The sequence below is a fragment of the Paenibacillus sp. N119s genome (assembly GCF_059447605.1).
Genome location: NZ_JCAJRU010000002.1, coordinates 1 through 57,671, shown reverse-complemented (window position 1 = coordinate 57,671; position 57,671 = coordinate 1). Strand labels below are relative to the sequence as shown.

The 57,671-nt window shown below is 45.6% G+C and carries 57 protein-coding genes, 6 tRNA genes, 1 pseudogene and 2 riboswitches (1 of these 66 running past the window's edge); of the genes and pseudogenes, 17 read left to right on the top strand and 47 right to left on the bottom strand.

What is annotated here, in order from left to right; genetic code table 11:
• A protein-coding gene (locus AC5V8P_RS00840; RefSeq protein WP_064795380.1) for a TIGR01777 family oxidoreductase crosses the window boundary here: on the top strand, nt 1–142 show its 3' portion. It extends 773 nt beyond the left edge of the window; the window shows 142 of its 915 coding nt (coding positions 774–915); the start codon falls outside the window, past its left edge; its stop codon occupies nt 140–142.
• A 140-nt stretch (nt 143–282) separates the two neighbouring features.
• On the opposite strand, the gene AC5V8P_RS00835 is transcribed toward AC5V8P_RS00840, so the two are convergent.
• The 16 genes from AC5V8P_RS00835 to AC5V8P_RS00760 form a co-directional block, all read right to left on the bottom strand.
• Complete coding sequence (locus tag AC5V8P_RS00835; protein WP_064795381.1) at nt 283–2,061, bottom strand: DUF6382 domain-containing protein; 1,779 nt, start codon at nt 2,059–2,061, stop codon at nt 283–285.
• A gap of 62 nt (nt 2,062–2,123) precedes the next feature.
• A complete protein-coding gene (locus tag AC5V8P_RS00830; protein WP_064795382.1) occupies nt 2,124–2,636 on the bottom strand; it encodes an A24 family peptidase in 513 nt (170 codons plus the stop codon).
• A gap of 91 nt (nt 2,637–2,727) precedes the next feature.
• Complete coding sequence (locus AC5V8P_RS00825) at nt 2,728–3,720, bottom strand: pilus assembly protein (RefSeq protein WP_064795383.1); 993 nt, start codon at nt 3,718–3,720, stop codon at nt 2,728–2,730.
• Nucleotides 3,689–5,905 carry a DUF5702 domain-containing protein gene (locus AC5V8P_RS00820; protein ID WP_064795384.1) on the bottom strand — a complete coding sequence of 739 codons (2,217 nt, stop codon included), beginning with the start codon at nt 5,903–5,905 and terminating at the stop codon, nt 3,689–3,691. The genes AC5V8P_RS00825 and AC5V8P_RS00820 overlap by 32 nt, the downstream gene beginning before the upstream one ends.
• A gap of 40 nt (nt 5,906–5,945) precedes the next feature.
• Nucleotides 5,946–6,614, bottom strand: coding sequence for a TadE family protein (locus tag AC5V8P_RS00815; protein ID WP_064795385.1), 669 nt, complete (start codon nt 6,612–6,614; stop codon nt 5,946–5,948).
• On the bottom strand, nt 6,614–6,808 hold the full coding sequence (locus AC5V8P_RS00810; protein ID WP_064795386.1) for a Flp1 family type IVb pilin: 195 nt from the start codon (nt 6,806–6,808) through the stop codon (nt 6,614–6,616). The genes AC5V8P_RS00815 and AC5V8P_RS00810 overlap by 1 nt, the downstream gene beginning before the upstream one ends.
• A gap of 9 nt (nt 6,809–6,817) precedes the next feature.
• A complete protein-coding gene (locus AC5V8P_RS00805) occupies nt 6,818–7,702 on the bottom strand; it encodes a type II secretion system F family protein (protein WP_064795387.1) in 885 nt (294 codons plus the stop codon).
• A gap of 6 nt (nt 7,703–7,708) precedes the next feature.
• Entirely contained in the window at nt 7,709–8,500 is a 792-nt protein-coding gene (locus AC5V8P_RS00800; protein ID WP_064795388.1) for a type II secretion system F family protein, read from the bottom strand.
• Nucleotides 8,497–9,744 carry a TadA family conjugal transfer-associated ATPase gene (locus AC5V8P_RS00795; RefSeq protein WP_064795389.1) on the bottom strand — a complete coding sequence of 416 codons (1,248 nt, stop codon included), beginning with the start codon at nt 9,742–9,744 and terminating at the stop codon, nt 8,497–8,499. The genes AC5V8P_RS00800 and AC5V8P_RS00795 overlap by 4 nt, the downstream gene beginning before the upstream one ends.
• 13 nt (nt 9,745–9,757) lie before the next feature.
• On the bottom strand, nt 9,758–10,915 hold the full coding sequence (locus tag AC5V8P_RS00790) for an AAA family ATPase (protein WP_064795390.1): 1,158 nt from the start codon (nt 10,913–10,915) through the stop codon (nt 9,758–9,760).
• A 176-nt stretch (nt 10,916–11,091) separates the two neighbouring features.
• Nucleotides 11,092–11,247 (bottom strand): hypothetical protein, encoded by a 156-nt coding sequence (locus AC5V8P_RS00785; protein ID WP_196771799.1) that lies wholly within the window; start codon nt 11,245–11,247, stop codon nt 11,092–11,094.
• A gap of 203 nt (nt 11,248–11,450) precedes the next feature.
• Nucleotides 11,451–13,778, bottom strand: a complete 2,328-nt coding sequence (locus AC5V8P_RS00780; RefSeq protein WP_064795579.1) for a histidine kinase — start codon at nt 13,776–13,778, stop codon at nt 11,451–11,453.
• Nucleotides 13,779–14,041: 263 nt separating this feature from the next.
• Nucleotides 14,042–14,884: a metal ABC transporter permease gene (locus AC5V8P_RS00775; RefSeq protein WP_064795391.1), complete on the bottom strand. Its 843-nt coding sequence runs from the start codon at nt 14,882–14,884 to the stop codon at nt 14,042–14,044.
• A complete protein-coding gene (locus AC5V8P_RS00770; RefSeq protein WP_064795392.1) occupies nt 14,881–15,810 on the bottom strand; it encodes a metal ABC transporter permease in 930 nt (309 codons plus the stop codon). The genes AC5V8P_RS00775 and AC5V8P_RS00770 overlap by 4 nt, the downstream gene beginning before the upstream one ends.
• Nucleotides 15,811–15,815: 5 nt before the next feature.
• Entirely contained in the window at nt 15,816–16,580 is a 765-nt protein-coding gene (locus AC5V8P_RS00765) for a metal ABC transporter ATP-binding protein (protein ID WP_064795393.1), read from the bottom strand.
• Between the two features lie 14 nt (nt 16,581–16,594).
• Entirely contained in the window at nt 16,595–17,566 is a 972-nt protein-coding gene (locus AC5V8P_RS00760) for a metal ABC transporter solute-binding protein, Zn/Mn family (protein ID WP_064795394.1), read from the bottom strand.
• A gap of 239 nt (nt 17,567–17,805) precedes the next feature.
• On the opposite strand from AC5V8P_RS00760, the gene AC5V8P_RS00755 reads away from it, so the two are divergent.
• On the top strand, nt 17,806–18,594 hold the full coding sequence (locus tag AC5V8P_RS00755) for a DUF3153 domain-containing protein (RefSeq protein WP_064795395.1): 789 nt from the start codon (nt 17,806–17,808) through the stop codon (nt 18,592–18,594).
• Here AC5V8P_RS00755 and AC5V8P_RS00750 read toward each other — a convergent pair.
• From AC5V8P_RS00750 to AC5V8P_RS00740, 3 genes are all read right to left on the bottom strand, one after another.
• Entirely contained in the window at nt 18,591–19,016 is a 426-nt protein-coding gene (locus tag AC5V8P_RS00750) for a thiol-disulfide oxidoreductase DCC family protein (RefSeq protein ID WP_064795396.1), read from the bottom strand. The genes AC5V8P_RS00755 and AC5V8P_RS00750 overlap by 4 nt on opposite strands.
• Before the next feature lie 125 nt (nt 19,017–19,141).
• Nucleotides 19,142–19,468 (bottom strand): hypothetical protein, encoded by a 327-nt coding sequence (locus AC5V8P_RS00745; RefSeq protein WP_013369949.1) that lies wholly within the window; start codon nt 19,466–19,468, stop codon nt 19,142–19,144.
• A gap of 122 nt (nt 19,469–19,590) precedes the next feature.
• On the bottom strand, nt 19,591–20,010 hold the full coding sequence (locus AC5V8P_RS00740) for an organic hydroperoxide resistance protein (protein WP_064795397.1): 420 nt from the start codon (nt 20,008–20,010) through the stop codon (nt 19,591–19,593).
• A 315-nt stretch (nt 20,011–20,325) separates the two neighbouring features.
• Between AC5V8P_RS00740 and AC5V8P_RS00735 the strand changes: the two genes are divergently transcribed.
• Nucleotides 20,326–21,645, top strand: a complete 1,320-nt coding sequence (locus AC5V8P_RS00735) for an Nramp family divalent metal transporter (protein WP_064795398.1) — start codon at nt 20,326–20,328, stop codon at nt 21,643–21,645.
• 279 nt (nt 21,646–21,924) lie between these two features.
• Here AC5V8P_RS00735 and kdpC read toward each other — a convergent pair whose 3' ends face one another.
• From kdpC to AC5V8P_RS00710, 5 genes are all read right to left on the bottom strand, one after another.
• Nucleotides 21,925–22,653: a potassium-transporting ATPase subunit KdpC gene (gene kdpC / locus AC5V8P_RS00730; protein WP_064795399.1), complete on the bottom strand. Its 729-nt coding sequence runs from the start codon at nt 22,651–22,653 to the stop codon at nt 21,925–21,927.
• 19 nt (nt 22,654–22,672) lie between these two features.
• Nucleotides 22,673–24,703: a potassium-transporting ATPase subunit KdpB gene (kdpB, locus tag AC5V8P_RS00725; RefSeq protein ID WP_064795400.1), complete on the bottom strand. Its 2,031-nt coding sequence runs from the start codon at nt 24,701–24,703 to the stop codon at nt 22,673–22,675.
• A 40-nt stretch (nt 24,704–24,743) separates the two neighbouring features.
• Complete coding sequence (gene kdpA / locus AC5V8P_RS00720) at nt 24,744–26,420, bottom strand: potassium-transporting ATPase subunit KdpA (RefSeq protein WP_064795401.1); 1,677 nt, start codon at nt 26,418–26,420, stop codon at nt 24,744–24,746.
• Nucleotides 26,421–26,561: 141 nt separating this feature from the next.
• Nucleotides 26,562–26,639 (bottom strand): K(+)-transporting ATPase subunit F, encoded by a 78-nt coding sequence (gene kdpF / locus AC5V8P_RS00715; protein ID WP_080567893.1) that lies wholly within the window; start codon nt 26,637–26,639, stop codon nt 26,562–26,564.
• Nucleotides 26,640–26,822: 183 nt separating this feature from the next.
• Nucleotides 26,823–27,218 (bottom strand): hypothetical protein, encoded by a 396-nt coding sequence (locus AC5V8P_RS00710; RefSeq protein ID WP_063208011.1) that lies wholly within the window; start codon nt 27,216–27,218, stop codon nt 26,823–26,825.
• A gap of 113 nt (nt 27,219–27,331) precedes the next feature.
• Nucleotides 27,332–27,503: riboswitch (cyclic di-AMP (ydaO/yuaA leader) on the bottom strand.
• 464 nt (nt 27,504–27,967) lie between these two features.
• On the opposite strand from AC5V8P_RS00710, the gene AC5V8P_RS00705 reads away from it, so the two are divergent.
• Entirely contained in the window at nt 27,968–28,453 is a 486-nt protein-coding gene (locus AC5V8P_RS00705; protein ID WP_063208008.1) for a glutathione peroxidase, read from the top strand.
• Between the two features lie 142 nt (nt 28,454–28,595).
• Here the strand turns inward: AC5V8P_RS00705 and AC5V8P_RS00700 are convergent.
• Nucleotides 28,596–28,678 (bottom strand) — tRNA-Leu (locus tag AC5V8P_RS00700).
• Nucleotides 28,679–28,940: 262 nt separating this feature from the next.
• Between AC5V8P_RS00700 and AC5V8P_RS00695 the strand changes: the two genes are divergently transcribed.
• Nucleotides 28,941–29,678, top strand: a complete 738-nt coding sequence (locus AC5V8P_RS00695; RefSeq protein WP_064795402.1) for an urease accessory protein UreF — start codon at nt 28,941–28,943, stop codon at nt 29,676–29,678.
• 291 nt (nt 29,679–29,969) lie between these two features.
• Nucleotides 29,970–30,191 carry a Rha family transcriptional regulator gene (locus AC5V8P_RS00690; protein WP_013369935.1) on the top strand — a complete coding sequence of 74 codons (222 nt, stop codon included), beginning with the start codon at nt 29,970–29,972 and terminating at the stop codon, nt 30,189–30,191.
• 118 nt (nt 30,192–30,309) lie between these two features.
• Here AC5V8P_RS00690 and AC5V8P_RS00685 read toward each other — a convergent pair whose 3' ends face one another.
• The 6 genes from AC5V8P_RS00685 to AC5V8P_RS00660 form a co-directional block, all read right to left on the bottom strand.
• Complete coding sequence (locus tag AC5V8P_RS00685) at nt 30,310–30,693, bottom strand: helix-turn-helix domain-containing protein (RefSeq protein ID WP_063208002.1); 384 nt, start codon at nt 30,691–30,693, stop codon at nt 30,310–30,312.
• 89 nt (nt 30,694–30,782) lie between these two features.
• Complete coding sequence (locus AC5V8P_RS00680) at nt 30,783–31,157, bottom strand: helix-turn-helix domain-containing protein (RefSeq protein WP_063207999.1); 375 nt, start codon at nt 31,155–31,157, stop codon at nt 30,783–30,785.
• A gap of 185 nt (nt 31,158–31,342) precedes the next feature.
• The gene (locus AC5V8P_RS00675; RefSeq protein WP_063207997.1) at nt 31,343–31,798 is read right to left on the bottom strand and encodes a MarR family winged helix-turn-helix transcriptional regulator; all 456 of its coding nucleotides are present in this window, start codon (nt 31,796–31,798) and stop codon (nt 31,343–31,345) included.
• A gap of 165 nt (nt 31,799–31,963) precedes the next feature.
• Nucleotides 31,964–32,046, bottom strand: a tRNA-Leu gene (locus tag AC5V8P_RS00670).
• 15 nt (nt 32,047–32,061) lie between these two features.
• Nucleotides 32,062–32,137 (bottom strand) — tRNA-Lys (locus tag AC5V8P_RS00665).
• A gap of 86 nt (nt 32,138–32,223) precedes the next feature.
• A tRNA-Glu gene (locus AC5V8P_RS00660) sits at nt 32,224–32,295 on the bottom strand.
• A 247-nt stretch (nt 32,296–32,542) separates the two neighbouring features.
• Here AC5V8P_RS00660 and AC5V8P_RS00655 point away from each other — a divergent pair.
• Together AC5V8P_RS00655 and AC5V8P_RS00650 are read left to right on the top strand one after the other, a co-directional pair.
• On the top strand, nt 32,543–33,304 hold the full coding sequence (locus AC5V8P_RS00655) for a DeoR/GlpR family DNA-binding transcription regulator (protein ID WP_064795403.1): 762 nt from the start codon (nt 32,543–32,545) through the stop codon (nt 33,302–33,304).
• A gap of 72 nt (nt 33,305–33,376) precedes the next feature.
• Nucleotides 33,377–34,252 carry a Cof-type HAD-IIB family hydrolase gene (locus AC5V8P_RS00650; RefSeq protein ID WP_063207991.1) on the top strand — a complete coding sequence of 292 codons (876 nt, stop codon included), beginning with the start codon at nt 33,377–33,379 and terminating at the stop codon, nt 34,250–34,252.
• Between the two features lie 170 nt (nt 34,253–34,422).
• On the opposite strand, the gene AC5V8P_RS00645 is transcribed toward AC5V8P_RS00650, so the two are convergent.
• The 3 genes from AC5V8P_RS00645 to AC5V8P_RS00635 form a co-directional block, all read right to left on the bottom strand.
• A tRNA-Ser gene (locus AC5V8P_RS00645) sits at nt 34,423–34,511 on the bottom strand.
• 1 nt (nt 34,512) lies between these two features.
• Nucleotides 34,513–34,588, bottom strand: a tRNA-Asn gene (locus AC5V8P_RS00640).
• A 44-nt stretch (nt 34,589–34,632) separates the two neighbouring features.
• The gene (locus AC5V8P_RS00635) at nt 34,633–35,145 is read right to left on the bottom strand and encodes a SprT family protein (protein WP_063207988.1); all 513 of its coding nucleotides are present in this window, start codon (nt 35,143–35,145) and stop codon (nt 34,633–34,635) included.
• 142 nt (nt 35,146–35,287) lie between these two features.
• On the opposite strand from AC5V8P_RS00635, the gene cmpA reads away from it, so the two are divergent.
• Entirely contained in the window at nt 35,288–35,422 is a 135-nt protein-coding gene (gene cmpA, locus AC5V8P_RS00630) for a cortex morphogenetic protein CmpA (protein WP_016821163.1), read from the top strand.
• A gap of 106 nt (nt 35,423–35,528) precedes the next feature.
• Here the strand turns inward: cmpA and AC5V8P_RS00625 are convergent, their stop codons facing one another.
• From AC5V8P_RS00625 to AC5V8P_RS00600, 6 genes are all read right to left on the bottom strand, one after another.
• Nucleotides 35,529–37,751, bottom strand: coding sequence for a Tex family protein (locus AC5V8P_RS00625; RefSeq protein WP_196771800.1), 2,223 nt, complete (start codon nt 37,749–37,751; stop codon nt 35,529–35,531).
• A gap of 179 nt (nt 37,752–37,930) precedes the next feature.
• Nucleotides 37,931–38,281 carry a type II toxin-antitoxin system PemK/MazF family toxin gene (locus tag AC5V8P_RS00620; protein WP_007429335.1) on the bottom strand — a complete coding sequence of 117 codons (351 nt, stop codon included), beginning with the start codon at nt 38,279–38,281 and terminating at the stop codon, nt 37,931–37,933.
• Nucleotides 38,282–38,287: 6 nt separating this feature from the next.
• Nucleotides 38,288–38,569, bottom strand: a complete 282-nt coding sequence (locus tag AC5V8P_RS00615) for a CopG family ribbon-helix-helix protein (protein WP_063207982.1) — start codon at nt 38,567–38,569, stop codon at nt 38,288–38,290.
• A 293-nt stretch (nt 38,570–38,862) separates the two neighbouring features.
• Nucleotides 38,863–40,059 (bottom strand): alanine racemase, encoded by a 1,197-nt coding sequence (gene alr, locus AC5V8P_RS00610; RefSeq protein ID WP_063207979.1) that lies wholly within the window; start codon nt 40,057–40,059, stop codon nt 38,863–38,865.
• A gap of 266 nt (nt 40,060–40,325) precedes the next feature.
• On the bottom strand, nt 40,326–41,603 hold the full coding sequence (locus tag AC5V8P_RS00605; protein WP_063207977.1) for a hypothetical protein: 1,278 nt from the start codon (nt 41,601–41,603) through the stop codon (nt 40,326–40,328).
• 110 nt (nt 41,604–41,713) lie between these two features.
• On the bottom strand, nt 41,714–42,346 hold the full coding sequence (locus AC5V8P_RS00600) for a LysE family translocator (protein WP_063207975.1): 633 nt from the start codon (nt 42,344–42,346) through the stop codon (nt 41,714–41,716).
• A gap of 212 nt (nt 42,347–42,558) precedes the next feature.
• On the opposite strand from AC5V8P_RS00600, the pseudogene AC5V8P_RS00595 reads away from it, so the two are divergent.
• The 3 genes and pseudogenes from AC5V8P_RS00595 to AC5V8P_RS00585 form a co-directional block, all read left to right on the top strand.
• Nucleotides 42,559–43,205, top strand: a pseudogene (locus AC5V8P_RS00595) (ABC transporter substrate-binding protein); the annotation flags it as partial.
• 110 nt (nt 43,206–43,315) lie between these two features.
• The gene (locus AC5V8P_RS00590; protein WP_231116703.1) at nt 43,316–43,822 is read left to right on the top strand and encodes an AraC family ligand binding domain-containing protein; all 507 of its coding nucleotides are present in this window, start codon (nt 43,316–43,318) and stop codon (nt 43,820–43,822) included.
• A gap of 99 nt (nt 43,823–43,921) precedes the next feature.
• The gene (locus tag AC5V8P_RS00585; RefSeq protein WP_231116705.1) at nt 43,922–45,037 is read left to right on the top strand and encodes an ABC transporter substrate-binding protein; all 1,116 of its coding nucleotides are present in this window, start codon (nt 43,922–43,924) and stop codon (nt 45,035–45,037) included.
• Between the two features lie 31 nt (nt 45,038–45,068).
• Here AC5V8P_RS00585 and AC5V8P_RS00580 read toward each other — a convergent pair whose 3' ends face one another.
• The 7 genes from AC5V8P_RS00580 to arcA all read right to left on the bottom strand — a co-directional run bounded on the left by AC5V8P_RS00580 (nt 45,069) and on the right by arcA (nt 53,160).
• Entirely contained in the window at nt 45,069–46,700 is a 1,632-nt protein-coding gene (locus AC5V8P_RS00580; protein WP_064795404.1) for a formate--tetrahydrofolate ligase, read from the bottom strand.
• Between the two features lie 132 nt (nt 46,701–46,832).
• Entirely contained in the window at nt 46,833–47,336 is a 504-nt protein-coding gene (locus AC5V8P_RS00575) for a DUF6933 domain-containing protein (RefSeq protein ID WP_064795405.1), read from the bottom strand.
• Nucleotides 47,337–47,611: 275 nt separating this feature from the next.
• Nucleotides 47,612–48,301, bottom strand: a complete 690-nt coding sequence (locus AC5V8P_RS00570) for a Crp/Fnr family transcriptional regulator (RefSeq protein WP_063207965.1) — start codon at nt 48,299–48,301, stop codon at nt 47,612–47,614.
• 121 nt (nt 48,302–48,422) lie between these two features.
• Entirely contained in the window at nt 48,423–49,385 is a 963-nt protein-coding gene (gene arcC, locus AC5V8P_RS00565; RefSeq protein ID WP_064795406.1) for a carbamate kinase, read from the bottom strand.
• Nucleotides 49,386–49,420: 35 nt separating this feature from the next.
• Entirely contained in the window at nt 49,421–50,836 is a 1,416-nt protein-coding gene (gene arcD / locus AC5V8P_RS00560; protein WP_064795407.1) for an arginine-ornithine antiporter, read from the bottom strand.
• Nucleotides 50,837–50,904: 68 nt separating this feature from the next.
• A complete protein-coding gene (gene argF, locus AC5V8P_RS00555) occupies nt 50,905–51,903 on the bottom strand; it encodes an ornithine carbamoyltransferase (RefSeq protein ID WP_063207958.1) in 999 nt (332 codons plus the stop codon).
• A gap of 24 nt (nt 51,904–51,927) precedes the next feature.
• Nucleotides 51,928–53,160 (bottom strand): arginine deiminase, encoded by a 1,233-nt coding sequence (gene arcA / locus AC5V8P_RS00550; RefSeq protein ID WP_064795408.1) that lies wholly within the window; start codon nt 53,158–53,160, stop codon nt 51,928–51,930.
• A gap of 358 nt (nt 53,161–53,518) precedes the next feature.
• Here arcA and AC5V8P_RS00545 point away from each other — a divergent pair, with 358 nt between their 5' ends.
• From AC5V8P_RS00545 to AC5V8P_RS00525, 5 genes are all read left to right on the top strand, one after another.
• Nucleotides 53,519–54,226 (top strand): response regulator transcription factor, encoded by a 708-nt coding sequence (locus AC5V8P_RS00545; protein WP_064795409.1) that lies wholly within the window; start codon nt 53,519–53,521, stop codon nt 54,224–54,226.
• Nucleotide 54,227: 1 nt separating this feature from the next.
• A complete protein-coding gene (locus AC5V8P_RS00540; RefSeq protein WP_064795410.1) occupies nt 54,228–55,172 on the top strand; it encodes a sensor histidine kinase in 945 nt (314 codons plus the stop codon).
• A 102-nt stretch (nt 55,173–55,274) separates the two neighbouring features.
• A complete protein-coding gene (locus AC5V8P_RS00535; protein WP_064795411.1) occupies nt 55,275–56,198 on the top strand; it encodes an ABC transporter ATP-binding protein in 924 nt (307 codons plus the stop codon).
• Nucleotides 56,191–56,883 carry a hypothetical protein gene (locus tag AC5V8P_RS00530; protein ID WP_064795412.1) on the top strand — a complete coding sequence of 231 codons (693 nt, stop codon included), beginning with the start codon at nt 56,191–56,193 and terminating at the stop codon, nt 56,881–56,883. The genes AC5V8P_RS00535 and AC5V8P_RS00530 overlap by 8 nt, the downstream gene beginning before the upstream one ends.
• Nucleotides 56,884–56,960: 77 nt before the next feature.
• A riboswitch (FMN riboswitch) is annotated at nt 56,961–57,105 on the top strand.
• Between the two features lie 168 nt (nt 57,106–57,273).
• The coding region (locus AC5V8P_RS00525) for an EamA family transporter (protein ID WP_495473540.1) at nt 57,274–57,671 on the top strand (398 nt) is incomplete at its 3' end.

Below are 57,671 nucleotides of genomic sequence, written 5' to 3'. Positions count from 1 at the left end.
GCTATTGGGTGAGATGAGCACGCTTGTATTGGACGGTCAAAAGGTAATACCGCGCAAAGCGCTGGAGCACGGATTTAAGTTTAACTATCCTTCACTGCAAGAAGCGCTAGAGGAACTCCGTTCTCCTCACAAACAGCGTTAAAATGGACTCTGTGTATGATAGATATACGAAGTAAAATCTTTAAGCTGCAACGTTTTAGGCCTATGAATGGTCCTCTATTTATAAAAAGAAGCCCAGAATACAATAGGCCTCTTCTTAACATATATTCATTTAATCTTTACTCAAGGTGCATCGGAGGATTTAAAAGAGTCCAACCGATAAGTATAAGAGACTCCGGCGATTTTAAAAGTGTCTCCTTCCTTTATTGCATACTCCTTATAAGGCACCATAGGCTCTCCATTCAGCACAGTTCCGTTCGTCGAGGATAAATCCTTAACCATATGGTTTTGTCCTCCTGCCACTATGCAAAGCTCAATATGAGAACGGGAGACTCCATCCGTGTGCTCTACAAACTGGACCAACTGTGGATCTCTTCCGATGATAAAGCTGCCTCCAACGAATTGGTCTGGCTGCAACCGTATGCGCTCGGTCTCTCCACTTCCGGGCAACTTACGATCCAAGCAAGCAATTGGCGAATGCTGATTAGGTGGACTCTGTATCTCTTGATCCGGACGAAGCAGCACGGTTTCCTGCTTGGACATCGTATTGAGTAGTTCCGTGACACCGGATAAGGACTTATAATAAGCCTCGCTGGTATCACTGTCGTCCAATTCGTTTACACACGCGATACCTTTCCTCGAAGGCTCGTGTAAATCATAATTCGCACTTACTTTCTCTCGATCCCCCGCCGCTTGGTTTCCCACGCCTTTAGATTCTGAGTTTGGAAGAGTCCAACGCCAGCTCTCCCGCGCTTGATCACTCGAATCGAAGGATTGTTTATCTTGGCGATGGCGTCCTGCTACAAACCCAGTCAACTTATCTACCTGATAACGGTCATTTTTCCGTTGTGCTGATGGTGTGGTTCCTAACCATTCCGAATCCAATACAGGAACTGCTTCACTATAAAAATGAGCTGAAGCTCGATTAGGCTCTAATTTCCCCGTCCAGCTTATATAAGCAACAGCGACAAGTACCAAAGTCAGCACAATTGAAATAAGCAAGGGCACTGTCTCTGGATGATCCAAATAAATGTAGCGCCAAACGATAGCCGAGGCGAGCAGACATCCGAGAGCAATGTATGTTTTATACTGTTGCAATTTAGGCTCCGCATCTTCCATTTCTTCGTCGGTTCCTACCTCGACGTTCTCTTCAGGTTTTATAGACTGCTTGAGTTGATTGACCCGCTTAAGCTCCTGAATTTCCTGCAGAGTCTCCCGGTGCTCTTGCCTGTACGTTCTTTCGCCACGATCTGTATAGTTACCCAGTAGGGTATGAGAGGAATGAATAGATGATCTATCCTCATCCTGACCGCCTACGCTTTGTTCACCAGCCGCCATCCCCTGCAACAGTAATTCCTTTAACGCACCCACCTCAAATTCATTTCTATCGCATAGATCAAGTATGCGCTGTATAAATTCTCCCTGAGCGTGAGCCACACGAGTCAGCAAACGAATAATCATCTGTTTAAAATAACTGCCTGTTTGTTCTGGATACTGTACACTGCACAAAGGAATATAGGTTAAACTGACGGTCTCCCTTGTACCCGAGCCGCTTACAAAAATGTAATCCTCGTGCAACATAAACTGGCGGATATTTAACATATATTGCGGACTACGATGAAGAGTATCTGCTACTTCAAAGAGAATTCGGTAGAAATCAGAAGTCGATACACTCCCACCCTTCCATACTTGGGAAAGCATACGTTTCCCCGAAATATCGTAATGTAACTCGATCTGAAAATCGACTTCTTTTATTCTAAGTTCCAGCAGACCAGGAATCCGATTACTAGTCAACATTCTGGTCTGTACAGAATTTAAATCATCGGTCTTGAGCCCACCTTCCTTGTTTAGAATCATAAAGGTCCCGCCATTCCGGGCAAAATCCCTGCTTAAACCAAACAATTCATGACCTCCTTAACCCTTTCTTATTTCCTGAGGTAGCATGATCTCCCAAAGCGGACACGTCATGACAAGAAGTAAAGATAAGCACTGACCACCCCCGGAATGACTGCCGTCATAAAAGGAAACCTGATATGCGCTTCTCTCCCACTGATCAGCGCCTTGCCGCTACGAAATAGGAAAAGTCCTCCTAAATTAAACGCCACACGTCGCAATCTCATGATGGTTTCTCTCCTCCATAGTAAAATCCCTATACCAATAATGCCTGCAAAAAAAATCGAATATAGAGCCGATTGCCACGCAAAAGCAGCACCTGTCCATGCTCCAATTAAGCCGAACAACTTTACATCTCCTGCACCAATAGCTCCCATCCAGTACAAAATCAGCATGAATCCAAAGCCTGTTCCAAGACCAGCAACAGCAAATAAAAAACCGTGCCAGCCCCCAAACAGAGTATTGAACAGCAAGCCTACTGCTATGCCAGGCACTGTAAGCTTATTAGGGATTTTCATGCTTCTTAAATCCGTGACCAGCGCAATCGTCAGCAGAATTCCGCACACAATATACATCCACGTCAATGTGATCTTTCCCCTTTATAAAAATAGAAATTTGTAGGACTGCCAATCCTTTTCCATCAATCATAGTTATCTCTAAACGTCTATATTTCGCCTATCCATCAGTTGTCTTCTGCACAGAAAACGGAACCTCGATACGTTGGCCATCCTCCGTTTCAATCACAAAGCTCCATTGACCTGGTGTCGTGTTCGTTCCCACGAACCAATTCCATTCAATAATCCCACCTGCATCAGCCGTGGCCCAGCCCAAGTGCTGAGCCGTGCTTTCACCTGACTTATAAAGTACAGAAAGGCTTGCATTCGTCCCGGGTTTAACCTTGGCCTTGATCAAATTGTAAACTCCCTTCACAGCAGGTTCAGGCTTGACGAGCAGCTGTATGGAATTCTTCGCATCCTTATCCCCTGTCGCATCACCTGTACCTGCTCCCTCTCCTGTATCGCCGACCCAAAGACGTTCCTCGGCTGCCGCTTGGAGCACAATGTTGCGATACAGAAAGGGGACCTTCATCGGTAGCTCATACGATAGCTCTACTCTAAAATAAGGGTCCTTAGTTTCTGTAAGAGAGGGTATATGCACGCTCGTTATATGGACACGTTCATACTCCAGAATGCTTGTCTCCATAAAAGGCTTTAGCATCGGTTTCAGCACAGGATCAAGTACAGCCTCCGTCAAGCGTCCCTTTAGCTCCTCCAGTGGCTTTTTGCCGCCTTGAACAGCACTTTCTACCCAACCACCGATTGGAGGTGGCAGTTGGGCAGCGAATTGGCTTGCATATTCACTCACGGATAACTTAGGCAGTTCATCCAGCGGTTCGCGGGCTGCATCTATTTCGGACGCCGCCTCCACAGCTAGAGACACCGGGTAGATTTTAGCCGAAACCTGCTTAACCGCTTCTGAAGCAGTAGTCTGCAAGGCTGTAGATACCAGCGTCATTTGGACCATATAAATGAGAAAAATAATAAAGAATAAAAACAATGGCAGCGCCAGTGACGCTTCTAAAACAATACTTCCTTGTTCACGCTGCTCCTGTCCACAAACCTGGCGTAGATGCTGATTAGTAGGAAAAATGCGCTGTTTTCGTGACATAGTACACACTTCCCTTAATGCTCTCCCCTTCTTGGGAGGCAGCTCCAAGCATCTTCATCACTCCCGGTAGAAACCACAGTCTCATCCCATTCTTGACTTCACCTTTTACATACGTACGCCGCTCAGCTGGATTGACATCTGTATTCAGGCGAATCAGAGCAAGCATACGGGACATTTTCCGCTCATTATTGCTATGGAGCATCAGGAACAATCGCAAATGATCCTTATACGTCATTCGAAATTTCAGAAAGTCAGACAAAGGCACATCCCCTTTTTGTGCCAGCATGACCATGTCTTCAATCGCCTTCTCTACTCCATATAACAAGGCTGCCGCCAATACGACCAACGGGTTACCTTTTGAGCTATTTTTAACTAATCCCTCCATCGTTCTAATGGCAAGCCTCATAGCAAAAATTTCCCCATAGGCAGATGCCAGATTACCCGTCGGATTATGGAATCCATACAAGATGTACTCAACTTCCTGATTATTCACTTCCAGTTGATCCCCTAAAATCTGTGCGGCATTCCCTACCTTTCCACCTGATCCGGTCAAACTGCCAAATCGGCTGAAGTCTACGTGATGAAAGTAGGAAAGCGCATATTCGTTCTGGTAAAACTCGTCTCCCAGCTGAGTCAGTAAATTGGATGCCGCCTCGTATAATCCATCCATACTATCCATGGAAGACCCCGCTGCATCATAGGTGTCATAGGACAAATCAGCAGATATAGATGGACTGGTTGTGGACTGATTAAACAAAATACTTTCATTGTAATACTGCTCGACCTCTCGGAATTGCTCAGCGCTTTGTTTACCTTTAGAAAGAACCTCAATGATCCGATAAGCTTGCTTGAGCTTGTTTTTCGCCTCTTTTTCCATTTTCTTGCGTTCTTTGTCCGGACCGCGTCGCGTGTCCATCGTTCTGGCTTCACCGTCGAGTACATTTGCGGGTCCAGTCCAAGCATACGCATTTAAGTATTTATCTATCTCCTTAAGCGTCGAAGCGACTTCTTGCTTGAGCATGTCTGCATTCAAAAATGGATCTGTATAAAAGGACAAGGTACGCATCATACTCGTTATTCTATTGTTAGCAGTATTTATAGCTGTCCGTTGCTTTTCGATTTCTGCTGCCCATTGCTCAAACTCATTATCGGGAATCAACAAATCCTCTGCCTTTTGCCGGGCACTTCCTACAGCCGGATCGGCATTGTAGCCTCCTCCACTTGGAGTGGGGGCTGCGGAAATCTCGTCATAGCCTGCATTGCCCGCCCTCTGCTTATATTGGGCAATGACTTTGCGCATCTCCTCATTAATCTGCCGGGCTTCATTCAACGGATCTTGAGCTTCCACAAGCAGCTTGTCATGCTCCTCTCCAGCTTTAACCATGACCTGTTGCAGGCGATCCAGTGCTGTTCTTGCCCTTCTTGCATACTTCTCCATTTGCATGATTTTTACGTCGTCCACACTCTTCTTGTTATCCTCATATACATGCACGTAATGCTTATACTGAGCAGCAATATCGGCTACAACCTCAAGTGGATCCCATATATACTGATTAGGCATATATGCACCCCTCTGTTTAGTAATCCGTTTACGAACCTCTTCCATATATGCTCCTGCCTTACGCTGTTTCTCCAGCATGTCATCCAGTTTGCCTTCTCGTCTGTCGTACAGCTTTTGCAGCCGTTTCAGCAAATCTACCGTGTGTGAAGCTTCCTTCATATTTTGAGAGAGTGGCTTCAACTTTTCGAGCACTTCAAACGTAAAATCGACAGGTGCCTTATACTTCATCTCTTCACGGATCTGCTCGTTGAATATGGCATATTTACCAAGCTTCCTTTCCATTTGCAGGGAGCTGGAATCCAGCTTCATATTCATAAGCGGCAGCGTTTCCGCGCGCGCCGTACGCCGAGCACTGTCATTCAGCACTTTGACCATAATTTGTTCTCCGCCGCCTTCACCATAAGCAAATAAACCGTACTCCTGTTGTAATGCCGGATCATAAGCAGACATCACTGACCGTACCGCCGCATGGGTCAGCCGTTCGGTCTGCACATGCAACGCAGCAATTCTTGCATAATCAATAAATACAGCAATAAAACCGAACATGACCGCCAAAATCAGAATGAGGAAGACCGTGACAGCACCTGATTCCCCGTCCTTTGTATTACGTCCCTTACCAAACATCCGCTTCCTCCTTTCCAGTGACATTCCCGCTACCTACTCCTTAACGACCGTTTTGCTCATATTGCATCAATACTTTACCTGCAACTGACGGATCTACCTTTTCACCTGAGCCTCTACCCATAAACTTTGCACCATAATAACGGACCATCTCTACCGTACGAATCCATTCCACAGGTTCTACCACACCCGAGCTCATTTTTCCTTGTAAATCTGTCTGATCTAAAAATTGATTCAGCAAAGGAACCTTCACCATCTTATTGAGCTCTGTGGTAACCCTACGGCGTATTATACTGTTCTCATATGTCATTTGCCCCTGCATGCCTATAGGCATTTTGTTTGCTGCATTGGACAGCTTCTGAGTAGGTATCCCCCCTCCTCCAGTGTCGCCCGGCACCTGTACACGTTCCTGATTATCGGCTCCGGCCCAGCCAAACAGAGCGCCTAACATGATGTCATCCTTCAAACGCCAATAGAGAGAATCCCGTTGTCCTTGCGCAAAAGCTCCTGTACGTGGGTCCTTAAAGCTGTTATCCCAGCTGTAAGCAGCTCTTTCTGAAGCAGTAGAAGCAACCTGCACCAATATAGATTTTTGATATATATACAGGCAAAAAAATAACATTACAAAAATGACCAGCAACAGAATGGGAAAGACGAGGGAAGCTTCCAAGGAGAAGCTCCCATCCTCTTTTTGTGCCAATTTGCGCAGCATTATGAATCCATAAAATCGTTACTTTTTTTATCTGCCTTTTTCAACAGCCCTTCTACAATTTTCTTGATCTGATCCTTAAAAATAATTGCTACTGCAATCAGAATTGCAATAATCAAGATCATTTCCAACGTCCCCAAACCATCTTCATCCTTGTACAATTTACGAAAACTACCTGCTACTAATGTCGTTATCATTTTATCCTCCTACATGTTCATCATCATTAAAGCCGGAGCACCCACCAACACAATAACCGTAAGCAAGATTAGCGCCATCGGGAAGACTAATTTTGAAGAAGCCTGTTCCCCTCTTGTGCGGTTAATTGAAGTCCGCTTGCTCCATAATGTCTGAGATAACTCACGTAAAGCCATTACAAAATCGCTCCCACCGCGTCTCATATTCAATAAAACCGTTGTTGTAAATATCGTTACTTCCTGAATACCACACCGTTTGCTCAGATGTTCAAATGCCTGTTGAAAGGAATATCCGCTTTCCCATTCCCCCACTGTCTGCCGCAATTCCCGATACAATGGATGTACCGTATCCTCCCCTTTTCGTTCCACACAATGAAGCAAAGCCCGCTGTACCGTCTCCCCCGCACCAACTAAAAGCATCATTTTACTCAACAGTTCAGGCAATTCCATTAAAATCTGCTGATCCCGCTTCTGTACTTTCCCATACAGATCCTTGACCAACGCAACTGGCACCAGAACACCGAGCCCCAAACCAAGCACCAGTCCAGTTGCTTCCCCGCCCATCATAAGCGATATTAAAACTCCACCAGCAGCCACCATATATCCGTAACCCAACATTTCGGCCAGAAAAAGCATCGTCTTCTCTCCACTGTTGCGCATACCATACAGTTTCTGGATCGAGCGCTGAAGCTTGAACATCAGCAAAGGCAGCCTTTGAGTGGCACGTAAAACATGAAGCATGTGAACAAATGGTACCGAAAGTTTTTGCAGCCGCAGTCCTTCCAGCCTCATATGGCGAAAATGTGCATACTTAACAGCGTACATTTGGTTCAGCACCACCCAACCTCCCACTTGCAGAACCAGCATGACCAGACAAATCAACATCAACACATCCATCACTCCTTACACTTCAATCTTCATAATGTGGTTGATCCACACGAGACAACCACCAAGCACCAGTAGACAAAAGGTTGATAAAATCATACCTGTACCGCTGTATAAGGGCATCATGTAGTCTCCTGCTGTCACTGTCATAAACAAAACAAACAAAAAGGGAGCTGCAAACATAACCCTAGATTCAAACCGTTTCTGTGCAATCATTACACCGATCTCCTGCTGAATGTCCAGCTTCTCACCAATGACACTTGAAGCCCGTCGTACGACTTCTACCAGATCCCCTCCAGTTCGTTTACAAGCCGTAAATACGTCTGCAAAATTCGTAATATCCTCCATCTGAGCCCGACGAGCCAAATCCTGCAAGGCAGCCTCTACAGGCTGTCCGATTTCGAGGCAGGCTGTAATAATGCTAAACTCAAAGATCAAATCGTGGTCTCCATCTGGACTAAGCAGCCTTAAATCCTCTACAGCCTCACGAAACCCATTCTCCACTGACTTGCCCGCTGAAAGAGAAGATGAAAGCGAGTATAGAGCCTGCTTGAATTGAATGCTTAAAGCAGACCTACGTCGTTGCAGCAAAAACCTCCCAAAATAACGAGGGGTCACCACGGCGCCTGCAGCGCACAGCAACGATAATATCCATTGGTGATAAAATAGATATCCGATCACCGCGAATAGCATTCCACTAAAGAGAATGCATGAACTTTTTTGTACATTTGATAAGGTATATACTGTATAATCCGGCAGAGAAGGGACCTCATGTGACACTTGCTTGGCAGTTGCCTTTCTTGTTCTCATACCGATACTCCTTCACTGTGCCAGCTTTCCGGCTTGATCCCGGCCATTTGCAACTTCAAAGTATGCTGCAGCCCTCCGCCACAACGTTCCAGTCCCCCTACGATTTGTCCTTTACTTTCTCCGCTCTCCCGGAAGCGATAAAGAGGATTCAGCGTCACTTCGCCATTTTCAAAGCCAATCACTTCGCTAATTTCCAGTACTCTTCTGGACTTGTCGCGTAGGCGTGATAGATGAACAAATATATCAATGGCCGAGCTGATCTGCTGCCGTACTACTCCAAGCGGAAGTTCTGCCCCGCCAAGCACCATCGTTTCCAGTCGGCTGACCATATCGCGGATATTATTCGCATGCCCAGTTGATAAGCTTCCATCGTGTCCTGTGTTCATTGCTTGCAGCATATCCAACGCTTCACTCCCTCTGACCTCACCCACCACAATGCGGTTGGGCCGCATACGCAAGGAGGAACGAATCAGATCACGAATCGTGATTTCTCCCTTCCCTTCGGTGTTTGCATTCCGTGTTTCCATGGATACCAGGTTTGGGACCGTCACAATTTGTAGCTCTGCCGAATCTTCAATTGTAATAATTCGCTCAGATGAAGGGATGAACTGGGATAATGCATTCAGAAAGGTTGTTTTACCAGAGCCCGTTCCGCCGCTTATAAAAATGTTATACTTGCTACGTACCAAGTCCTTGAGCATAGCGGCTGCTTCTGCATCCAGCGCACCCATCCGTATCAAGTCATCCATCGTCATGGGACGCTCGGGAAACTTCCGTATGGTCATCGTCGGACCCTTGAGAGCAACGGGCGGCAGTACAATATTTACGCGTGATCCGTCCTTTAGCCGGGCATCCACAATGGGGGAAGCCTCATTCACAATTCGGTTCACCCCAGCTACAATCGACTGGATCAAATCCTCGAGTCGCTCGTGGGATTCGAATTGCTCGGGCACCTGAGTCACCTCACCTGCCCGCTCCACAAAAATTTCCCGATGACTGTTGATCATAATTTCCGTAACGGTCGGGTCGTCAATCAATGGCTGGAGCACATCCAGCCCGCGGAAGGAATTGAACATTTTGCGGACAAGCGCGTGCTTCTCTCGGGAAGTTAAGCTCATCAGTTCTGCATCGTTTAGAATTCGCTTTTCGATATGACGTACCAGATCTGTATCCTTGACTGAGGAGGTTACGTCCAGCCCGTTACGGATATCCGCGCGCAATGCCTTAAATTGTTCCTCATTCATATTCATCATCCCCTTAAGACCAAGCAATCGTCGGTTGTGCTGCGCTTTCCATATCCAGCAGTTCGCGGCACAAATGACGAATTTCCCGCTGATAAATCGGTGAACTAAGCAGCAGCTCACGATGCTGCAATTGCTTCCATGAAGGGATATAGGGTAACGCTCCGTTTAGCTCTATAAAGTCACGAGGTAACGAGTTGATTATAGTTCCCATGTAGCGATTCACCACAAAGCTGGTTTTGCATATTATGGCTTTAAGCCCTTCAGGCTGCGTGGTTGCTAAAACATCCAGCCATAATCCGCACTTATGCATACTCATTAAATCATCAGCCAGCAGCCAGATCAGCTTATGACTTGCTTCAAGCACAGCTTGAGCCCGCTCACCATGTTCAGAATCACCATCTACGATTACCACATCATACTGCCCGCTTTCAGCAACCGTCCGAATGAGCTCTTTTGCTTCATCACAAGTCATGTCCATCAGTTCCTTGCGATTATAGACAGGTTGAAAAGTATCTGCCTGAATTTCAGGACGATGCACACAATAGGAAGCCATAGATAATGAAGCGCCCTCCTTCCCCTCCGACTTAAGGTCATATAACAGCCTAGACAGCCCTTCTTCTTGTGCTCCGCTTGAACCGTCTGAACCAGTGAACAACGCGCTTGAATCCATCGTCTCCAGATTCAAATAGAATACGGAATATCCCTCATTGCCCAGTTGCTTTGACATATTGAGCGCGGTCGTTGTTTTACCCAATCCACCAGAAGCTGCTACCATGCCAATAATCATTCCACCTTCCTGACTGTTTACGCTTTTCCGACTATTCGCTCTCTGTTTCGCCGTTTCCAAAATAGAACTGACCAGCTCAGATAAAGGCTGATATTTTAATAAAAGCTGTCCATATTCGCTCACTTGTTCCCCCTCATGTAAAACCAAACAAGGAATATCTGCATTTTCCCGGGTTGTCCATAAATTCAGAAAAGCTGCTTCACCTACTACCACATCAGGCCTTTTCATTCCGCTGGTTTCTATCATGTATTGGTGAAATGCCTCTGGCTGCGAAAATGCCGTTATTCTCAGCCTTCGGGCGTATTCACTTCCATGTACATAATTCAGTAGTGGTTCAATATAATCCCGATCTTCTACGGCCAATACCACTTTTACCGGAACCATAACGCTCATCCCCTTTCCCAACACAACAACGCAAAAAAGCACCGCTCATCCATCCGTAAGTACATACGGTTGGTGAACGGTGCTTCCGTCACAGAAATTCTATTTACTGGTAGGATAGCATAGCACCTATTTTAGAGCAAGTATTTTTTGTACAATACTTTCCTGAAATCCTGGTACTAGGAGAAGGCGGGCAGTCTAGCCCCGCCTCCTACGATCTTCAACTTAGTAGAATTTGTGGTGACGACGATGACATTCATGATGACGATGGTGGCAGTGATGATGGTGATGGTGACGACGTTTGCGGCAGTGACATCTCTTTTCAAAGTCTTCATGTTTAAATCTTGGCTTAAACTTGATGACAGTCACCTTAATGATTTTCTTAGTCACACGTTTTCTTGGCTTTGGAAAATGACAAAAATGTTTACGATGTTTAAACATTCAATCTCGCCTCCATTTCTTTGAGATAGAATATACTATGGAAGCAGTGAATAACCGGTAACCAGCATATAACTATTTATGAATCAATTAGGCTTTATTAATAATCTGTTTCCAACTTGATGTCCGGATCATAATCCGCCACGATGAGAACATCCATATGACGTGCTTGACGGAGAATCCTCGGCACAACCGCAGTCTTCCCCCAACAGCTACTTCGGGAAGACTGTCCCACGATAAGCTGCGTACCCAAATATCCTTCCACTGGAGCAATTAAAATGTCGGCAATCTCGCGTCGACTGGAAGCAAGCCGAATTTCAAAGGTTCCCCCCAGTCGGTGGGTCAGCAGCTTTAGTTGTTCCAGACGAGGGTTCAGCTTCTCCGGTACACGTTCACCAACATGAACATAAGTTACAATCCACATAGCCTTCAGACGAAAAGCAATGCGAAAGCCGCGGCGAATCAGCCTTTCAGCATTGTCGGTTAGCGTCACGCCTACAAAAATCACTTCCTCCCTGCGCCACGGTCCCCGAAGTGATTCGTGTCGATCCCAGGACTCCAGCCGCTCATCTACATCATCTGCCAATTCCCGCAAAGCGAGTTCACGCAGCGCAATCAGATTACCCAGCTTAAAAAAGTGACTAAGTGCCTGCTCCACCTTCGCAGGATCGTAAATCTTCCCCTCACGCATACGCTGCTGCAACGATTTGGGAGCCACATCAACAAGCTGTACTTCATCGGCCAAACGCAGCATATGGTCAGGGACAGTCTCTCTCACCCGAATACCAGTAATTTGTTCTACTGCGTCATTCAAGCTCTCCAGATGCTGCACATTCATTGTGGATATAACAGAAATACCATGTTCCAAAATGACCAGTACATCCTGATAACGCTTAGATTTCAGACTTCCCGGAACGTTGGTATGTGCCAGCTCGTCTATTAGCACTACCTCAGGATTACGCCTAAGGATAGCTTCAGTGTCCATCTCTTCCAAATATGCACCATGACGCTCAATAGACTGACGGGGAATCATCTCCAAAGAGCCTACCTGGGCCAGCGTTTCTGCTCTTCCGTGCGTTTCCAGCAATCCGATGACCACATCAATCCCGGTTTCCAGCAGATCATTCCCCTCTCTCAGCATGGTGTATGTTTTGCCGACCCCCGGAGCAGCACCAATGTATACCTTGAGCTTGCCCCGTAGGATTTTGGCTTCCTCAGCCTGTACTTCCTCAACGCTCAAACGATGATACGGGTCAGTATCTCCTTCCTCCTGTCTCATCGTTGGCAAAATCCGTTCCCCTTCCTGTTCGGCTCGGTCCGCAATCAGCAGCAGATCCATATTTTTCATTCGTTTTAAAATTCCGTTCACCAATGATCCTTTAACCAACTCCTGCCACGGAGTCTGCCGAGAGTGCCCCATAACAATTCGGGTAACATTGTGAGTCACCGCATAATGGATAAGTTGACGTGGCAGCCTTCTGCGGGAAAGGAGAGGGATTTCTTCAAAGGTCGATCCGATCTTGTCAGCCAGCTGTTCAATGGAACGCCTGAAGGCTGCTGATTCCTTGGACAGCTTGCGCTTCGAGCTGACAAAGGAGACCACCAGCATATCTCCACCCAAACGCTTAGCCACCTGTTCCCCTCTGCGCACATAAATGGACCCATTCCAATGATATTGGACAGGCACCAAAATACGCTCCGCTGCTCCTGACGCCCCGTGCAAGCCTAACTCCTCCCGGTGCCGTTCCAGCGAATCATTCACATCCTCTGCCACCAGTCGCAGAGCGAGCTCACGCAATTTACCCAGATTTCCCCGGTGAAACATCTCAGGATTGGGCGTATGCATGTAACCTTTCGCCAGCCGCTCCAAAATCATTTCTGGAGTGGCATCAATTAGACGAATTTCATCCGCCAGCTCCAATGTATCCACAGGGACTGTATATTCCGCTTCAAAACCTGTCAGCTGATATACCCACTCTGTGATTCCTTCGAGTTCATAAACATTGACCGTTGTAATGACGCTAATGCCCAGCTCCAGCAAATACCGAATATCCTCCAGCCTTGTTGGAAATGGGGCGTCTTTTCGATTGTGATGTGCCAAATGGTCCACCAGCACTACCTCAGGATTTCGTGCCACTAAAGCTTCCACATTCAGATCCTTTTGTTCTTCGCCATCCTTCATCCAATGAATACTGGGCACTCGCTCCAGCGAGCCGACCTGCTCCACGGTCTCACGCCGCTGCAGGGTCGATACCGCACAAATCACAACATCAATTCCCTCATGTTGCAACGTTTGTCCCTCTTGCAGCATATGATACGTTTTGCCCGAGCCACTGACCGCACCAATGTATATTTTGAGTCTGCCCCGATGCAGTTTGTTAATCGAATCCAGTATTTCCTCTGGTGATTTACGTTTGAAGCTCTCCAATCTCGTCCCTCCCCGAAGCATAACAGCTTGTTCCGCCCCTCCTGTGTAGTTGTAAAGAATGTACTCCCGTGTCCCGGTTAATTCAAGATGATCCAGCAAGCTTGCCTCAAAAAAAACCGCACAGCTTAGCATAAGCGTAAAAAAGCGTGCATTCAGGCACTTAATGCCCGTTTGCACGCTATTTTGAGTAATTCATATAGGATCACTTCCTACGACATTCACTTGCTATCTCCACCAACGATTCCCCATTGTTGAAATAACTTTCACCATACTACACCATGAGATGGGGAAAAGAGAAAAGCCAAAAGCAGCAACACACCCGATACACACAGCATACATGCCGCAATAGAAGCATCTAGTACACTTGCCGCATAAAAGCCTATGATCGAGCTAATGGCGCCAACTCCCACACTGTATGCAATCATAAGAGACAGCTTCTCTGTCAGCAAATAAGCGGTAAGAGGCGGTACAACGAGCATGCCAACCACTAGAATTGCACCCACGCTCTCAAATGACGCTACCGTTGTTAGCGATACGAGACTCATCAGCAGATAATGAAAAAATACAACCGGAATGCCCAAGGAAGCTGCCAAGGCGGGATCAAAGGAGCTGACTTTAAATTGCTTGAAAAATCCTCCTACCACAAGCAGATTGATCAAAAACATCGCGCCTGTAATCCACACAGCCCTCGGACCTACGTCAAAGCCGGCAATCTCTAGCGTATTCCACGGGACATAAGCGATTTCCCCATACAAAACGTGGTCCATATCCAGATGGGCATTGGAAGCAAACACACTGATCAGTAATACACCGATAGCAAACAGTGTTGTAAATACCACGCCAATCGCAGCATCACTTTGCAGGCCACTTTGTTGGAATAGCTGGATCAGATACACCGTTAGCAGCCCCAGCACAGCCGCACCAAACATCATCCACACCGAATCCCTTGATCCGCTAATGAGAAAAGCAATGACAATACCAGGTAGTACCGCATGACTGATCGCATCACCGATCATAGCCATTTTCCGAAGCACGAGAAAGCAGCCAACAATACTGCATCCCCCTGCCACTAACATTCCCGTCAGAATTACATAAAATGAACTCATAGGGCACGCTCCTCCCTTGGCCGTGTTCCGACTCCCTGCTTTAGACCTTTTCTGGCGTGTATCCGAACGATAGCTTTGGAAATCATCCCGCGCTGCGGCGCAAAGATCAGACTTACACCAAACACCACAGTCGCACACAACACGCACAACGGCCCTGTTGGCAGATTTTGTCCCAGAGAGCTAATAACGGTCCCACCCAGACCCGCTATGGCACCAAACAAGCCTGATAGGCACACCATAACACCCAGCTTCTCTGTCCAGTATCTGGCCGACACGGCCGGGGTAATTAGCAGGGCAGCCATCATAATGACGCCCACGGCCTGAATGCCAGCAACTACCGCAATAACGATCAACAGCATCAACAACTTATCCAGTAAACCTGCCGGAAAACCAAGTCCACGGACAAAGCCGGGATCAAAGCTAAGCAGCTTAAATTCCTTGAAAAATAATAAACATATTCCGATGAGCACCACCGAAATTACCGCCATCGTATAGATATCAGACAATACCATTGCCGCAGCCTGGCCAAATAAAAATTTATCCAACCCACTTTGGTTGCCTGCGCCACGATGCTGAATTTCGGTCAACAACATTATGCCGAAGCCAAAAAATACGGACAACACCGCCGCAATCGCCGAATCGCTTTTAATTCGCGAATACCGGGTTAACGCACTGATAGCAAAGGTAGCTGCCATCCCTGCAATGGCTGCTCCAATCATAAATCCAAACACGGATTTGGTACCTGTGATCATAAAAGCCACACATACCCCCGGCAAAGCTGCATGGGCCAAAGCATCTCCCATAAGCGATTGCTTACGCAAATACATAAAACTGCCAATCACCCCGCTGCTTAAACCAAGTAAAATGCAGCCTAGCAAAATCCACTGCATGTTTGGGTCTGTCAAAAGCGTCGCCAAGCTCGTCATATTGCTCACCTCACTCCGAGTATCGTGCCGGATTCCGAACCTGTTTTGAGTATACTCAGACGCCCGCCATACGTACGTTGCAGATTCCCCTCGGTAAAAACGTCTGCTGTCTCTCCAAACGCCATCAAATGCCCATTCAACAGCATAACTTGGTCAAAATAATCCGTGACCGTAGATAAATCATGATGAACGACAAGCACGGTTTTCCCCTGCTGTTTCAGATCATTAAGCAATGAAATAATAGCTTTTTCTGTGGCAGCGTCCACACCGACAAACGGTTCATCCATAAAATAAAGCTGAGCATCCTGCGCAAGTGCTCTCGCCAAAAAAACACGTTGTTGCTGGCCGCCAGACAATTGACTAATCTGCCTGTCTGCAAATGGGCTCATTCCAACCTTATCCAAACTCTCCATCGCAGCCTGGCGGTCTGCTGCTCCCGGACGCTTAAACCAGCCCAGTCTTCCGTACCGTCCCATCATAACCACATCCAGAGCGTTTGTCGGGAAATCCCAATCTACCGATTCACGCTGTGGTACATATCCAACCTTGAGCAACTGTTGCTTATAAGGTTTGCCGTAGACCAGCACCTCGCCCTTTAGTCTTGGAATCAGTTCAAGCACGGCCTTGATCAATGTAGATTTACCAGCCCCGTTGGGGCCGATAATACCAATCAGCTTGCCTTCTGGCACCTCAAAGGAGACTTCGAACAATACGGGCTTTTTTTGATAGGCTACCGATAAATCACGAACAACAAGTGGTGAATGTACCATCTGTCTACGCCTCCTTATTTAAGAGCTCTGACGATCGTATTCACGTTATGCTTGACCATTCCAATATATGTTCCATCTTCCGTACCCTCTGCACCCATCGCATCCGAATACAGCTCGCCGCCAACCTTTAGGGTATGACCTTGCTGAGCTGCGCCCTGAATAACCGCGTCTATGGCCTTTCTCGGAACACTTGATTCTAGAAATATGGCTTTAATTTTATGTTCCACCAGATAATCTCTCAGCTTGGTCACATCTTGTGAGCCCGCCTCTGACTCTGTACTCATGCCTTGAAGTCCTCTTACTTCAATCTGGTAAGCGTCTCCGAAATACCCAAAGGCATCATGTGCCGTGACAAGAACACGCTGAGCCTGCGGTATACTGGCAATCTGTTCTCTCGTGTAATCGTCTAGCTCTCGTAGCTCAGCGAGATAAGCCTCGGCATTGGCCTTATAATCCTTTGCATGAGCAGCATCCAGTTCCGACAATTCATCTCTGACAGTTTCTACCGCAGACATCCAGTTTTGTACATCAAACCAGATATGTGGATCATACTCAGACCCCATTTCCGGGCTAGCTGCACGCAATTGATTCTGGGCAATGTTTTTAGCCACGGGTATAACAGGTTTTTGCTTGCTGATTTTCTCCAGAATGTCCTGCATTTTTCCTTCCAGATGCAACCCGTTATAAAAAATGACGTCGGCTTCGTCCAGCTTACGCATATCTCCTTGGGACGCCTTGTACAAATGCGGGTCAACGCCTGACTTCATAATTCCCGTGACCTCCACATGAGCACCACCGACCTTCCCGACAATGTCAGAGATCATGCCGATGGTAGCCGTAGCCTTTATTTTTTGTCCCTTCCCTCTCGCTGCTCCCTGCTCTGTCTTCTTGGGATCGGTACATGCAGTCGCTAGAACCAGAGCTAGAGACAACACGCCAACCGTCGCCACCCACTGCGGCAAAGCCTTCTTAAACTGCTTGTTCATGTTTTAAAATCCTCCTTTTAATATTTATTTTTGGGACAAACTATTTCCTTGAGACAATTATTTTTTATCGAGTCTATATTTTAGAGTATATACCAAAATTTTTACCTAAGGAAACATTTTTAAGATATAAATCTTATCTTTTCTTTTATATCGTTCGATTTTGGCTCTTCGAATGTGTAATATATAGGAGATGCCAGTCGGTTAAATCAAAGAAATCATACAAAAAGAAGGTGCAGGTCATGAACCCAGCAGGATATGGTCCTTATTGGAACAAACGTCGGCATATCCAGTTACGAAAAATACTGCTCATTTTTATGCTGGTGTGTTGCCTGCTTGCCTTAACCTCCTGTGCTCGGGGTGACATCCATGTAGATGTTCATCTCGATCAAAGTGTAGATATGGATGCAACATTCAGTATAAACAACCAGACACTGGTGATGTTGGACAATCCCGGCCTGCTCGACCGATTAGTTCAACGTATACAAAGCAACAATGTAAATGTAAAGCCGCTATCGGAACAGGGGCGGAAGGGATATCAAATAAAGGGGCATTATCAAGGGGATTGGAGCACAAACCAAAAAAATCCCGATCAGGGTTTACATCTGCCTGAGGGATTAGAAATAAAACGCGCTGTGAGCCAGCATTTTTTCACAACAAATATGGATCTTACGCTTAAGCTTGATCTGCCTCGGATGCTTCCTGAAGAAGCCCGTGGCCTGAGTGATAAATTAGAACAAATGAATGTGTTTGCACGCAAATTACTAGAGCGACAATTGGACCTTAACTTCAGTCTCTCCCTACCTATCCAGCCTGCTTCCAGCAATGCGGACCGGGTGTCGGATGACGGAAAAACACTCTATTGGAACATTGCTCCATTAGAGCCTAACGAGCTAAAATTGTCGGTCAACGTACCCAATGTACGACATATCGTGTATGTATCGGTTACGGGGCTCATACTGATCGTGGTAGCCGTGATACTACTGATTCATAATTACCGTCGCAAAAATAAACATAAAAAAGACAACTAAAAAAATCGTTTCCTAATTTCTGGTGGGGGGATCTGGCATTGATCCTCTTCATCCTTGCCAAACCAACGATATCGGTTACGCGCTACCCAGTTATAGACAGCATCGCGCACAAAGCGGGGAACCAAGATGAGCACATAGGCCACCGGATACGGAAAACGAAGGCGCTTGGCAATCCGCAAAGCTGCGGTAGACCTTGTATAATACGTACCGTCTTCAATCAGTACGAACGTATCCAGCTGATCTGTAGACAGTCCACCTGCATGTAAAAGTTCCTGTCCCACCTCGGATTGCAGGGAACCAAAATGAAATATTCCCTTAGGATCACGTTTGATAATGAAGCGGGTTGCTCCCTGACAAAAGTGGCATACCCCATCCACCAATACAATGGAATGTCGAGTATGCACATGATCAGACTGGTTCATCAACGTATTTCACCTCCACAGAGAAATCAACGGCATGGAAACACAACGATACGATTATAAACAAAAAAACGCCGAAAGTATCCGACGCTTGTTTAGGAATGTATAATCCTTACCTGTTTAAAAAACTAGCTCAATGCTTTCTCAAACAGCTGTTTTGCATTAATTTGCTCTAAAAACTCATCATGGAACTGATCCATACACTTGCAGATAAAATCCTTATGGCATACCGGGCAAGGTGTCGTTAGCAGTCGACTAATATTCGTCAAAGTCCACTCCGGATTACGTTGAGAAAAAACGCGGCACTCCGTTCCATCGGCCAAACTCATTTTAAACTCATAAAGCCCTTCCTTTTCGTTGCTGCCAGCCAGCGTGAAATTAACAATATTCGGTCTGTAAGACATCATATCACCCGTATTTTTCAAATTTGTTTCGTACCTGATGACCAGAATCACCTATGACATCTTAATGAATTTTGGCGATGATGTCAAATGGTCGCAAATCTCAGCAGCTCAAGATCTAGGTGCAAAAGCCGCCGATCAATCGGCGGCTGCATGTAGAAATTTTAAAAGTGCGGTTAAATGACGTTGAGTTCAACATCAATGTTACCGCGAGTTGCTTTGGAGTACGGACAAAAATCATGTGCTTGGCGCGCCAAATCTTCGGCCTGGGAACGCTCGATTCCTGGCATTTTCACATCCAGACGCACCGCTAGCTGGAAGCCGCCGTCGCTGGGGTCCTTGCCGATCGATACGTGGCTGGTGACCTCTACATTGTCCACCTTTACCTTGGCCTTCCGGGCCACATTCGCCAACGCGCTCTCATAGCATGCGCCGTAGCCTGCCGCAAACAGCTGCTCCGGATTCGTAGCGTCTCCACCTGCGCCACCCAGCTCCTTCGGCGTGCTCAGCTTATGCTTCAAGACCCCGTCGGAAGAAGCAACTGAACCGTCTCTCCCACCATGTACTGTTGCTGATGCTGTGTATAACGCCTCCATGATTTCATCTCTCCTTCTCACTTTTTTGCATTCCACAGGAATTCTCGTCATGTTAATACATGATTTCCCTCTCGTATGTACTTTAAACAAGCCAAGCAAAATGAATCATTTTAAAACTCCCCCTTGAGAGCAATATAGCTTGTTTTTTCATTGTTTACCTTTATTAAAATGGTCAACTCCTTCAAAAATACGACAAATTTGCTTGTCCACATAAAAGTTGCACTAGACAAAAACTATTGTGGGTGTACAATAGGGATAACACAATCGCTCTGTCACTAATAATATAATTCAACATGGATAAAGAAGGTGAAGCGTATGAAAAATTCAAAGGGCAACTTCGCGGAAATCGCTTCACTGTCGGAAGTGAATCGTTCTTTAAGCGTCCCGAAGGAAGGCACCTGGTTTCGAAAATTTCTCGCCTTTGCCGGACCCGGCTATATGGTCGCTGTCGGCTATATGGACCCCGGCAACTGGGCCACAGACATCGCTGGTGGATCGAAATTCGGCTACACACTGCTTAGTGTCATTCTGATCTCCAATCTGATGGCTATCCTGCTGCAAGCCCTAGCCGGCAAGCTCGGCATTGCCACAGGTAAAGATTTGGCTCAAATGTGCCGTGACGCCTACAGTCGCCCTGTAGCGATTGGCTTATGGTTTTTATGCGAAATTGCCATTGCAGCCATGGATTTGGCTGAGGTCATCGGTTCAGCCATTGCGCTGAAGCTGCTGTTCGGTCTACCGTTACTATACGGGGTCATCATTACCGCATTTGATGTTATGCTCATTTTGCTGCTGCAAAACAAAGGCTTTCGGGCATTGGAAACCCTCGTCATTGTATTAATGGCTACGATTGCCGGCTGTTTTGGCATTAACCTCATTTTGGCACAGCCGGAATGGAGCGGCGTATTGGGGGGCTTTGTACCGGACTCGCAAATTTTGACGAATCCAAGCATGCTGTACATTGCGATCGGTATTATGGGCGCTACCGTAATGCCGCATAACCTGTATCTGCATTCTTCTATTGTACAAACTCGCAAATATGAGCAGACATCGGCAGGTAAACGGGAAGCTATTACATTTGCGACCTGGGATTCCAGTATAGCGCTGATGTTCGCTCTATTCATTAATGCAGCCATCTTGATCGTAGCAGCTGCCGTATTCCATACAGCAGGAAAAACAGATGTAGCAGAGATTAGTGATGCCTATTATCTGCTTTCGCCCTTACTCGGAACCACACTTGCGAGCATACTGTTTGGGGTGGCGTTACTCGCCTCAGGTCAAAACTCGACCGTAACAGGCACTTTAGCCGGACAAATTGTGATGGAGGGCTTCCTGAACCTTCGACTCTCACCTTGGTTACGTCGTTTGGTAACCCGCCTTATCGCGATTGTTCCAGCGGTTATCGTCACAGCAATTGCGGGTGAAAAAGGTGCCGAAGAGCTGCTTGTGCTGAGTCAGGTTATTTTATCCATCCAGCTCCCTTTTGCCATCATTCCATTATTGCTCTTTACCAGTGACAAAAAGATTATGGGTGAATTTGCGAATAAAATGTGGCAAAAGGCACTAACCTGGATCGTGACCGGGATCATCATTATCTTAAATGTGGTACTCATCATCCAAACAATTTCAGGCTGACAGGCTGTTTGAAAGTAACCAGTAAAATAAGAGGTATTCCAGGAGGTAAAATAGCCATGGAATACCTCTTTATTCATGCTCCCTGTACCCATCACAAATGGAATACTCCCCAATTGTAGAATGCTAGTGAGCACAACACGTGTAATGGTTCTTGGGATGAAGCCAAATGTCCATCAAATAATGATACTTCCTTTGCAGCGACCCACCCCAGAATATCCCAATCTGTAGAAAAAAGGTATCCCTCCAAACTTATCGCTAGGGGATACCTTTTTCATCCATCTATGGCTTAACTGGCTTAACCTTCATTAGCGCTTCAAGCGCGAGATTCAGCTTGAGCACGTTCACACGCGGCTCGCCGAACACCCCGGCGCTGCGGCCTTCTGTCTGCTCCTGCACCAGTGCCTTCAGCCGGTCCTGCTCAATCCCCGTCAAGCTGCTAATACGCGGAATTTGAGCCTGTGCCGCCTGTGGCGAGATGTGCGGGTCCAGCCCGGAGCCAGAGTTCGTGATCAGGTCCAATGGGACCTGGTTGATGGGTACATCCGGGTTATGCTTTTGCCAATCCGCAATAGAATCCTTGATCCGCTGCACCAATGCCGGATTGGACGGCGCATAGTTACTTGAGCCTGAGCCTGCCCCATTGTAATCAATACTTGATACCCGGCCTTGGAAAAAAGCGGGATTGGTAAAGGACTGTCCAATCAGCTCAGAACCGATCACCCGCCCCTCCGCATCACGAAGCATACTGCCATTTGCTTGCTGCGGAAACAGGATCTGCGCTACCCCTGTGCTGACTAGCGGATATGCCAATCCGCACAACAGGATCATTAGCACAGAGGTTCGTAAAGCCACTCCAATAACTGTACTTCCTCGCATCTCTTGTCTTCCCGGTTGATTTTCCGCTACCGCCTTCGTTCCTGTACGTATGTTATGACCTTGTCCCCCAAATCCTGCTTTTTCATGTGCGGCAAATCTGCGTCCAGACAACATCCGATAAAAACCACTCATGTCGCTCACCCTTTCTGCGCTAAATCCACAAATGCACTAGCAAATCAATGGCCTTGATGCCGACAAACGGTACCACCATACCGCCCAGCCCATAAATCAGTAAATTCCGTCCCAACAGACGATCCGAGCTCATCGGCTTATACTTTACACCCTTCATTGCGAGCGGAATCAGAAGTGGAATAATGACTGCATTAAAAATAAGCGCCGATAAAATAGCCGATAACGGGGAACCCAGCCCCATGACATTCAATGCACCCATTTGCGGAATGGCCAGCATGAACATCGCCGGAATGATGGCAAAATATTTGGCAACATCGTTCGCAATACTGAACGTTGTCAATGCCCCGCGCGTCATAAGCAGTTGCTTCCCGATGGCGACCACCTCAATAATTTTGGACGGATCGGAATCCAGGTCCACCATATTCGCAGCTTCCTTGGCCGCGACCGTACCGCTATTCATGGCAAGACCGACATCTGCCTGAGCCAGCGCAGGCGCATCATTGGTGCCGTCTCCGGTCATGGCCACCAGCTTGCCCTGCTCCTGCTCACGGCGGATAACCGCGATTTTGTCCTCCGGCTTGCTTTCTGCAACAAAGTCGTCCACACCTGCTTCACGTGCAATGGTCGCAGCGGTCAGTGGATTATCACCGGTACACATAATCGTACGGATACCCATTTCCCGGAGCTGATCAAAGCGCTCCTTCATACCTGGCTTCACCGTATCCTTCAAATAAATAATGCCGTATATCCGATCATCCAGCGCCACTGCCAGCGGTGTACCTCCTTCTGCAGCTACCTGATTCGCTTTTTCCTCCAGATCGGCCGGAACACTGCCTTTTTGTGATACAATCCACTGCCGAACAGAGTCCACGGCGCCTTTACGTACTCTTCGTCCATCGGCGAGATCCAGACCACTCATCCGGGTTTCTGCCTTGAACTCGATAAAGGCTCCACCTGCTGCCAAGGATTCGTCCAGTGTATATTCCTGCTTGCGCATCAATTCCAGTACTGAGCGTCCCTCTGGCGTCTCATCCTTGAGTGAACTCATCGCCGCCCATTTCGCTAGCTCTGCCTTTTCTATACCATCCACCACCACGAATTCACTTGCCATCCGGTTTCCAAAGGTGATCGTACCCGTTTTATCGAGAATCATCGTATTGATGTCCCCGGATGCTTCTACCGCCTTGCCTGACATAGCCAGCACGTTAAACTGGGTAACCCGGTCCATACCAGCTATCCCAATGGCCGACAAAAGCCCGCCAATCGTGGTCGGTATCAGACAGACCAGCAACGAAATCAGCACGGGAACAGGCAAATCAATCTTAAAATGACGGGCTATCGGGGCCAGCGTCACCACGACAATGAGAAAAATAATTGTCAAGCTGATCAGCAATGTATTCAGCGCAATTTCATTTGGCGTTTTTTGCCGCTGTGCACCTTCTACAAGCGAAATCATTTTATCAATAAACGTCTCACCCGGCTCAGTTGTAATCCGCACCTTAATGCGGTCACTGACCACCCGCGTCCCGCCAGTTACCGAGCAAAAGTCACCGCCCGATTCCTTGATGACCGGAGCCGACTCTCCCGTAATCGCAGATTCATCCACCGAGGCTAGACCTTCAATGACCTCACCATCGCTTGGAATCATTTCGCCCTGAGAAACAATTACCACATCACCTTTACGCAATGCTGTCGAGCTGACCACCTGAATCTCATTCCCGACGAGCTTATTAGCTTGTGAATCCTGCTTGGATTTTTTCAAGGAAGCAGCCTGTGCCTTCCCCCGTCCCTCTGCGAGCGCTTCGGCAAAGTTAGCAAAAAGCAATGTAAACAACAGAATAATAAAAACAGCCAAGTTAAAGCCCATCTCATTACCGACTCCAAAATAACCGGGAAGCAGCAGCATGAGCAGCACGACCAATGTACCGATCTCTACGACGAGCATGACAGGATTTTTCATCATGATCATCGGATTTAATTTTATAAAGCTATCCTTGACCGCCTGCTTCAAGATGCTTCTATCCAGCATGCGTTTGCGTTCTTCCTTCATGATCAAGCACCCCGTTCATCCATTCTCATTTTCTTCTTCATTACATGGTCAAAAATTCAGCTACAGGCCCTAATACGATCACCGGCAAAAAGGTTAACGCACCAATCAACAGGACAACTCCGATTAGAATAGCTCCAAACAGCTTGTTGTCCGTGCGCAGTGTGCCTGTCGTCACCGGGGTCGGTGCTTTGGCATTCAATGAAGCCGCTACAGCCAGCAATGCAATCATGGATACATATCGCCCAAAGAACATAACGGCTCCTGTTGTTACGTTCCAAAACACGTTGTTATCCGCAAGACCTTCAAATCCCGAACCGTTATTTGCCGCAGATGATGCATATTCATAAAGCACCTGAGTCAACCCGTGGTATCCGGGATTAGAGACTGCATCGTATCCCCAATGGCTCATAAACGCAAGCGCAGTTGGAGCGAGAATGAGAAACGGATGTACCAAAATGGCAATCGCAATCAGCTTCATTTCTTTGCCTTCAATTTTCCTACCCATAAATTCCGGGGTTCTTCCGACCATCAGTCCACATATAAACACTCCCAGAATCGCATACATCAGCATATTCATCAGCCCGACGCCCTTGCCGCCAAAGATGACGTTTAGCATCATTTCTCCCAAAGCAGCCATACCACCTAGCGGGGTCAGTGTATCATGCATATTATTGACCGAACCTGTCGTTGCCGCCGTTGTGACCGTAGTGAATAATACCGATTGTCCAATGCCGAAACGAACCTCTTTCCCTTCCATGCTTCCCTGAGATGCATCCACCCCCAGTGTCTGGATTAACGGATTACCTGTCTTCTCCGACACATATGTAATGGATAGAAAAATAAGAAACAATACCATCATCGAGCTGAAAATAATCCAGCCCTGCTTGCGATTACGGGCAAACAAGCCAAAAGTATACGGCAGCGAAGCCGGCATTACCCACATGGCTAGAATCTCCAGTACGTTCGTCCAAGGACTTGGATTCTCAAAAGGGTGCGCAGAATTAGCTCCAGCATAACCGCCCCCGTTCGTGCCCAAATGCTTGATGGATTCCAGTGAGGCAATGGGCCCCATAGCAATCTGCTGCTGTGTGCCACTTAAAGTTGTAATATCCGCCGTAGGTTGTAGCGTTTGCGGAACCTTTAGCCCTACCAGCACCAGCGTAAGCACAAAGGCAAGCGGCAGGAAAATCCGTATGATGGCTTTAATAAAATCCTGAAAAAAATTGCCCAGCCCTTCACCACGTCGCGTCAAACCTCTCATAAAAGCTGCAGCAACCGATAATCCGGATGCAGCCGAAGTAAACATCATCATCGTGACGAACGCCATCTGTGTCAGATACGTAAGCCCGCTTTCACCGCTATAATGCTGGAGATTCGTATTGGTCATAAAGCTGATTACGGTATTAAAGGCCAATGATGCTTCCATATTACTGTTTCCAACCGGATTGCCCGGGAGTATCGCCTGCAAGCGCAATAGCAGGTAGCTGATCCCTGCAAGCACCACATTGGTTGCAATGAAACTCAAAGCATATGTGGTCCAACGCATGCTTTCCTGTTTCTTCAAGCCTATAGCCTTATAAATCAGCTTTTCCGTTCCACCAAAAATCCGATCCGTCCGATTCGGTTCATTTGAAAATACGTGATACATATAGGTCCCCACTGGCTTAACCAAGAGCAGCAATATGACAATCACAATTCCAATTTGCAGTAGCTCCATCCTCTATTCCTCCTTAAAATGCTCCTGCATTTGGAACAACAGACCTAATTCAGACCATCCATTGAGTGCACACGTTTGCGAATATGCCCTTGATGCTTCATTCTTGATCTGCTGTTCCCGCCTGCTCGATCCTATCGTTGACTAGAACTTTTCAGGATTCAGGAGTGCGTAGATTAAATACACGAACACAATAACCGTGAGCCCTAGCACAACGATCATCCTTTTCGCCCTCCTTTTGAGGTCTGCACATCACACCAGCGTATAAACAGCAATATCACTCCATAACTCACAGCCATTACGAGCAGCATGTATAAATCCATCATGTTCCTATCCTCCGTATCGCTCCTCAGATTGTCCTTTTGATTCCATCATAAAATCTTAAACCAGCTATGTTATAAGTGCTTATCCGTTCAGCAAGAAACCCACCTCTCCGTTCAATGTGTAGATCACATGGTCCGCTCCCAATCCCCGATAAATTCCTTGTGGATTACAGCCGTGCGTAATAACATAGATCGGTTCTGATGTTAGTGGCCGACATATTTGCAGGAAACGGCAAGTCAAATTCAAGCTGTTTTCGAACAAATACACACTCCCAATTTCTTTACTAGGAAAATTCCATTTTCCCGCTTGCATCGTATTGATGCGCACAATGTGCTCCACACCCATTTTTTTGAGCTGTCGTTCCTCCTGGGTACTGTTTGTGAGAACTGCAAACGCCAATTTTTTGAACATGAGCAATTTCACAAAACTTCTGCCCGCTTCATTCGGTGCAGTGACAATAATTAACCGACCTTCCATCAGTAGCTCCTCTCCCGGTATAAAAAGACAACAAAAAGAAGCCGAAGGAAAAAGGCTTCCTCCGGCTTCATACATTCCATGATAAAATAAACCATGGCTGCACACGGCGGTTTGTTGCCTCTCCCTGTACGCTTACGAGGTTAGCTGTCGGATTCGGACGTGAGAGTCGCCCTATTTACGGCACTTGACCGAAAAATTCACCCCATGAGACACGCGGCTTTCAAAGCCGTACATGTTCGTTGGTTCCCCCGCTTTTGCAACTGCAAAATTCAGCGCTTTAGACAATTCGTTGTTGCTTCATTGTTGTTAATTTGAAATTACGTCTTGAATCATACACCCGTGCAAGGAAGACTGTAAAGCTCAACAGCAAGGCTATAAATCGACCTTTAGAGCATAAAAGATTAATAATAACGCTTACAACACATCTATGCTTCTCACATCTCTCGAAATCTCTATATTTCACCCCTTTTTGAAAATGAAAGGCATGTCAATATTGGCGTAGGGTAAGGCATGGTTGCTCCTTAATTGTAAAAAGGAAAGAAAATACGCTATATGTACCAGATAATTACCGATTAAACCCGTTTTTATGAGAAAGAACTCCTCAATTAGCCCCATTTGAAGCGCAATTTACCGTTTTGAACAAAAGATGATTTTACAATAGTTCAATGCCTGTATACTCTTCCTGGCTTGCAACCTCCCCTTGAGTTGTTTACAATTTAATTGTAGACTATTGAACGAGGAGGAATAGCATGAGCGTATATGAATATAATGCGCAGACCCTGCAAGGAGCGCAAATTCCTTTATCCACATATGAAGGGAAAGTTCTTCTTATCGTGAACACTGCCAGCAAATGTGGGTTAACCCCCCAATATAAAGCACTACAAGAGCTATACGACCAGTATCATGAACAGGGGCTCGAAATTTTGGGATTTCCCAGCAACCAGTTTGCCAAACAAGAGCCGGGTTCCAACGAGGAGATCTCCGAGTTTTGCCAACTCAATTATGGTGTGACCTTTCCGATGTTCGCCAAAACAGATGTCAATGGTGATCAAGCTCACCCTTTATTTCGTTACCTGACCCACACTGCTCCGGGCGTATTGGGCTCTAAAGCGATCAAATGGAATTTTACTAAATTCTTAATTACACGAAAAGGTAATGTATTTAAGCGTTATGCGCCGCAAACCACTCCAGATAAGCTTGCAGGAGATATTGAAAAGCTTTTGCAGGAAAACTGACAATCTTTCTTCATAACAGTTAACGAGCGATCCGTTGTCATGGGTCGCTTCTGTGGCGGGATGTATAAAGAAAGTTAACAAAAAAAAGCATCCCTTCACATAAAACGTGTCAGGATGCTCTTTAACTAGGTATTGCACATAATGCGGTCGAGAGGACTCGAACCTCCACGGGCGTACGCCCACTACCCCCTCAAGATAGCGTGTCTGCCATTCCACCACGACCGCATGTCATAATGTATTGAGGCAACAGATTTATTATACTCTCTCAGCAACAATTTGTAAACAGAAATATAATAATTATTTTATATGTTACTTTATATAACATATATGAGACATAAGAATATTTTATTTGACATAAAATATTCAATTATGTAAATATATATTACATAATTATTTAAGTTAACTCATTATAAACAATATTAAGTTAAATAATGTTACATAGGTATTCACTTCAAGGAGGCGAACCATCCTGCATAAAGGTAACCGATTGCTAAACTACGCATTATTGTTGGACCCTTCCCTACCCGTTGGTGGTTTCACCCGATTTCACGGACTGGAGGAACGTTTCCGCAATGGATACTTGAACAGTCTACAAGATCTGGAGCATTACATGCGGGACGAGTGGTATCCTCACATTACAACCCTTGACGGCATGGCCATCAAAAATCTGTATGTCGCCATCCAGCAGAATGACGGTTGGCGAATCGCCCTTATTGATAAAATGCTGTATACCCAACATCCTTCCTCGCAGCATATAAAAGAGTCGCGACTTTCCAGTCAGCGTCTGCTCAAGCTCACAAAGGCTCTCTATCCTTGGCTAGAATTTGACCAACTGGAAGACACACTCATTCAATACAAGGCAATCGGCACACTTGCTACTGTCCACACTTGGATTAACTTCCTCCTCGACACTGATATAGAACAGACCATTCACGGCTATTTTGCCACAGCGGTATCCTTCTGTGTCGAAGATGCCTTCAGACTGCTCAATCCTCCTTACGAGGAAAAAAATTCTCTTATTGCTCGCATGACCAGCGAGCTGCTCACCACCTGGAAGAAGTCTAACAAACCTAAGCCAAGCTCATTTCAGCGTCACCTTCTCCACAAACATCGAACCAAATCCTACATCACTCAGCCACCCTATATGAGCCAAAGTAGCCAATTGGATGCATCCAGGTCCCTTTCCTCCCCAGAGCTGTTTAAACGCCTTCCAGCATCCCTCTGATGCTTCATCTCACCAATCTAACAGTCATAATAAAAAATACTCTGTCCTTTCCTCAAGCGGCAGAGTATTTATTTATTCATCTATCCGAATTCACACCAATAACACTCTATAGCCGGATTATTTACACTTCATACACTTAATTAAGTATTTTTTAACGAAATAACGTATTTACGATTGTATAAACACGTATAAAAGTGTATCATAGTTTTAGATGGTTAATTCTAACATGTTTACTGATGATTATTATATCACACCAATTATTCTGCAAGAATCCGTAAGGGGCGATTTCTCTTGAACAACAAAATGCCTGTCACCTCCTTCGGGTGGGCCATCAAACAAAGGCTTGTCGAACTTCGACTGGATCAGAAAACATTTTGTGAGACACATAACATCCCGCCTTCACGCTTGTCCAATCTGATTCATGGCACCCGCAAAGCACAGAGGTACAGAAAACAAGTTGCTGCAATTCTGAATATCGACGATAACGATTATAAGGAGGCGACACCGCACTAATCTCAACAAGTATTTCAACAACAGTCATGCCGCCAAATGATCGAGCAACCAAATAAACCCGTAAACCGAACCCCTCAGTCCGTTTTACGGGTTGTTCACCCAGATACTCAGCCATAAGTTACTCAGGCTTTACTTTGTCCTTCTCCCTTTTTTGCTTACGGTATTTGGCAAATTCAACATATTCTAAAATAAAGTTCTGTTCCTCTGTCTCCAGATCTTCTGCCTGGCAATTCAGTGGCCCCATCACCCCAAAAAAATAAGCAGCCTTCTGCTCCTGAAGCACGCCTTCCCCCGGCTTGATCCCTTTCATCAACCAATCGAGCGATACATTAAAAAAGTCCGAAATTTGAATCAAATGGGCGGTACCCGGCGTTGTTTTTCCCCTTCTCCAATCACCGAGATTTCCTGAACTGATTTTAAGCTTCTCACAAAATGCCTTCTTGGTCATTCCTCGATCCTTAATTAAAGCTTCAATCCGCTGATAAATAGTTTGATCTCCCACAATGGTTCCCCTCCGAACGCTGTAACTTTTTTCTAATTACTTCCAATCATGTACATTGGATCACACTCATCAAATCCCACAGCAAATTACTAACCCGTAGTTGAATTGTGCTGGTTTTTCTCTTTACGAAAGCGGGTAAATTCAATATACTCAAGTATAAAATCTCTTTCCGCCTCACTTAGTGATTCCCCTTGGCAATTCAATTGCCCTGAAGCTTCAAAAAAATAAGGGTCTTGCGACTCCTTTAGCACCTTACCCTGCACGTCTCGACCCAGCATAATCCAATCCAGACTGGCATCAAAAAACGAAGCGATTTCAATGAGTTTATTCGTGCCCGGTGTCGTTTTTCCTCTTTTCCAATCTCCAAAGTTTCCAGTACTAATGCCTAACTGCTGACAAAACGCCTTTTTCGTCATCCCTCGTTCCTTAATGAGCTCCTCAATGCGTTGGTAAATAGATTGCATAGAAGTCCCTTCCTCCCTAGCAGGCTCTCAAATAACGATATCATGTCCCCTGTTCCTAATTCAAAGATCACGTGTGCTAAAATTACCGAATTATGTATGTTGGCTTTCATTATACCACAATATGCAACAAAAACCGCCCGTTTTCCGAAGAAAGGGCGGTTTTTAAGTCAGTTCGCTCATGCTAATCATGTAGTAGCGTTATCGATTTTAAGTAGAATCTGCTTCAATTCGTTCAACGTTTCACTCAAGTGCAACAAATCTTCTTCTGGAAGATACACCAGTCGCTCTTGAATTTTATTGGAGAAAGTATGAAATACCTGTTCACAAAATGCGTCGCCTTCTTCTGTAATAGCTACGTTCACAACTCTACGATCCGAGTCACACGATTGGCGGTCAGCCAGCCCATGCTCCACCAGCTTATCCAGCAGAGGAGTCATGTTGGGACGTGAGACGTTAAGTTGTTTGGACAAATCTGATACCGTAGACGAACGCACTTCACGCAGAAGCATTAACACCTGAAAGTTATTAGGTGACAAATGCAAAGGAAGATCAAGCGGACCGTAGGTGAAAAATTTCTTCTTCACAATCGGAAACAAGCCCAAAATATTTTCTGATATATTTCCTAACAGTTGAGTGTCCATATTTTTCACCGTCACTTCATAAGTTTATATATTTATTATTCTATAACATTATGGCGTCATATTATACTATGGAATCATTATTTCATCATAATCATTGTTTAATTCCATCAATGCACAAATAAAAAAAGCCTCTAACGCGAGAGACTTTTCCGTTTATTCCATTGATGCGGTCGAGAGGACTCGAACCTCCACGAGCATACGCTCACTACCCCCTCAAGATAGCGTGTCTGCCATTCCACCACGACCGCATAACAAAATATAAATGGTGAGCCATGAAGGACTCGAACCTTCGACACCCTGATTAAAAGTCAGGTGCTCTACCAACTGAGCTAATGGCTCATGCTGTTCATCCAAGCTGTCCGCCACTAGACTAGACCTCAGGAATTTCCCTTAAGCATGCAACATGTAGTCTGTAAAGACAACAATGACCCGTAGGGGATTCGAACCCCTGTTACCTCCGTGAAAGGGAGGTGTCTTAACCCCTTGACCAACGGGCCTTATGATATACACCAACTTGACGACAAGAAAGAGTATATCAAATAAAATAGTAAATGACAATACTTATTTTTATAAATTTAAAAAAAACTATTTTTTTATAATTAAAAAAATGCATATTCACTTACACTTCCTTATCTTCAATTCTCTATTTCTTAAAAAATCACCATAATCGATTGCAATATCACTTACATTTACTTATAATCACTTACGAGATACCGAAATTATTATATATTAGAGGAGCTTTCTATGTATCAGGAAGAACGAATGTTAAAAATCTTGGAGTACTTACAGCTTCACAAGCGCATTTCGGTGGATGATATTTGTGAAATTTTTAATGTTTCACGGGATACTGCCCGTCGAGACCTGGTAAAGCTTGAGGAGCATCAAAAAATTATTCGCACCCGCGGCGGCGCTCTTCTTCCTAAACTGCATCACGATCCAATTGGAAACTATAACGAAAGACTACTAACTGTATCAGAGGAAAAACAAGTCATCGGACAACTGGCTGCCAGCATGATACGAGATAGGGATCGTATTATATTGGATTCCTCGACCACCGTACAGGCATGTGCAGAAAGACTGAATGTGCGCGAATGTTCGGTCATCACCAATTCAATTAATCAGGCTGACGTGCTATCTAGAAAGGACGGTGTCTCCATTCATCTGTTGGGAGGCCACCTGCAAAAAGAACACCGGTATGTATATGGCTCGGCCGTAATCGCCACTTTGTCTCGCTATTTTGTAGACAAAGCTTTTATCGGCATTGGAGGTATATCCGCTCACGGACTAAGCCTGATTCATGAAGAAGACGGTATGCTGAAGCATCAGATGATGAAACAGGCAGATCAAGTGATCGTCCTTGCGGATCATTCGAAATTCGGAATCAATTTTCCGTATCGTTTTGCGGATTTGTCTGAAATAAATATCGTGATCACCGATCGTTTGCCAGAACCAGCAATGCTGGAAATCTTGCAACATCATGATATTGAAGTGGTTGTCCCCTCGTAGCATTGAAGTTAATTCCTCTTACTAGATTCAAAATATATAACTGAGAGATCAAAAGACAGGAGCTGGAGAGAAATGAAACTGTTCGCGATTGATATGGATGGAACACTGCTGAACGAGGAAGGAAAAATAAGCAAAGCGAACGCTGAGGCCATTCGCAAGGCGCAGCAGCAAGGTGTCCAAGTGACGATTGCCACCGGCAGAGCCGCTTATGATGCCTGGACGAAACTAGAGGAAGCAGAGCTTGTCACTCCTGTCATTGGAGCAAACGGCGCCACTGTACATGATGTGCATCGTCGCCAGTTAACCTCTACTCCCATGGGCCGGAGCGAAACATTTGAAGTGCTGAGCTGGCTTGAGGATAACAACTTCTATTATGAGGTCATGACAGACCGGGCCATTTATTCTCCACAAAAGGGACATCAGCTACTTGCTGTTGAAATGGACCGCTTGCTGAGTACCAACCCGGATATTTCGCTGGATACTTTATTACATGCAGCTGAAAAGCAATATGAACAGACCGGGCATACCCGCATCGCTTCATATGAGCAGATTCCACTGGATGTAGAGATATATAACGTGCTCTGCTTCTCCTTTGATCATGCCAAATTGGAACGAGGGCGTGAACGTTACCGGGATGTTCAGGGCCTGAACATGGTCATCTCTTCAGACCATAACTTTGAAGTCGAGCACAAGGATGCTTCTAAAGGTAATGCATTGCGTTATCTCGCGAATCATCTGGGCATCCCCATGGAGGAAGCGGTAGCGATCGGAGACAGCTATAACGATATTTCCATGCTAACGATGGCTGGGAGAGGTATCGCCATGGGCAATGCAAAAGACGATATAAAGGCAGTCTGCACCGACGTTACCCTGACCAATGTAGAAGATGGCGTTGCCCATGCTCTGCTGAATCTACTCAAAACCGTCGAGGCTGACGCCGTGAAATAGAAGGGATTCGTTGCGTACTGCGTACAACTCAGACTAACGCTGCTTCATGCTGTACGCAACACGTCCGTCTTACATATAGCAAATTCTTAAAAACAGATCTAGACGAAAAAGACGCTCGTAAGCATCACATCATGCATACGAGCGTCTTTATTCTGCTTATAAACACCCAACGGAGAGAGAGGGATTCGAACCCTCGCACCGCTTACGCAGTCTAACCCCTTAGCAGAGGGTCCCCTTATAGCCACTTGGGTATCTCTCCATGGCTCCCCGAACAGGACTCGAACCTGTGACAACTCGATTAACAGTCGAGTGCTCTACCAACTGAGCTATCAGGGAACATTACTGTAAATTATCATACAGTATGGTTAATTTACCATGAATCAGGGGGTTTCGTCAAGTGCCAACAAACGAAGTTTACCTCCACATTTTCCACAGCGATATCGCTGTGGGTTCATTTTACGCTTGCGCATATACTCATGTTGACAGGAAACGCACACCAGCTTGTAGCGATAAGGCTGAGGCTTTCTTCCCATTCTTCCCGGCAGAGTCTGACAATGCCTGCTCCCCCCTACACGGGCCAGCCATGCTTTGAAATCAGCATCGCGATGCTTATAACCCATTCCGCGCAGATGCAGATGATAATGGCACAGCTCATGCTTTATTATTTTTTCCACCTCAGAACGTCCATAAGCTGCAAGTTGATGTGGATTAATTTCAATATGATGACTTTTCATAAAATATCGACCGCCTGTAGAAGACAGACGTGCGTTAAAGGTGGCTTGATGTTGAAACGGCACGCCGAAGCTCTCCAGCGAGATGCGCTCTACCCATGCTTGAAGTTCTTCATTACTCATGCAAAGTTTCATTGAATTGCCCAGAGACTTGGACTCCATCCTTATGGCGTACCTCCTTTGCTTCATACTGACAAGCATATTATAAAATAACGGCCGAAGTCTAACCCTGATTCACAAGCACACTTTAGGTATCCACCCCATATGCTAAACATACAGAAGTAACGCAGAGGAGGGGATCGGCTTGCCTCAATGGCTCAGCAACCAGCTCATGCGGGCCTTTTACAAAAAGGACCGACGCCAAATTAAACTGTTAAACGATTGTTGGTTTTTTTATCATAAAGCACCTGGTATAGAATTTGATGCCAACAACGGGTAAAAGCAGAAAATCATCCCAAATGGAAAGCCGGAATCTCCAAACATGGTTCGGAGATTCCGGCTTTTTTTATACCTTCATAAAAGGCTATACAGCTTTATTTAAACCACTATGCCTGTGACTGCACATCTGCGGGAGGTTTCATGGTCAGACCTACCCTGCCTTTTTTCAAATCAACATTCAACACCCACACGGTTACGTTATCACCGACAGATACAACATCCATCGGATGCTTTACGAATCCACTGCGCAGCTGTGAAATATGAACCAACCCGTCACTTTTAATACCGATATCAACAAACGCGCCGAAATCTATGACATTGCGGACAGTTCCCTGAAGTTCCATGCCTGGTGCCAGATCCTCGATCTTCAACACATCCTTGCGGAATACAGGCAATGGCAGCTCGTCGCGCGGGTCACGTCCCGGCCGCTGGAGGCTGTCCAAAATATCCCGCAATGTTGGCACACCCACTTCCAGCTTCGCTGCCAACTGCTCAATATTGGACACATTCAGCGCTTCTGTTGCAGCTTTCGAACCCAGATCATGAGCACTGATGCCCAGTTCCGCCAGCAGGCGGTCTACGACAGCATACGACTCAGGGTGGATCGGCGTGCGATCCAGAGGATTCTCGCCACCCGGTATACGGATAAAACCAATGGATTGCTCGTAGGTTTTTGCACCAAGCCGCGGCACCTTCTGCAACTGACGGCGGTTGCTGAATTTTCCGTTCTCCTCACGGTACTTAACGATATTTTTAGCAATTGTCGCGTTGATCCCTGCCACGTAAGACAACAGCGCCGAGGAAGCTGTGTTCACATCTACGCCGACGTGGTTAACAGCCGATTCTACAACGTCCTTCAAACTTTCATCCAGATGTTTCTGCGACACATCGTGCTGGTATTGACCTACACCAATGGCCTTCGGCTCAATCTTAACCAACTCAGCCAACGGGTCCTGCACACGACGTGCGATAGACGCCGCACTGCGCTCAGCCACGTCCAAATCGGGAAATTCCTCCTGTGCCAGCTTGGAGGCAGAGTATACGCTCGCACCTGCCTCATTAACGATCAGATATGCGAGACTGCTGTCGCCAATATCCGCGATAACTTCGGCTACGAATTGCTCCGTCTCACGCGATGCGGTTCCGTTACCAATGACAATCAACTCGATACCATATTTGGCAATCAGCTGCTTGAACGTTTCGGCAGCCTCACGCTTCTTGTTGTTTGGTGGTGTCGGATACGTTACAGCCACTTCCAGCAGCTTGCCTGTGTCATCGACAACCGCCAGCTTGCAGCCTGTCCGATAGGCCGGATCGACTCCAAGCACACGACGCCCCTTGATCGGAGCCTGAAGCAACAGGCTGCGCAAATTGCCTGCAAAGATAGAGATGGCTTGTTGCTCGCCCTTCTCTGTCATTTCAGCGCGCACTTCACGTTCAATAGACGGCGCGATGAGTCTTTTGTATGCATCCTCAATGACACTGCGTAGCAGGTCCTCTACGACGGACGATCCTTTAATCACTTGACCCGCCACATAATTATAAATCGAATCCGGCGCTACCTCCAGACCAACCTTAAGAATACCTTCCCGCTCCCCGCGATTAATCGCCAGAATACGGTGGGGTGGCATTTTTTTAGCCAGCTCACGATAGCTGTAGTAGTTTTCATACACAGACTCTTGCTCGCTGTCCTTTGCTTCAGAGGTCAACATCCCATGATCCAGTGTATATCGGCGTACCCATTGGCGAATCGTCGCATCATCGGCTATATTTTCAGCCAAAATATCCAAGGCACCCTGGATGGCGGCCTCAGGGGTTTCAACTCCCAGCTCAGCATTTACATAGGCTTCAGCTTCTTTCAAAGCATCACCCTGCTTCGGCTGTCCCCATATCCAGATGGACAACGGCTCCAAACCCCGTTCCTTGGCCACACTGGCGCGCGTCTTGCGCTTTTGCCGATATGGACGGTACAGGTCCTCCACTTCCTGAAGTTTAACCGCAGAGGTGATAGCAGCTTGCAGCTCTTCTGTCAGCTTACCCTGTTCATCAATAATGCGGATGACCTCTACCTTACGATCCTCCAGATTACGCAAATACAGCACGCGATCTTCAATTTCACGCAGCTGATTTTCATCCAGCTCTCCTGTCATTTCCTTACGATAACGTGCGATAAAAGGAATGGTATTTCCTTCATCCAATAAACTTATCGTTGTCCGGATTTGCTTGAGTGCCAGCGACAGCTCACTCGCCACTTGTTTGACAATCCGTTCTTGGCGTTCTGCTTCGTTCGGCTCCTGCCCAATTTCCGTCTTTGTTTCCTCGTTAGACAAACCTATCCCTTCTTCCTCACAGCTCTTGTCATACATCATATCTTTTATTATCACAAAAAATGATTCAAAGCGCCAGCGGGTAGCGTAAAAGCAAGCCCTACCTATATTTTTCTTCGGACATGCAAAAGGACAGCGCTAATGCGCTGTCCTTTTCCCGTTTCACTCGTCGTTCCATCATACTAAAAATCAATCAAACCGAGACTGATTTGTAGTGAATCGCTCACTTTGCGCATGGTTTCTTCATCCAAATGGGTGATTTTGTCGGTAAGCCTTTGCTTGTCGATCGTCCGGATCTGCTCCAGAAGAACAACAGAATCACGATCAAAGCCATGCGTCGCCGCGTCGATCTCCACGTGTGTAGGCAGCTTTGCCTTCTGAATCTGTGCAGTGATAGCTGCTACGATCACAGTAGGACTAAACCGGTTGCCGATATCATTTTGAATGATCAGCACAGGTCTGACGCCACCTTGCTCGGAACCGACTACGGGTGAAAGGTCTGCAAAAAAAACGTCGCCGCGCTTTACGATCAATATGGATTACACCCCGCTAACTGTACGGCCCAAGGTGCTGTTTGCATCTTCCTCCGCGTGAAAGGCTTCGGATGCCATGGTCAAGTTAATTTTAGCCATCTCCATGTATCCACGCTGCATAGCTTCACGAATGTAACGTTTTTTACGTTCACTTACATAAAGCTTCATTGCCTGCCTGATAAATTCACTGCGGTTGGAATTTTCCATAGCTACGATCCCGTCCACTTCCTGCAAGAGATGATCTGGCAAACTGATCATTATTCTTTTGGTGTTCTGCAAATTGGCCAACTTCTCTTCCACCCCCAAAACCTTGTCGCCATTGTACCATTATAACGTTATTCCCGGTAATTTATTCAAACGGAATATAAAAGAATGTATATGATATTCGTATATCATCTATGCTGCATTCCATTATAAACTACGCAGTTCGTTTTCGTACAGGCGTTTGATCCCCGAAATACAAGTGTCAGCGGAGCCTAATGCGTCTTTTGACAGTTATAGCGCTCTTTTCTTTCCTTTGTACATATTTCGGGACGTTATACGAAAACTCCTGCTTTTATCCGGTAATTTGCGTTATGAAATTAATTCCAGCGGGTTGGAAGAAGTGAGTTCACCCGAACGACAGGAACATGATTTCGCATGTAAACACGCGGTACCCTGTCTGCGATCATGCAGATCACCTCGTAGTGGATCGTACCAAGCTTGGATGCCAGCTCGTCCGCCGCAATCATTTCGCCGGACTGCTGGCCGATGAGAACAACCTCTTCGCCGGTTTGAATTTCTTCCGCATCCTCTGCGAAAGATTGTAAGGATACCATACACTGGTCCATGCAGATCGTACCGAGTACAGGGACGCGACGACCGCGTATCAACACTTCGACCTTCCCACTTAGCATGCGGGAGTATCCATCCGCATAACCGATTGGCAGTGTGCCGATCCGCTCTTCACTAGAGGTTACATACCGGGTGCCATAACTAACTCCCCAGCCGGGAGGAAGCGTCTTGGTATAAACCACTGCTGTCTTTAAAGACAATACAGGCAACAGTTTAATGACTTGCCGGTTAACCTCATCAGATGGGTACAGACCGTATATACTGATGCCAATCCGCACCATATTGGGGGAAAGGGAAGGGGTATCAATGGTGGCCGCGCTGTTGCCCGTATGTATAATGGGAAAAGTAATACCTTGTTCCCTTAGCGCATCCGCCACGCCCCGAAACCGATCATATTGCAGCAGTGTATAGCCTTTATCTTCTTCATCCGCGCGGGCAAAATGGGTGTACATGCCTTCCAGCACCACTTGCTCTAATTCGCGAGCCTGCCGAACAAAAGCGACAGCCGCTTCTCCAGGCAGCAAACCGAGCCTTCCCATCCCGCTGTCTATTTTGATGTGCACCTTCAGCTTGCGTTCGCTTCCTTGACGGTCCAATCTGCGAATACCCTCCAGCACTTCCTCACTAAACACAGTTAATGAGATATCATGCTCCCAAGCTGTTTGGACAGCTTCAGGCGAAGTATAGCCGAGTACAAGGATCGGCAGTTCAATCCCCGCATGACGAAGCTCCAGAGCCTCATCCAGAAAAGCGACGCTCAAATAATCCGCACCAAGGCGTTCCATTTCCTTTGAAATTTCTACGGCACCGTGTCCGTAGGCATTAGCCTTGACACAGACCAGCATCAGCTTATCCGCAGGCAATACCTTGCGAAAGGCTTCATAGTTGGCGCCAAGGTGATCCAGGTTGATTTCGGCCCGGGTCGATCTGTATTGTGCTTGCAAAATCCAGTCACCTTCTTCAATTGTTAGCCTGTAACGTAACCTTTTACCATTTGGTTGTAGCAAAATCCTTGCTTCCAAAGGTTAATGGTAATGTTCAAAGACTTGGCTGTCAATGGCAGGGAGCTTTGCCAGCCTCCTCTACCATATCTACAATAGAACAGGATATACAAGCGATGCACATCTTAGACTGCGAATGAACAAAAGACGGATACGGGCGGCAGCAGAGCATTGTACACTCTAGACCGTCTGCATCCGTCTATAAAATTTTATTTACCCGATTGATCCTGTATAGAAGCGGCAATTTGTATCATTTCGCTCACAGGCAGGTCAGCACTGGTGATTCTGAACTCTATGCCATCATTCATCCAGGTCATCGTCTGCTGCTCGCTTCCTGTCAAAACAGCAAAGCTTCCTCCAATATCAACCAGTTCACCTGCGGAAAGTGCGACCGCCCGATCTTTGGGACGCGCCTCCACAATGGTATAGTTATACGTTCCGCTATAACGCAGCATCACCGCATGTGTGCCATTATCCTCCAGCTCAGGTGTATCCTTGATCTGTACTCCGGCTGGCGTATAGGACGGTTCGATCAAGCCAAATTCACCCATCACAGCTTCTGCGGCATCCGTTCCCGCTGACGTTCCGGTTGCAGCGTCCACTGAGCCTGGTGCTGGCTGCTGCGCCTCTCCATTAGCTGCTGCTTCCGGCTTGGACGTATCGCCTGTGGCTGTACCGTCACTCTTCGCTTCACCAGAAGGCTGCTGGACATCGCCCCCTGCGGTTCCCTGCTCTTGTCTGGCTTCACTGGATGTCACGCCAGTCGCTCCTTCTAACGCACCAGAGGCATCAAGCGGACCGCTGGAATCCACTGCCCCTGAAGATGGCGCTCCCTCGCTACCTGCACTCGTTTTTCCTGAAGCCATATTCCGTTCCATATCAAAGGAATCCTTGTCAAACTTCGTATCAAAAGCGAACTGATCAAATTTCAGATCGACAACCACCTTGGCATTTGCATCAGATACCTGTACCTGAGTAGGGGCATAGTTGTTTTTGGACAGCCATATCTTTTGTCTGACCAGCGCATGGCTGTTGTAGTTCGCCGCCACATCAAACACATAGGACTTATCATCGGTAGCCAGCTGACGAGAGGCATCACCGATAATGCTGCGAACCAGCGTTTCATATAAATATACCTGACCTTGATTGTTTGGCCAGTCGCTTTTGAATCGGAAACTCTTGTTCAGGCTGGGTGTCAGCACAAAAACACCCTCATCATTACGAAGCACAATTTGCGTAACGTCCTTTTTCTCGTTCGTCATGGCAATGCGGTAATAGGACGGCTTGCGATAGGATATATCCACCTTGTATTCCTGCGGCGTGTCGCCGGTATGCAGCGTCATCACAGCTGTACCGTGGTAGCTGTTCAGGTCGCTCACCACGTCACTCAAATCTTTAACCACATCGTCTGCGCTCTTCTTGCCGCACCCGGCCAGCAGCAACGTTACACACATGACCATGGCAAGCATCCATGAAATCCGGCGCATGTCATCAACCCCTTCAGCACATGTTTTAAATGAATTAGTACATGTCTATGAAGGACTTGTTCGATTTATGCAGACTGGCATGACAAGCTTGAGCGCATCTTTGTACAAGGCTATAAAATCTTTTGGAGACTGATCATAAATTCATACAGGAAGTAAACCGAAAAACCAATCAAAACCACACCAGCACAGATCGTAACCCATTTGATGGCGGTTCGGTTCATGGCTTTTCGTGTTGTCGCTACAAGGGTCATCAAGCCTAAATCATGGATAAGAATACCAAACAAAATACCTAAGCCAACAATCAGGAATTGACTTGTATTTGATCGATCAAATGAACTTGCCAGCACAGTCCCAAAAACACTCACCCAGAACACTAAATTCCCTGGTGAAATAGCGACAAGCAGCCCATTTTTATAGGAAGAAAATAATGATTTCGTCTTTTTTTCTCCTTCTAGCGCAATATCATGATCCGCATTTTTAATGCTGTCGTACCCTACATAGCACAAAAATACAGCTCCGATGAGCCACATGATCACCTGTACAATAGGTAAGGATAGGACCGAGGCCAGACCAAAATATAAACCAATGATTAATAACAAATCGACGGTCATTCCCCCAAGCCCCACAATCCATCCATGTATAAATCCATTCTTTAGCCCTTGCTTCGTCATTTCAACCGTAATGGTACCTATAGGTAACGCTATAGAGAAACCTAGTAAAACATATGTAATAAACAATGCCATTTCAAAACCCCTTTCAAATGTATAAAACTGATATTCTATACCATAAAAAATGACAAATCAATAACATGTTAAAGAACGTATGGACGAAAACCACTTAAGGCTCATTTTGTACAAAATCGGATCCATGGACCAAGTTTGTCTATTGAGCATTGAGGGATCAGCGCTTATTATTACCTTTGTGATAATAATTCTCATTCGCAATATTATGAATCATTGGGTTTCCCATTGATTTAGAAAAGACTTTGGCTCTACAACCAGACCTAATCATTACTGCCGATACGGACGAAAAACAATATGCAGCGTTAACAAAAATCGCACCTACCATTATGTTCGATACCTTTGCGCCATTAAATAAGCGTTTGATACATCTCGGAGATATTTTGAACAAGAAAGAAACTGCTGAAGACACGCTCTAGCCCAATATAAAATCAAGGAAGCAGAGATGTGGAGCAAACTTCATGCGAAAGGTGTGAAATCGGGTGAAACAGCTTCGGTCTTTACCTACTATCCAGGGGATCGTTTGTTCGTCATGGCGCGGACAGGCCTGTCACAAATACTGTATGAAAAAAATGGTCTCAAACCTACTCCTCTTATTCAGCAAGCGCTGGACGAGAACAAAGGATTCGTGCAAATATCGCAGGAGGTGATTGGACAATACGCGGGAGATCGGATTTTCATACTGAACATTCCAAGCTCAGAAGCCCGCCAATCTACCGAACAGTTAATGAAAAGCAAGCTGTGGCTCCAGCTGCCTGCCGTCCAACAGGGACATGTGTACATGCAGGACATTGGTAAAACCGAAAGTGATGCTTCTACCCGAAAATGGCTGTTGGAGGAACTGCCCAAGCTCATAAAATAAGTCCGAAGAAGCTTATCGACATTTGTTGATAGGCTTCTTTTTTGTTGAACTTAAAGGAGGTATACTTATGCATATATGATAACCATTCTCAATAAAGGGAGCATTACACCGTGAACCCGTCCCCGTCGTCTGAATATTCACCCTTTTCCAGCTCGCTGCTTTTTCATTTTAAGCAAATTGTGCTGGCTAGTGAGCTTAACGATAGACTACAATTTCGTCCACATTCAGATCACTGTCTGCTCATGTTCATCGGTGGAACAGGTATGGTGAGTATTGGACCAGAGCAGTATGTCTTCCACCCAGGTCATGGGTACTGGTTAACTCCTGGGGAATCCTATCGCATCGCCTCCTTGGTTGGAACTGTACCTGAATACTACAAAATCACATTCCAGGTGATCGCTATGCCGTTAGAGACACCATCAGACATGACCTTGGCTGAAAACGTAACGGGCATGCCATCCCTATATCTTGGCTCTGTCCTGCCAGAACCACGTGAATACATTGTCTCCTCTTCCTCCAAGCCTGTTCAGTTGGCCGAAGAGTTATTTTATAGCGCCCAACCAACGAGCCAGCCGCATCATCAAACTTCTGCATTACGTCAGCAAATCATGTTTTAAAAGCTTCTTTTGCTATGGCAGGAAGCACACGCCCATGTCGAGCATAACAAAGGCGCTAATTCGGTATTACCCGCATCGGTGGAAAGCACCCTTACATATATGGAAAAACACTACGAAAAGCCCATTACCGTCAAGCAGCTTGCCGAACAGGCGAACGTTTCTATATGGCAATACTCCCAGTTGTTTCGCAAAATAACAGGCAAAAAGCCGCTGCATTACCTCACTGAGCTGCGCTTGAACCATGCCAAGCGGCTGCTGCTGGAATGCAAACGGCCTTTGCGTGAAATTGCCCGTCAGGTGGGTTTCTCTGACGAATATTATTTTAATCGGCGTTTTAGACAAATGACGGGGATTCCGCCGGGTAAATATGCGCTTTCCGCTGCTGGTTCAGTGTACGTTAAGGATTGGACAGGCCACCATATTCATATCCCACGCCGAGCGAGCCGCATCATCTATCATGGTGAAACGATGGGCGATCTGCTCGCGTTAGGAGCCACAGCCATTGGAGGAAGTCTGCGGCTCAGTGAATACAGCGTCTATAAGCATCGGCTTGGGAACGTAACTGACGTGGGACTTCCGCTGGATACTGGCGTGACCAGCGCTCTCAATCCTGATCTGATTATCATCGCCAACTCAGATGAACAGGAATATGAGCGCATTGCAAGCATCGCGCCCACCGTCACCTTCAACTCCTTTGCCGCCCTGGAGGAACGGCTGCGTACACTTGGCGCCTGGCTCGATAAGGAACGCGAAGCCGAACGCTGGTTAGCTGCCTTCGCCGCTCGTAATCTAGCGATGTGGCAGCAGCTTAGTACGCATATTACAGCCGGAGAAACCGCCTCTGTCTTTATCTTCGATCATGGGGATCGGCTTTTTGTCATGGGCATGTCCGGATTCTCATCGGCCCTCTACCATCCGCACGGCTTCCAGCCTGTCGAGTCAATCCAAAAGATACTTGACGCAGGACTAGGCTTCGCAGAAATTGACCCGAACGAATTGCCTGATTACGCTGGCGACCGTATTTTTATGCTTGTCCCTACAGCGCCAGATTCCAAACATGCGCTGGAATGCATGCTCAACAGCCCTCTCTGGCACAGCCTACCTGCTGTGCGTCAAGGCCGAGTATATTTCGTAGAAGCAGACCGTTGGAACTGGAGCGATGCCATGACTCGGCAAAAGCTGCTCACTGCCCTGCCCAAACTGCTCGTTCATTGATGCCAAAATGCTGCTATTTTCTAGTAAAATGCTACATGAGTCCTTGGATACTCCCATCTGCCTCCAGAGACATATGTTCAGCTGCTGGAGATTTGGGCAGTCCTGGCATCGTCATGGTATTGCCTGTTTCCACAACTACAAAACCTGCGCCTGCGGACAATGATACGCTGGACACGTGAATGGTGAAGCCTTCCGGTGCACCTAGCAAGGAAGGTTGATCTGAGAAAGAATAGGGTGTTTTGGCCATACATACAGGCAGTTGTCCAAAACCAAGCTGCTCCATACCAGCCAACGCCCGTCTAGCCGCAGGCGCGTAAGCTACCTCTGCCGCACCGTAAAGCTCCTTGGCAATGACGCTAATTTTCGCTTGCAAATCAAGCGTATGATCATATAGCGGTGCAAAATGGGCTTTCTCCTTCTGAAGTAAGTTCAGCAGGCTTTGGGCCAACTTTTCTCCCCCTTGGCTTCCCTGCGCCCATACTTGTGAAAGCTCTGCGGGTACACCCAGCTTGCGGCATTCCGAGAAAATCAAATCCAGTTCCGCTTTGCTGTCTGTTACAAAATGGTTAATCGCCACCAATACAGGCACACCAAACTTTTGCAAATTCCGTACATGCCGGCTCATATTGGCTAATCCGAGTTGTAATTGCTTCAGATTTTCTGCGTCCAGCTCATGTTTAGCTACCCCGCCGTTATATTTCAGCGCTTTGGCAGTTACGACCAGCACAGCCGCATCTGGCTGCAAGCCGGACTGACGGCACTTGATGTCAAAAAACTTTTCCGCTCCCAGTTCAGCCCCGAACCCTGCCTCTGTGACGACCACCTCTCCCAGCTTCAATGCCAGCTTTGTACCGATCAGACTGCTGCATCCATGGGCAATGTTAGCAAAAGGTCCACCATGCACAATAACCGGAGTTCCGTCCAGCGTCTGCACCAGATTAGGCTTTAAGGCTTCCCGAAGCAGCACAGCCATACCTTCCACTGCGTGCAGCTCCTCTGCTGTTACCGCCTCACCGGCTTCGTTATATCCAATCACCATCCGACCCAACCGTACTTTAAGATCGTCCATATTTTCACTTAAGCATAGCACCGCCATGACTTCCGAGGCCGAGGTAATCAGAAAGCCGCTTTCTCTCACCGCTCCATTCCCCGCACCCAATCCGGTTACAATACTTCGCAGGCTCCGATCATTCATATCGACAGCCCGTTTCCACACAATTCGTTCTGGCTTCAGCCGCAAAGCATTTCCATGGAACAAATGGTTATCAATCATCGCTGCCAGCAAATTATGTGCTGCCGAAATCGCATGTATATCACCTGTAAAATGCAGATTAATGTCTTCCGCCGGAACAATCTGGGCCTTTCCTCCCCCGGTTGCTCCTCCTTTCATCCCAAAGCAAGGCCCAAGAGACGGCTCCCGCAGGGCTGCCACGGTTTTATGCCCCATCGCATTTAGTGCTTGGGACAGCCCGATGGTTGTCAGCGTTTTTCCTTCCCCAGCCGGAGTGGGATTCATCGCCGTCACCAGCACCAGCTTTCCATTCGGGCGATCCTTCAACTGTTCCCACAAAGATGGATTCAGCTTCGCTTTGTATTTGCCATACGTCTCCAGATGCTCTTCTTCAATTCCTGCTTCTTTGGCAACTTCAACAATCCTCTTCATCCTTCGTTATGTACCCCCTGTATTATAAGTCCGACTGATGGTGTAAATCCTTTATCATTTTATTCTATCAGAGTGTACCGTTTATTGCGCTATGATTCATTTCATCGCAAGCGTTTCATCCTTAGCAAACTCTCAACTACTCTCTACTTTATAATGCTTTTCTAGCAGTTCCTTAAAAACATCAATCGGGTACTTATATTGATCCGTTTTGAACACAATTCGGTTATTCCACTGGTTCTTTTCCAGCTCGCATCCATGCTCCATGTCGAGTTCCTTCATAATAAATATAATCTCATCTAAGGTTACCATCACACTATGTCTATTTGTCGTAGTTGCCAGCATCTGCTCGCCTTCCTGTATATATGCCTCTACAATTTGTTCATCGAACCCTTCGCTGATCATTAATTCCTTCAAGGCTTGTACAAAAAGAGCCGGCAGATTCTTGTACTGCGATTTTTTAATTCCAAACAGCGTGACACTTAAGCGGGATATATCATGCATAAACACAATATTTTTTCTCCGATTCAGTAAAAACAAACCGGCATGCCAGCTATTCAAAGGCGGATAAATATCAACGTGAAGTGGTTCAGTCTCCCACTCCTTTAGCAGTTTTTGTGTTCCCCGTATAACAAACATCATTGCTCTCCTTTATTGACGGTCCTATACCGTAATGCGTAATTCATGATTCGACATACCTGCTCTCCGCATAAGACATGTCTTATATATCATAACACCGGATTTCTAAAAGCCGCCTGTAAACTCTTTCAGAATAATATAGGGAGCAGAATATGAATATTAAATATATTACATGTTGTGTTAGGAGTGTCCATGACTGCTCCAATGATTTTATTCGTTGTCATAACCAAAAAAAATGATGAACGCCTTCTTTTTGAAGACGTTCATCTTTATGTTCATATAGAGATTTCCTCAAAATAGGTGGGGTCATGGATTATAATTTTTTTACCTGAAACTGTAATAATGTGATCTTTCTTCAACTGGTTTAACACACCGCTAACCGTTTCCCGAGACGTTCCGGATATTTTAGAAATTTCGATTGTGGTCAGTGGACACGAAATCACAATCTCTTCCCCATTTTGTTCCCCTAAATCCTGCCTTAAATAATTAATTGACTGTATTACCCGATCTTGCGCATTCGGGATTGTAATATGTTGTATACGATGTTCATGGAGTTTTAAAATTAAAGAAAACTGCTGAACAACAAATATTAATTGTTTTTGATTGGCCTTTAACATATCTTCAAAAATCGCTGTAGGAATATAATATACATCTACATCTGTCAGTGCTTCTGCTGAGTAATTGTATCTTTTATCTGTAAACATGCCGCCATAAGGAAAAATTGAGTATCGTTTTACATAGTCCTCATATAGCAAGTTCCCACTTTGATTTACCCGCTCTACCTTTACAAAGCCATCTAACAAAAGGTAAATTCGTTCCCTTGAATCCCCTTCCAGAAATAAAAATTGGCCCTTCTTATAAGTTCGCCAATAGACAAACTCTGTTAAGCTTTGTAGTTTTTTTTCTGACAATTCAGCAAATAAATCAAACTCTTTTAAATTTTCGATCACATTCCGTTTATTCATAAATCCACCTCTGTTATCTTTAAGCTATAAAGGATCAACGAAACAAGCAGGCCGAATTCGGGAGCAAAAGTCATCCCAAACTCGACCAATGGGTTTAAAAATCCGGATTTTTAAAAGTTATTTATTCATGAACAGGCCCCTCTTCTTTGGAAATAAGCGTACCTGCTTTTCCTTCCAATGCTTCATATACCTTCTCTAAAGAAGTAATAATGGCTTTTCGTGCTGAATTTGGTTTAACAAAATGAATAGCAGCTTCAATTTTTGGAAGCATACTTCCCTCTGCAAAATGTTGTTCCTTTATATATTGTTCTAATTCATCCACAGTTACAGACTCTAATCTTTTTTGATTAGGCTTGTTAAAATTCACATACACATAATCAACTGCAGTTAAAATGACAAGTGTATCGGCATCTACTAATTCGGCTAATTTCTGAGCAGCGAAGTCTTTATCAATAACTGCTTCAGTTCCTGTTAATCCTTCTTTAGACTGAATTACCGGTATTCCGCCACCTCCAACAGCAATGACGATATTCCCATCCTTCACTAAAGAATCAATCACTTTATATTCAAGAATGCTTACAGGTGCTGGTGACGGTACCACTCGTCTCCATCCTCTTCCCGCATCTTCTTTGAATACTGCTTTGGTTTCCTTCATCAATCTTCTTGCTTCGTCCTCTGTATAAAAAGGCCCTATTGGTTTTGTGGGATTATTAAATGCTCCATCGTTTTCATCAACAACCATTCTTGTTACGATTGTTACCACATCTTTAGTTATGCTCTGTTTTCTCAATACCTTTGCAATCGCATTTCCCATCCAATAGCCAATCATTCCTTGACTCATCGCACCACAAGTATCCAACGGCATGGCGGGGGTTTCCTCCGATTCCGCCGCTTTTTGCTGTAATAAAATATTTCCTACTTGCGGACCATTCCCATGGACAATGATGACATCTACATCACTTTGTATTATTTTCACAAGTTGTTCTGCTGTTTGTTCTAATGCTTCTTGTTGTGCCTTTGCCGTAGCATCACCGGATTGTATAGCATTTCCACCTAGGGCCACTACCATTTTTCTACGTGCCATATTTCGACCTCCAATTATATTTATTTCCAAATATACTAAATCGTTATATTTCCCGTCATTAATTCATAGATTGTGAAAACTGCTAAAGCAGCAATAGCAAGAGATAAGATCAGTTCCACCCGGGTCAATATTCGCTTGGGGTGATCTTGCTTTTGCAGCTTATAATAGATGAGGATGCCTGGAGCATATAAGGTCATGGCTAACAACAAGTAATCCAATCCAGCGGCATAAACTAACCAAATTCCATAAATGCTCGCAACGATACCAATGACAGTATTGATGGTTCGGTCTTTTTCTTTTGACTGCAAGCTATACTTCAATTGATAAAACGCTGAAAACACATAAGGAATTAAAATAGCGGAGGATGCCAGAGAAAACGCAAAATGATATGCTTGATCCGAAATAATGAAGGTTAATAAAAAAAGTTGAATTAAACCATTCGTAATCCATAATGAATTTACAGGGGCCTTATTTTTATTCTCTTTCGCAAACCATTTTGGAAAAAGTCCATCTTTAGAAGATAAATATGGAATCTCAGAGGCAAGTAAAGTCCACCCTAGCCAAGCGCCTGAGGCGGAAATAACCAAACCTAGGTTAATAAATGTAGCGCCCCATTTTCCAACAACACTTTCAAACAAATAGGCCATGGCTGGATTTTTTAAATTAGCGATATCTGCTTGCCGCATAAGCCCGAGAGATAATACTGTAATCAATACGTAAATAATAAGTGTCCCTATCAATCCAATGACTGTCGCTTTCCCGACATCACTTTTATTTTTTGCACGTCCAGATAGAACAACTGCCCCTTCAACCCCAGTAAATACCCAGAGAGTTACAAGCATGGTGCTTTTAACTTGGCTGCCTACCGCCCCCCAATCAAATGTACCGCCTTGTCCCCAAAATCCGTCTACGAATATATTGATTTGAAAAGCAAAGATCCCCACAATAATAAACACAAACACGGGAACTAATTTCGCGATTGTAGTTACTAAGTTTACAAGCGCCGCCGATTGTACGCCTCGTAAAATCAGCAAGTGAACACACCAGAGCATTATGCTCGCTCCAATAATCGACGCTATCTTTTGTCCTCCATCAAAAATTGAAAAAAAATAGCCTAATGAGCTAAATAATAGAGTTGCGTAAGCTACATTACCGAGCCATGCGGCAACCCAGTATCCCCACGCACTATTAAAGCCCATAAAATTACCGAATCCAGCTTTTGCGTAACTAAAAATACCGCCTTCCAAATCCGGTCTTTTTCGAGTTAAATTCTGAAAAGATAATCCAAGTGCAATCATTCCGATTCCTGTGATCATCCACCCGATAATAATAGCTCCCGGGCCGGCTCCTTTGGCCATGTCACTGGCCAAGTTAAATGCTCCACCACCGATCATCGAACCGACAACAAGGGCTGTTAAAGTAAATAGTCCTAGTTTCTTTTCTTCACCCACTACTCTCGCCTCTCTCTTTTGGATAGTGATAGGGAAGAGAGATTAAGAAGGCATAGTAAACTCCCTCTTTACTCCATATTTCCTAAAGTAGCTGCTAAAACCGCTTTAATGGTATGCAATCTATTTTCAGCTTGCTCGAATACTTTTGAATGCTTGCTGCGGAATACCTCATCGGTTACTTCCATTTCTCTCAATCCATGTTTTTCATAAATTTCTTTTCCATACATGGTTTCGAGATCATGGAATGCAGGCAAACAATGTAAAAAAATAACATCATCATTCCCTGTTTTTTTAATCATTTGCATATTTACCTGGTAAGATGAAAGCAGCTCAATACGTTCCGCAAATTTATCTTCTTCCCCCATAGATACCCAGACATCTGTGTAGATTACATCTGCACCTGCAACAGCCTCATCAATACTGCTGGTTACCATGACCCGGTCACTAAACTTTTGCGCCAAATAAATGACTTCCTGTGCAGGCCATAATGATTTTGGCGCACAAATCCGAACCTCCATTCCAACGATTGAACCACCAACTAATAAACTGTTCGCAATATTGTTTCGGCCATCGCCAACATAAACGAGCTTTACATTTCGCAAATGCCCTATATGTTCTTGGATGGTCAATAAATCCGCGAGTGTTTGGGTTGGATGCCACATATCCGTTAGACCATTCCACACTGGTACACCCGAATTCTCAGCTAAAGATCTCACTGTTTTATGAGCAAAGCCGCGGAACTCAATTCCGTCAAACATGCGGCCCAACACTTTTGCCGTATCTTCTACGGATTCTTTTTTACCGAGCTGAATATCCCCTTTACCTAAATATTCAGGATGCGCGCCTAAATCTGTACAAGCTACTGTAAATGCACACCGTGTACGAGTAGAAGTTTTTTCAAATAAAAGAGCTATATTTTTTCCTTCCAAATAACGATGGGGAATGCCGTTTTTCTTTTTCGCTTTTAAATCTGCTGCTAAATCGAGAAAATACAACAATTCCTCTTCTGTAAAGTCGATCTCCGCAAGAAAACTTTTTCCTTGTAAGCTTGAAATCGTTTCTCCCATATTTATCCCTACTTTCTCTATGATTTAAATATCTTTTCGAACGATGGGCATACTCATACATCGTGGTCCCCCGCGGCCACGGGATAATTCTGAGCTCAATATTTCGATTACCTCAATACCGTGTTCACGCAATAAAGCATTGGATACATAGTTACGGTCATACGTAACAACTACTCCTGGGGCAATGGCTAATGTATTGGACCCGTCATTCCATTGTTCACGAGCAGAGGCTATTACATCTCCTCCTCCGCAAGGAATAAGAACCAAATCCTTTAAGCCCAAAACCTCTTTTAGAGATTCCATTAAAGAGGTATGATGGGTAATTTTTAGTGTCTTCTCATCTGGACCTTTCTCTAAAACATAAATATTCATATTTCCTTGCGGTCCTTGGATCGCTGGATGAATTGTAAATTTATCATAATCAACCATCGTAAATACGGTATCTAAATGCATAAATGCCCTGCACTTTGGAATCTCAATGGCTAGTATTCTTTTGAATTTTTTTTGACGGCCAAATAGATTTAGGGCTAAACGTTCAATGGCTTTAGCTGAGGTACGGGCTGATACACCAATAGCAATGGTTTCTTCATTTAAAATGAGCTCATCGCCGCCTTCGATTGGAAACTCATAATTGCGGTCCAGCCAAATCGGCACATGATGACTAGTAAATATCGGATGGTGTTTAATGACATACTCTATAAACAATGATTCACGTCTTCGTGCCGTTTCTCTCATTTTATTAATCGTTAATCCATCCCCAATCACTGCTGCAGGGTCGCGGGTAAAATATAGATTGGGCATTGGAACTAAATGAAATGGAGAATGATCTTGCATAAATTCATGCAGTTGCACTTTCTTACTCGTTCCAATTTCATTCTTCCGGACACCACTCATTATTTTTTGAATTAAATCTTCATTGGAGAAGGAAAGTAAATACTCTTTTAAAATTCGATGTGAAACATTTCCCTCCGCCCTTCCTTCTTCTAGCATTTGGTCAACAAATTCTTCTCTCAGTTTTTCATCCACTAATGCCTCTGCCGCAAGTTGTTCCAAATAAAGAACTTCAATTCCTCGATTGCGTAAAGTTTGGGCAAAATAATCATGTTCTTTTTGAATCACCGGCAAATAGGGAATATCGTCAAATAATAACGGCTGTAAATAATCCGGTGTTAAATTTTCCAATTCTTGTCCCGGACGTTTCAATAAAACCGTTTGTAATTCCCCAATCTCCGAAGCAACATGCAATGGATGCTCCATTTGTCGTACCTCCTTTTTTGATTTTTGATGTTTACAAGTGCATCATACATGGTCCATGCTTCCCGTCTCGTGCAAATGCCAACACTTCTATTGTGAAATATTTCACAATTTTACTTTTAGATTCATAAAAACCTGTATTTTTATAAACCCGCTGATTTGCGAAATCTATTCCATATTATGATTGAATTAAGTCTTTCTTCTGAACGCGATGGTGGTTGATAGTGACGTGACACCCTGGCAATCCCGGGAGTTTTAATTATTCTGGGATAATGTTGTGGAAATCCCCTTCACCGCTCTATATAATTCAGTTACAGTTCGTCACACGAGCTAATCTAAAAAATAGGGGTGTTCCACACCTATGCCACAGCATATTTTACTTATTGAAGACGATCTATCTATTGCTGAAATGCTGCTAAAAGCACTCACCAAGGAGGGCTACAATTTAACCACCGCCTATGACGGGGAAGAAGGGCTTATTGCCTTTGAACGTCATACTTACGACCTGATCCTCGTGGATTTGATGATGCCGAAGGTTGACGGTATGGAGGTAATCCGGCAAATTCGTACCCGCAGCGCCGTGCCAATTCTGATTATGTCGGCTAAGGACAGCGATGTGGATAAGGCGCTTGGACTGGGCTTCGGAGCAGATGATTATGTTGCCAAACCGTTTTCGATGCTAGAGATGACGGCACGTATTCAATCCGCAATCCGCAGATCGACTACCTATGCTCGTCTGCAACAGCAGGAGGAACAGCCGCAAGCACAAGTGTTGACCTATGGAGATTTGCGCATTGATTTTGATCATTTTACAGTCACACGCGATGAAAATGAAATTCAGCTAACAGCCAAAGAATCCGATATTCTGAAGCTGTTTGCATCCAATCCGAACCGGGTATTTACGAAAGCTCAACTATACGGATTTATTTGGAAAGACGATTATATGGGGGATGAGAACGTGATTAATGTCCATATTCGTCGTCTGCGTGAGAAAATTGAAGAAGATCCCTCTCACCCTGTCCACATTAAGACACTGTGGGGCATCGGTTACAAATGGGAGAACGGTTGATATGAACATCGAAAACATTTTCGAATGGATTGTCGTCCTTATGATGTCTGGCGTTATCCTATGGCTGTGGCGAGAACGCATCGCCTATAAGCGCAAAATCAAGAATGTTCGAACCCTACTAGAGCGGATCGTGACCGTGAATCATGCGGAAAAGCTGCTATATGTTACAAGTGACGTTGAATTGCAGCGACTTATGACGGAAATCAACCGGTTACTAGATTTAAATTTGAGGGTATCAGCCGATTACAACCGAAGCCAAATCGCTATGCGAAAAATGATTTCGAATATTTCCCACGATCTTAAGACCCCGCTTACCGTTGTGCTTGGATATGCCGAGATGCTGGATGGCGATCCGGATATGCTGCCGGAAGAACGTATAAAGCTGCTATCCAGAATTCATCAAAAGACCAGTGAAGCGATTGAGTTGATCGGAAGCTTTTTTAACTTGGCGAAGCTGGAAGCTAACGATACTGACATTCCACTGACTCGACTAGAAATAGGAGAACTGTGCAGACGCAGCATTTTGGAGTTTTATGATCTGCTGACGGCTCAGGGGTTTACAGTACATATTGATATCCCGGAGCATCCCATACATGCCTTGGGGAACGAAGGAGCCATTGGGCGGGTGCTGAGCAATCTCATTTCGAATGCCATTCGCTACGGTGCAGAAGGTCGAACGCTAGGCCTGAGGCTGTTAGAACAGCAGGATACGGTGCGTATAGAGGTGTGGGATCGCGGAAAAGGCATACAGGAGCCGGAGCAGGATAAGGTTTTTGAACGTATGTACACACTTGAGGATTCGCGTAATAAGACGATTCAGGGCAGTGGACTAGGCCTTACGATTGCCAAGCGCCTGGTTGAATGCATGAACGGAGAGATGCAATTAACCAGCAAACCCTATGAGCAGACCGTCTTCTCCTTTATCTTGAAGAAGATCAACTATTAAGCAAATTGCTCAACTTAATAAATTTGTAAGAATTACGAAAGAAAAATGAACATTTCGCCCTTTATTCTTGAAATATCAACAGCATACGAAGGGAGAACACCCATGACTTACATAGTACGTACACATCAGCTGACCAAAGCCATGAAGGGCAATGAAATTATAGCAGGGGTCAATATGAATGTGCGCAAGGGGGAAACCTATGGCTTTCTCGGTCCCAATGGAGCGGGCAAGACAACCATGATGAAAATGATTACTAATCTGCTCAAGCCGACCTCGGGGGAGATTGAATTGTTCGGTGAAAAGCTAACGCCACAGTCTTATCATCTGCTCGGACGGATGGGTTCGATTATTGAATATCCGATTTTTTATGACAGGCTGACGGCTCAGCAAAATCTCGAGCTTCATTGTGAATACATGGGCTATTATAATAAGCAGGCTGTCCGGGATGCACTGGAATTAGTGAACTTGCGGAATGCGGGTGACAAGCCTGTAAAAGACTTTTCACTAGGAATGAAGCAGCGTCTCGGGATTGCCCGAGCCATTGCGACCAAGCCGGAGCTACTCATTTTGGATGAACCGATTAATGGTCTAGACCCGGTAGGAATCAAGGAAATTCGGCAGTTATTCCATATGCTATGCAAGGAATATGGGATGACGCTGCTTGTGTCCAGTCATATTTTAGCGGAAATTGAGCAGATTGCGGATACGATAGGGGTAATTAATCACGGACGGCTGATCGAGGAAGTTTCGATGGAACAGGTACGGGATGCCAATACGGAATATATCGAATTTACGACCAACGATTGTAAAAAGGCAGCCTACGTCCTCTCCCATCACCTGAGTCTGAATAATATAAGGGTGCTTAATGAACAGAGTATACGTATTTACGATACTAGTGTACCGCAGAAGCAAATTACGAAAACGCTCATTTTAAATGATGTAGAGGTCGATTCCATTCATCAGAAAAGCAGTACGCTGGAAGACTACTTTTTACGTCTGTTACATGGAGGGGATCACCATGCTTAAATTGATGCAATTGGAGATGAAAAAGCTTCATCTAGCGGGTTATATCCGTTCAGCGCTGATCGCTAACGCCTGCATTCTAGGGTTACTTAGTACTATTGGGCTGGACAGCCACATTGAAGGAGTACCCGAATTTAGACAGTACGCTCAGCTTCTCGATCTCATGGACAATATGGTGAGGGCCACGTTTATTGTATTTGCCTCCGTCCTGCTATGCCGTTTTATCGTAGGAGAATTCAAATCCAAATCGATTACAATCTTGTTCATGTATCCGATTCACCGTCAAAAGCTAATGATCGCCAAGCTCTTGATTGTACTGCTGTTTACGTTCTTGTCTATTGTAATATCGGAAATCATCATTACGGCTGCGATTCATTTGCTCAACCAGTTTGTCATAATTGTACCGGATAAGCTTACTTTTTCCATACTAGCCGACCAATCAGCGCGCACGCTAATCAATGCCGTTGCCGCCAGTTTTATGGGATTGGTTCCACTGTATATGGGAATGCGAAGATACTCTGTACCCACGACTATTGTGACCTCGATTCTGATTGTAGCATTGCTTTTCTCCAATAATAACGGTGCTACCCTTAGCTCCATTGCTCCCGTGCAAATCAGCTTTTCTATGCTGGGAATGCTTGTGGCTTATGCCGCCATCCGGCGCATTGAGTATAAGGATATTGCCTAGTAATAATATACACACATTTTTCACTGGACTTCATTCTAAAACAGGTATATCCTATAGGAGAAATTAAAAAACGGAATAAGGATCTTCGGGGTAGGGTGAGATTCCCAACCGGCGGTATGGCTCATGGAGCTAAGCCCGCGACTCTGTATCTGGCAACAAGATACGGACTGATTTGGTGAGATGCCAAAGCCGACGGTAAAGTCCGGATGGAAGAAGATCGAAGTAGGAACATGCCGCAAATTCGATGAATACTGCATTATGGTTGTGCAGTGACTTCATTTAACTTGCATAAAGCGGCAAGTTTATTTGATCAACCCCCGTCTTGCATGGCTTCGCCATGGACGGGGGTTTTTGTGCCACCGGTCCTGTATTCGCAAGGAGCTAAATAGAATGAGTCAATCATCAACTGTACTATCATCCAAAGGTTTTGATCGCAGCTCCCACATGAAAAGCGGTTTTTGGCTAGTCGCAATTGGAGCGGCCTTGTGGGGCGCAGATCCGCTGTTTCGTATTATTTTGCTAAAATCATTCACCTCAGCACAAATCGTACTGATGGAGCATGTACTGCTCTTTATCGCTCTGACACCGATGCTGTGGAAGCATCGCGAGGAGCTCAAAACGATCCGCTTTCGTCAAGTTATCGCTATTTTATTTGTCTCGTGGGGCGGCTCGGCACTAGCCAGTGTGATTTTCACCATGGCACTCAGCAACGGTGATCTGAATGCAGTTCTTTTGCTCCAGAAGCTTCAGCCTTTGGTCGCTATTATTCTGGCCCGCGTGATATTGAA

Excerpts from the sequence above, each read along its gene's own strand:
- AC5V8P_RS00810 (WP_064795386.1), bottom strand. The coding sequence starts at position 6,808 with ATGATAACGACATTAGTAGCAGGTAGTTTTCGTAAATTGTACAAGGAT.
- AC5V8P_RS00710 (WP_063208011.1), bottom strand. The coding sequence starts at position 27,218 with ATGGAAGGTCGGTTAATTATTGTCACTGCACCGAATGAAGCGGGCAGA.
- AC5V8P_RS00750 (WP_064795396.1), bottom strand. The coding sequence starts at position 19,016 with ATGAACCAGTCTGATCATGTGCATACTCGACATTCCATTGTATTGGTG.
- AC5V8P_RS00820 (WP_064795384.1), bottom strand. The coding sequence starts at position 5,905 with ATGTTTGGTAAGGGACGTAATACAAAGGACGGGGAATCAGGTGCTGTC.
- arcC (WP_064795406.1), bottom strand. The coding sequence starts at position 49,385 with ATGGCACGTAGAAAAATGGTAGTGGCCCTAGGTGGAAATGCTATACAA.
- AC5V8P_RS00735 (WP_064795398.1), top strand. The coding sequence starts at position 20,326 with ATGAAAAATTCAAAGGGCAACTTCGCGGAAATCGCTTCACTGTCGGAA.
- AC5V8P_RS00605 (WP_063207977.1), bottom strand. The coding sequence starts at position 41,603 with ATGCGCCGGATTTCATGGATGCTTGCCATGGTCATGTGTGTAACGTTG.
- AC5V8P_RS00740 (WP_064795397.1), bottom strand. The coding sequence starts at position 20,010 with ATGGAGGCGTTATACACAGCATCAGCAACAGTACATGGTGGGAGAGAC.
- AC5V8P_RS00585 (WP_231116705.1), top strand. The coding sequence starts at position 43,922 with ATGGAAAAACACTACGAAAAGCCCATTACCGTCAAGCAGCTTGCCGAA.
- AC5V8P_RS00650 (WP_063207991.1), top strand. The coding sequence starts at position 33,377 with ATGAAACTGTTCGCGATTGATATGGATGGAACACTGCTGAACGAGGAA.
- AC5V8P_RS00805 (WP_064795387.1), bottom strand. The coding sequence starts at position 7,702 with ATGGATGTGTTGATGTTGATTTGTCTGGTCATGCTGGTTCTGCAAGTG.
- AC5V8P_RS00800 (WP_064795388.1), bottom strand. The coding sequence starts at position 8,500 with ATGAGAACAAGAAAGGCAACTGCCAAGCAAGTGTCACATGAGGTCCCT.
- AC5V8P_RS00570 (WP_063207965.1), bottom strand. The coding sequence starts at position 48,301 with ATGAATAAACGGAATGTGATCGAAAATTTAAAAGAGTTTGATTTATTT.
- AC5V8P_RS00770 (WP_064795392.1), bottom strand. The coding sequence starts at position 15,810 with ATGACGAGCTTGGCGACGCTTTTGACAGACCCAAACATGCAGTGGATT.
- AC5V8P_RS00755 (WP_064795395.1), top strand. The coding sequence starts at position 17,806 with ATGAACCCAGCAGGATATGGTCCTTATTGGAACAAACGTCGGCATATC.
- AC5V8P_RS00790 (WP_064795390.1), bottom strand. The coding sequence starts at position 10,915 with ATGGTTCCGGTAAAAGTGGTATTGGCCGTAGAAGATCGGGATTATATT.
- AC5V8P_RS00825 (WP_064795383.1), bottom strand. The coding sequence starts at position 3,720 with ATGTCACGAAAACAGCGCATTTTTCCTACTAATCAGCATCTACGCCAG.
- AC5V8P_RS00785 (WP_196771799.1), bottom strand. The coding sequence starts at position 11,247 with ATGAAGACTTTGAAAAGAGATGTCACTGCCGCAAACGTCGTCACCATC.
- kdpA (WP_064795401.1), bottom strand. The coding sequence starts at position 26,420 with ATGGAGCTACTGCAAATTGGAATTGTGATTGTCATATTGCTGCTCTTG.
- AC5V8P_RS00635 (WP_063207988.1), bottom strand. The coding sequence starts at position 35,145 with ATGGAGTCCAAGTCTCTGGGCAATTCAATGAAACTTTGCATGAGTAAT.
- argF (WP_063207958.1), bottom strand. The coding sequence starts at position 51,903 with ATGGGAGAAACGATTTCAAGCTTACAAGGAAAAAGTTTTCTTGCGGAG.
- AC5V8P_RS00655 (WP_064795403.1), top strand. The coding sequence starts at position 32,543 with ATGTATCAGGAAGAACGAATGTTAAAAATCTTGGAGTACTTACAGCTT.
- AC5V8P_RS00530 (WP_064795412.1), top strand. The coding sequence starts at position 56,191 with ATGCTTAAATTGATGCAATTGGAGATGAAAAAGCTTCATCTAGCGGGT.
- AC5V8P_RS00705 (WP_063208008.1), top strand. The coding sequence starts at position 27,968 with ATGAGCGTATATGAATATAATGCGCAGACCCTGCAAGGAGCGCAAATT.
- AC5V8P_RS00795 (WP_064795389.1), bottom strand. The coding sequence starts at position 9,744 with ATGAATGAGGAACAATTTAAGGCATTGCGCGCGGATATCCGTAACGGG.
- AC5V8P_RS00760 (WP_064795394.1), bottom strand. The coding sequence starts at position 17,566 with ATGAACAAGCAGTTTAAGAAGGCTTTGCCGCAGTGGGTGGCGACGGTT.
- AC5V8P_RS00540 (WP_064795410.1), top strand. The coding sequence starts at position 54,228 with ATGAACATCGAAAACATTTTCGAATGGATTGTCGTCCTTATGATGTCT.
- AC5V8P_RS00575 (WP_064795405.1), bottom strand. The coding sequence starts at position 47,336 with ATGTTTGTTATACGGGGAACACAAAAACTGCTAAAGGAGTGGGAGACT.
- AC5V8P_RS00765 (WP_064795393.1), bottom strand. The coding sequence starts at position 16,580 with ATGGTACATTCACCACTTGTTGTTCGTGATTTATCGGTAGCCTATCAA.
- kdpC (WP_064795399.1), bottom strand. The coding sequence starts at position 22,653 with ATGAGTGGTTTTTATCGGATGTTGTCTGGACGCAGATTTGCCGCACAT.
- AC5V8P_RS00675 (WP_063207997.1), bottom strand. The coding sequence starts at position 31,798 with ATGGACACTCAACTGTTAGGAAATATATCAGAAAATATTTTGGGCTTG.
- arcA (WP_064795408.1), bottom strand. The coding sequence starts at position 53,160 with ATGGAGCATCCATTGCATGTTGCTTCGGAGATTGGGGAATTACAAACG.
- kdpF (WP_080567893.1), bottom strand. The coding sequence starts at position 26,639 with ATGATCGTTGTGCTAGGGCTCACGGTTATTGTGTTCGTGTATTTAATC.
- AC5V8P_RS00600 (WP_063207975.1), bottom strand. The coding sequence starts at position 42,346 with ATGGCATTGTTTATTACATATGTTTTACTAGGTTTCTCTATAGCGTTA.
- AC5V8P_RS00775 (WP_064795391.1), bottom strand. The coding sequence starts at position 14,884 with ATGAGTTCATTTTATGTAATTCTGACGGGAATGTTAGTGGCAGGGGGA.
- AC5V8P_RS00545 (WP_064795409.1), top strand. The coding sequence starts at position 53,519 with ATGCCACAGCATATTTTACTTATTGAAGACGATCTATCTATTGCTGAA.
- kdpB (WP_064795400.1), bottom strand. The coding sequence starts at position 24,703 with ATGAAGGAAGAACGCAAACGCATGCTGGATAGAAGCATCTTGAAGCAG.
- AC5V8P_RS00580 (WP_064795404.1), bottom strand. The coding sequence starts at position 46,700 with ATGAAGAGGATTGTTGAAGTTGCCAAAGAAGCAGGAATTGAAGAAGAG.
- AC5V8P_RS00680 (WP_063207999.1), bottom strand. The coding sequence starts at position 31,157 with ATGCAATCTATTTACCAACGCATTGAGGAGCTCATTAAGGAACGAGGG.
- AC5V8P_RS00535 (WP_064795411.1), top strand. The coding sequence starts at position 55,275 with ATGACTTACATAGTACGTACACATCAGCTGACCAAAGCCATGAAGGGC.
- AC5V8P_RS00815 (WP_064795385.1), bottom strand. The coding sequence starts at position 6,614 with ATGCTGCGCAAATTGGCACAAAAAGAGGATGGGAGCTTCTCCTTGGAA.